The 49,932-nt window shown below is 37.2% G+C and carries 48 protein-coding genes, 8 tRNA genes, 1 rRNA gene, 2 pseudogenes and 2 other annotated features; of the genes and pseudogenes, 44 read left to right on the top strand and 15 right to left on the bottom strand.

Features of this window, described 5'->3' with window-relative positions:
- The first annotated feature begins 10 nt into the window (after positions 1–10).
- The 10 genes from rrf (at position 11) to rocF (ending at position 2,262) form a co-directional block, all read left to right on the top strand.
- Positions 11–127: ribosomal RNA gene (gene rrf, locus ACFYKT_RS20865) — 5S ribosomal RNA — on the top strand.
- Between the two features lie 17 nt (positions 128–144).
- Positions 145–219 (top strand) — tRNA-Asn (locus ACFYKT_RS20870).
- Between the two features lie 38 nt (positions 220–257).
- Positions 258–330: transfer RNA gene (locus ACFYKT_RS20875), tRNA-Thr, on the top strand.
- 19 nt (positions 331–349) lie between these two features.
- Positions 350–424: transfer RNA gene (locus tag ACFYKT_RS20880), tRNA-Glu, on the top strand.
- A 33-nt stretch (positions 425–457) separates the two neighbouring features.
- Positions 458–533, top strand: a tRNA-Val gene (locus tag ACFYKT_RS20885).
- 13 nt (positions 534–546) lie between these two features.
- Positions 547–619 (top strand) — tRNA-Thr (locus ACFYKT_RS20890).
- A 14-nt stretch (positions 620–633) separates the two neighbouring features.
- Positions 634–717 (top strand) — tRNA-Tyr (locus tag ACFYKT_RS20895).
- Positions 718–800: 83 nt separating this feature from the next.
- Positions 801–875: transfer RNA gene (locus ACFYKT_RS20900), tRNA-Gln, on the top strand.
- Between the two features lie 5 nt (positions 876–880).
- A tRNA-Lys gene (locus ACFYKT_RS20905) sits at positions 881–953 on the top strand.
- Positions 954–1,365: 412 nt separating this feature from the next.
- The gene (gene rocF / locus ACFYKT_RS20910) at positions 1,366–2,262 is read left to right on the top strand and encodes an arginase (RefSeq protein ID WP_389223664.1); all 897 of its coding nucleotides are present in this window, start codon (positions 1,366–1,368) and stop codon (positions 2,260–2,262) included.
- A gap of 23 nt (positions 2,263–2,285) precedes the next feature.
- Here rocF and ACFYKT_RS20915 read toward each other — a convergent pair whose 3' ends face one another.
- On the bottom strand, positions 2,286–2,483 hold the full coding sequence (locus tag ACFYKT_RS20915) for an aspartyl-phosphate phosphatase Spo0E family protein (protein WP_389223666.1): 198 nt from the start codon (positions 2,481–2,483) through the stop codon (positions 2,286–2,288).
- A gap of 176 nt (positions 2,484–2,659) precedes the next feature.
- On the opposite strand from ACFYKT_RS20915, the gene sigW reads away from it, so the two are divergent.
- The 7 genes from sigW (at position 2,660) to ACFYKT_RS20950 (ending at position 10,811) form a co-directional block, all read left to right on the top strand.
- The gene (gene sigW / locus ACFYKT_RS20920) at positions 2,660–3,223 is read left to right on the top strand and encodes an RNA polymerase sigma factor SigW (protein ID WP_389223668.1); all 564 of its coding nucleotides are present in this window, start codon (positions 2,660–2,662) and stop codon (positions 3,221–3,223) included.
- An 18-nt stretch (positions 3,224–3,241) separates the two neighbouring features.
- Positions 3,242–3,877, top strand: a complete 636-nt coding sequence (locus ACFYKT_RS20925) for a zf-HC2 domain-containing protein (protein ID WP_389223670.1) — start codon at positions 3,242–3,244, stop codon at positions 3,875–3,877.
- 158 nt (positions 3,878–4,035) lie between these two features.
- Positions 4,036–4,863 (top strand): diadenylate cyclase CdaA, encoded by an 828-nt coding sequence (gene cdaA, locus ACFYKT_RS20930; protein ID WP_389223673.1) that lies wholly within the window; start codon positions 4,036–4,038, stop codon positions 4,861–4,863.
- Positions 4,856–6,130, top strand: coding sequence for a CdaR family protein (locus tag ACFYKT_RS20935; protein WP_389223676.1), 1,275 nt, complete (start codon positions 4,856–4,858; stop codon positions 6,128–6,130). Before cdaA ends, ACFYKT_RS20935 begins: the two co-directional genes overlap by 8 nt.
- A 36-nt stretch (positions 6,131–6,166) precedes the next feature.
- The gene (glmM, locus tag ACFYKT_RS20940) at positions 6,167–7,519 is read left to right on the top strand and encodes a phosphoglucosamine mutase (protein ID WP_389223679.1); all 1,353 of its coding nucleotides are present in this window, start codon (positions 6,167–6,169) and stop codon (positions 7,517–7,519) included.
- Between the two features lie 436 nt (positions 7,520–7,955).
- On the top strand, positions 7,956–9,758 hold the full coding sequence (gene glmS, locus ACFYKT_RS20945) for a glutamine--fructose-6-phosphate transaminase (isomerizing) (RefSeq protein WP_389223682.1): 1,803 nt from the start codon (positions 7,956–7,958) through the stop codon (positions 9,756–9,758).
- A 279-nt stretch (positions 9,759–10,037) separates the two neighbouring features.
- On the top strand, positions 10,038–10,811 hold the full coding sequence (locus ACFYKT_RS20950) for a class I SAM-dependent DNA methyltransferase (protein ID WP_389223685.1): 774 nt from the start codon (positions 10,038–10,040) through the stop codon (positions 10,809–10,811).
- 203 nt (positions 10,812–11,014) lie between these two features.
- Here ACFYKT_RS20950 and ACFYKT_RS20955 read toward each other — a convergent pair whose 3' ends face one another.
- Complete coding sequence (locus ACFYKT_RS20955) at positions 11,015–11,557, bottom strand: hypothetical protein (RefSeq protein ID WP_389223688.1); 543 nt, start codon at positions 11,555–11,557, stop codon at positions 11,015–11,017.
- A complete protein-coding gene (locus ACFYKT_RS20960; protein ID WP_389223691.1) occupies positions 11,550–12,158 on the bottom strand; it encodes a TetR/AcrR family transcriptional regulator in 609 nt (202 codons plus the stop codon). The genes ACFYKT_RS20955 and ACFYKT_RS20960 overlap by 8 nt, the downstream gene beginning before the upstream one ends.
- Positions 12,159–12,526: 368 nt before the next feature.
- On the opposite strand from ACFYKT_RS20960, the gene ACFYKT_RS20965 reads away from it, so the two are divergent.
- Both ACFYKT_RS20965 and ACFYKT_RS20970 read left to right on the top strand, forming a co-directional pair.
- Positions 12,527–13,219, top strand: a complete 693-nt coding sequence (locus tag ACFYKT_RS20965) for a DUF3986 family protein (protein ID WP_389223693.1) — start codon at positions 12,527–12,529, stop codon at positions 13,217–13,219.
- A 203-nt stretch (positions 13,220–13,422) separates the two neighbouring features.
- On the top strand, positions 13,423–13,848 hold the full coding sequence (locus ACFYKT_RS20970; RefSeq protein WP_389223696.1) for a hypothetical protein: 426 nt from the start codon (positions 13,423–13,425) through the stop codon (positions 13,846–13,848).
- A gap of 175 nt (positions 13,849–14,023) precedes the next feature.
- Here the strand turns inward: ACFYKT_RS20970 and ACFYKT_RS20975 are convergent, their stop codons facing one another.
- Both ACFYKT_RS20975 and ACFYKT_RS20980 read right to left on the bottom strand, forming a co-directional pair.
- Positions 14,024–14,506 carry a hypothetical protein gene (locus ACFYKT_RS20975; protein WP_389223699.1) on the bottom strand — a complete coding sequence of 161 codons (483 nt, stop codon included), beginning with the start codon at positions 14,504–14,506 and terminating at the stop codon, positions 14,024–14,026.
- A gap of 106 nt (positions 14,507–14,612) precedes the next feature.
- Positions 14,613–14,795, bottom strand: a complete 183-nt coding sequence (locus ACFYKT_RS20980; protein ID WP_389223702.1) for a hypothetical protein — start codon at positions 14,793–14,795, stop codon at positions 14,613–14,615.
- 205 nt (positions 14,796–15,000) lie between these two features.
- Here ACFYKT_RS20980 and ACFYKT_RS20985 point away from each other — a divergent pair, with 205 nt between their 5' ends.
- Complete coding sequence (locus tag ACFYKT_RS20985) at positions 15,001–15,939, top strand: ring-cleaving dioxygenase (protein ID WP_389223704.1); 939 nt, start codon at positions 15,001–15,003, stop codon at positions 15,937–15,939.
- Positions 15,940–15,987: 48 nt separating this feature from the next.
- Positions 15,988–16,590: an alpha/beta hydrolase gene (locus ACFYKT_RS20990; RefSeq protein WP_389223707.1), complete on the top strand. Its 603-nt coding sequence runs from the start codon at positions 15,988–15,990 to the stop codon at positions 16,588–16,590.
- Positions 16,591–16,742: 152 nt separating this feature from the next.
- On the opposite strand, the gene ACFYKT_RS20995 is transcribed toward ACFYKT_RS20990, so the two are convergent.
- Both ACFYKT_RS20995 and ACFYKT_RS21000 read right to left on the bottom strand, forming a co-directional pair.
- Positions 16,743–18,008: an MFS transporter gene (locus ACFYKT_RS20995; RefSeq protein WP_389223790.1), complete on the bottom strand. Its 1,266-nt coding sequence runs from the start codon at positions 18,006–18,008 to the stop codon at positions 16,743–16,745.
- 137 nt (positions 18,009–18,145) lie between these two features.
- The gene (locus ACFYKT_RS21000) at positions 18,146–19,360 is read right to left on the bottom strand and encodes a MerR family transcriptional regulator (protein WP_389223710.1); all 1,215 of its coding nucleotides are present in this window, start codon (positions 19,358–19,360) and stop codon (positions 18,146–18,148) included.
- 483 nt (positions 19,361–19,843) lie between these two features.
- On the opposite strand from ACFYKT_RS21000, the gene ACFYKT_RS21005 reads away from it, so the two are divergent.
- The 4 genes from ACFYKT_RS21005 (at position 19,844) to ACFYKT_RS21020 (ending at position 23,784) form a co-directional block, all read left to right on the top strand.
- A complete protein-coding gene (locus ACFYKT_RS21005) occupies positions 19,844–20,914 on the top strand; it encodes an iron-siderophore ABC transporter substrate-binding protein (RefSeq protein ID WP_389223713.1) in 1,071 nt (356 codons plus the stop codon).
- A 64-nt stretch (positions 20,915–20,978) separates the two neighbouring features.
- Positions 20,979–21,947: a FecCD family ABC transporter permease gene (locus ACFYKT_RS21010; RefSeq protein WP_389223793.1), complete on the top strand. Its 969-nt coding sequence runs from the start codon at positions 20,979–20,981 to the stop codon at positions 21,945–21,947.
- The gene (locus ACFYKT_RS21015; protein WP_389223716.1) at positions 21,944–22,981 is read left to right on the top strand and encodes a FecCD family ABC transporter permease; all 1,038 of its coding nucleotides are present in this window, start codon (positions 21,944–21,946) and stop codon (positions 22,979–22,981) included. The genes ACFYKT_RS21010 and ACFYKT_RS21015 overlap by 4 nt, the downstream gene beginning before the upstream one ends.
- Positions 22,981–23,784 (top strand): ABC transporter ATP-binding protein, encoded by an 804-nt coding sequence (locus ACFYKT_RS21020; RefSeq protein ID WP_389223719.1) that lies wholly within the window; start codon positions 22,981–22,983, stop codon positions 23,782–23,784. The genes ACFYKT_RS21015 and ACFYKT_RS21020 overlap by 1 nt, the downstream gene beginning before the upstream one ends.
- Before the next feature lie 108 nt (positions 23,785–23,892).
- Here ACFYKT_RS21020 and ACFYKT_RS21025 read toward each other — a convergent pair whose 3' ends face one another.
- Positions 23,893–24,585, bottom strand: a complete 693-nt coding sequence (locus tag ACFYKT_RS21025) for an aspartate/glutamate racemase family protein (protein ID WP_389223722.1) — start codon at positions 24,583–24,585, stop codon at positions 23,893–23,895.
- A gap of 239 nt (positions 24,586–24,824) precedes the next feature.
- On the opposite strand from ACFYKT_RS21025, the gene ACFYKT_RS21030 reads away from it, so the two are divergent.
- The 4 genes from ACFYKT_RS21030 (at position 24,825) to ACFYKT_RS21045 (ending at position 28,789) form a co-directional block, all read left to right on the top strand.
- Positions 24,825–25,244, top strand: coding sequence for a hypothetical protein (locus ACFYKT_RS21030; RefSeq protein ID WP_389223725.1), 420 nt, complete (start codon positions 24,825–24,827; stop codon positions 25,242–25,244).
- 435 nt (positions 25,245–25,679) lie between these two features.
- A complete protein-coding gene (locus ACFYKT_RS21035; RefSeq protein ID WP_389223728.1) occupies positions 25,680–26,819 on the top strand; it encodes a YibE/F family protein in 1,140 nt (379 codons plus the stop codon).
- Positions 26,816–27,586: a YibE/F family protein gene (locus ACFYKT_RS21040; protein ID WP_389223731.1), complete on the top strand. Its 771-nt coding sequence runs from the start codon at positions 26,816–26,818 to the stop codon at positions 27,584–27,586. The genes ACFYKT_RS21035 and ACFYKT_RS21040 overlap by 4 nt, the downstream gene beginning before the upstream one ends.
- Positions 27,587–27,706: 120 nt before the next feature.
- Positions 27,707–28,789, top strand: coding sequence for an AI-2E family transporter (locus tag ACFYKT_RS21045; protein ID WP_389223733.1), 1,083 nt, complete (start codon positions 27,707–27,709; stop codon positions 28,787–28,789).
- Positions 28,790–28,893: 104 nt separating this feature from the next.
- On the opposite strand, the gene ACFYKT_RS21050 is transcribed toward ACFYKT_RS21045, so the two are convergent.
- The 3 genes and pseudogenes from ACFYKT_RS21050 to ACFYKT_RS21060 all read right to left on the bottom strand — a co-directional run.
- Positions 28,894–29,781, bottom strand: a complete 888-nt coding sequence (locus ACFYKT_RS21050) for an EamA family transporter (RefSeq protein WP_389223796.1) — start codon at positions 29,779–29,781, stop codon at positions 28,894–28,896.
- A gap of 82 nt (positions 29,782–29,863) precedes the next feature.
- Positions 29,864–30,565 (bottom strand): helix-turn-helix domain-containing protein, encoded by a 702-nt coding sequence (locus ACFYKT_RS21055; protein ID WP_389223736.1) that lies wholly within the window; start codon positions 30,563–30,565, stop codon positions 29,864–29,866.
- Positions 30,566–30,649: 84 nt separating this feature from the next.
- A pseudogene (locus ACFYKT_RS21060) lies at positions 30,650–30,796 on the bottom strand (ATP-binding protein); the annotation flags it as partial.
- A gap of 211 nt (positions 30,797–31,007) precedes the next feature.
- Here ACFYKT_RS21060 and ACFYKT_RS21065 point away from each other — a divergent pair.
- The 5 genes from ACFYKT_RS21065 (at position 31,008) to phoU (ending at position 35,169) form a co-directional block, all read left to right on the top strand.
- A complete protein-coding gene (locus ACFYKT_RS21065) occupies positions 31,008–31,853 on the top strand; it encodes a phosphate ABC transporter substrate-binding protein (RefSeq protein ID WP_389223739.1) in 846 nt (281 codons plus the stop codon).
- Positions 31,854–31,917: 64 nt separating this feature from the next.
- Positions 31,918–32,832 (top strand): phosphate ABC transporter permease subunit PstC, encoded by a 915-nt coding sequence (gene pstC / locus ACFYKT_RS21070; RefSeq protein ID WP_389223742.1) that lies wholly within the window; start codon positions 31,918–31,920, stop codon positions 32,830–32,832.
- A gap of 1 nt (position 32,833) precedes the next feature.
- Positions 32,834–33,658, top strand: coding sequence for a phosphate ABC transporter permease PstA (pstA, locus tag ACFYKT_RS21075; protein ID WP_389223745.1), 825 nt, complete (start codon positions 32,834–32,836; stop codon positions 33,656–33,658).
- 62 nt (positions 33,659–33,720) lie between these two features.
- A complete protein-coding gene (pstB, locus tag ACFYKT_RS21080) occupies positions 33,721–34,491 on the top strand; it encodes a phosphate ABC transporter ATP-binding protein PstB (protein ID WP_389223799.1) in 771 nt (256 codons plus the stop codon).
- 18 nt (positions 34,492–34,509) lie between these two features.
- A complete protein-coding gene (gene phoU / locus ACFYKT_RS21085; RefSeq protein WP_389223748.1) occupies positions 34,510–35,169 on the top strand; it encodes a phosphate signaling complex protein PhoU in 660 nt (219 codons plus the stop codon).
- Between the two features lie 92 nt (positions 35,170–35,261).
- Here phoU and ACFYKT_RS21090 read toward each other — a convergent pair whose 3' ends face one another.
- Entirely contained in the window at positions 35,262–35,798 is a 537-nt protein-coding gene (locus ACFYKT_RS21090; protein WP_389223751.1) for a flavodoxin family protein, read from the bottom strand.
- 142 nt (positions 35,799–35,940) lie between these two features.
- Between ACFYKT_RS21090 and ACFYKT_RS21095 the strand changes: the two genes are divergently transcribed.
- A complete protein-coding gene (locus ACFYKT_RS21095; protein ID WP_389223754.1) occupies positions 35,941–36,825 on the top strand; it encodes a LysR family transcriptional regulator in 885 nt (294 codons plus the stop codon).
- 105 nt (positions 36,826–36,930) lie between these two features.
- Here ACFYKT_RS21095 and ACFYKT_RS21100 read toward each other — a convergent pair whose 3' ends face one another.
- Together ACFYKT_RS21100 and ACFYKT_RS21105 are read right to left on the bottom strand one after the other, a co-directional pair.
- Positions 36,931–38,229 carry an arsenic transporter gene (locus ACFYKT_RS21100; RefSeq protein ID WP_389223757.1) on the bottom strand — a complete coding sequence of 433 codons (1,299 nt, stop codon included), beginning with the start codon at positions 38,227–38,229 and terminating at the stop codon, positions 36,931–36,933.
- Between the two features lie 20 nt (positions 38,230–38,249).
- Positions 38,250–38,591, bottom strand: a complete 342-nt coding sequence (locus ACFYKT_RS21105) for an ArsR/SmtB family transcription factor (RefSeq protein WP_389223760.1) — start codon at positions 38,589–38,591, stop codon at positions 38,250–38,252.
- 266 nt (positions 38,592–38,857) lie between these two features.
- Between ACFYKT_RS21105 and ACFYKT_RS21110 the strand changes: the two genes are divergently transcribed.
- From ACFYKT_RS21110 to ACFYKT_RS21145, 8 genes are all read left to right on the top strand, one after another.
- Positions 38,858–39,934: a GGDEF domain-containing protein gene (locus ACFYKT_RS21110; RefSeq protein ID WP_389223763.1), complete on the top strand. Its 1,077-nt coding sequence runs from the start codon at positions 38,858–38,860 to the stop codon at positions 39,932–39,934.
- A 158-nt stretch (positions 39,935–40,092) separates the two neighbouring features.
- Positions 40,093–40,327: a binding site (T-box leader), on the top strand.
- 35 nt (positions 40,328–40,362) lie between these two features.
- Positions 40,363–40,598, top strand: a binding site (T-box leader).
- 56 nt (positions 40,599–40,654) lie between these two features.
- Entirely contained in the window at positions 40,655–41,848 is a 1,194-nt protein-coding gene (gene thrS, locus ACFYKT_RS21115; protein ID WP_389223766.1) for a threonine--tRNA ligase, read from the top strand.
- Between the two features lie 87 nt (positions 41,849–41,935).
- Positions 41,936–42,604 (top strand): LysM peptidoglycan-binding domain-containing protein, encoded by a 669-nt coding sequence (locus ACFYKT_RS21120; protein ID WP_389223769.1) that lies wholly within the window; start codon positions 41,936–41,938, stop codon positions 42,602–42,604.
- A gap of 171 nt (positions 42,605–42,775) precedes the next feature.
- Positions 42,776–43,579, top strand: coding sequence for an Fpg/Nei family DNA glycosylase (locus tag ACFYKT_RS21125; protein WP_389223772.1), 804 nt, complete (start codon positions 42,776–42,778; stop codon positions 43,577–43,579).
- Positions 43,580–43,600: 21 nt separating this feature from the next.
- Positions 43,601–44,542, top strand: coding sequence for a magnesium/cobalt transporter CorA (gene corA, locus ACFYKT_RS21130; RefSeq protein ID WP_389223775.1), 942 nt, complete (start codon positions 43,601–43,603; stop codon positions 44,540–44,542).
- 161 nt (positions 44,543–44,703) lie between these two features.
- A complete protein-coding gene (locus ACFYKT_RS21135; RefSeq protein ID WP_389223778.1) occupies positions 44,704–45,207 on the top strand; it encodes a DinB family protein in 504 nt (167 codons plus the stop codon).
- A gap of 106 nt (positions 45,208–45,313) precedes the next feature.
- Entirely contained in the window at positions 45,314–45,988 is a 675-nt protein-coding gene (locus ACFYKT_RS21140; protein WP_389223781.1) for an AlkZ-related protein, read from the top strand.
- A 149-nt stretch (positions 45,989–46,137) separates the two neighbouring features.
- On the top strand, positions 46,138–47,346 hold the full coding sequence (locus ACFYKT_RS21145) for an MDR family MFS transporter (protein ID WP_389223784.1): 1,209 nt from the start codon (positions 46,138–46,140) through the stop codon (positions 47,344–47,346).
- 79 nt (positions 47,347–47,425) lie between these two features.
- Here ACFYKT_RS21145 and ACFYKT_RS21150 read toward each other — a convergent pair.
- Positions 47,426–48,702, bottom strand: a pseudogene (locus ACFYKT_RS21150) (DUF5068 domain-containing protein).
- Between the two features lie 642 nt (positions 48,703–49,344).
- Here ACFYKT_RS21150 and ACFYKT_RS21155 point away from each other — a divergent pair.
- Positions 49,345–49,752: a hypothetical protein gene (locus ACFYKT_RS21155; RefSeq protein ID WP_389223787.1), complete on the top strand. Its 408-nt coding sequence runs from the start codon at positions 49,345–49,347 to the stop codon at positions 49,750–49,752.
- Positions 49,753–49,932: the final 180 nt, after the last annotated feature.

Here is a 49,932-nt window from a genome sequence, read left to right on the forward strand (position 1 = left end):
AAAAAAATAGTCTGGTGACGATAGCGAGAAGGTCACACCCGTTCCCATCCCGAACACGGCAGTTAAGCTTCTCAGCGCCGATGGTAGTTAGGGGCTGTCCCCTTGTGAGAGTAGGACGCCGCCAGGCTGTTTAAATAATATTATTCCGCAGTAGCTCAGTGGTAGAGCTATCGGCTGTTAACCGATCGGTCGTAGGTTCGAGTCCTACCTGCGGAGCCATTATTTTATGAAGATCTATTTGAGCAGGCAGTTTTTATGCTTCCATAGCTCAGCAGGTAGAGCACTTCCATGGTAAGGAAGAGGTCAGCGGTTCGAGCCCGCTTGGGAGCTTACCGAAATTATATTATATGGCCCCTTGGTCAAGCGGTTAAGACACCGCCCTTTCACGGCGGTAACACGGGTTCGAATCCCGTAGGGGTCACCATTTGATATACTTATTATGTATATTGTGTAATTTGGAGGATTAGCTCAGCTGGGAGAGCATCTGCCTTACAAGCAGAGGGTCGGCGGTTCGATCCCGTCATCCTCCACCATTTATAATATTATGCCGGCCTAGCTCAATTGGTAGAGCAACTGACTTGTAATCAGTAGGTTGGGGGTTCAAGTCCTCTGGCCGGCATGTTTCAACTTTTCGGAGGGGTAGCGAAGTGGCTAAACGCGGCGGACTGTAAATCCGCTCCTTCGGGTTCGGCAGTTCGAATCTGCCCCCCTCCACCATTATTTTTAATAAAAATATTAAAAATGGACAAGATATAACTAGTCCTTTTTATTTTGCTAAGATTAATGGGAAATTACTTCAATGGGCTATAGCCAAGCGGTAAGGCATCGCACTTTGACTGCGACATGCGTAGGTTCAAATCCTGCTAGCCCAGCCATTTTTGAGCCATTAGCTCAGTCGGTAGAGCATCTGACTTTTAATCAGAGGGTCGAAGGTTCGAGTCCTTCATGGCTCATTAATATGAATGAAAAAATACTCTAAAAGGACAAATCCTTTTAGAGTATTTTTTTGGAAGAAACTAAGGGAATGCTCGATATATCATTACTTATGTTTCTATTCAAAAACAGTTGATAAAAGATTGGTTGATTGGAGCGGAAGGTGCGAGACTCCTGCGGGAGTAGTGGGACAGCTGAGACCCCGCAGACGCTTTAGCGTCGAGGAGGCTCAGCGCCCACCCCGCGGAAAGCAAGCAGCCTGGAGCGGAAATCAACCTCTACCAATTCATGTTAAAGGCCACAATGTTGGCGAAAATAGCCAAAATTAGATTAGCGCAACGAATATATATACATGCTTTTGCTGAGTTGAGTCATTCTGTTGAATATGGTTAAAATAGATATAGATACAGGGATGAAGGGGGAACTTTATACATGAAGAAGCTTGCTATTATTGGGATGCCCATGGATCTTGGACAAAGAAGACGCGGGGTAGACATGGGGCCAAGTGCCATCCGTTATGCAGGGGTAAATGAAAGACTTAAAAAGTTATTCGATGAAGTTCTTGATTATGGAGATATTCCAATTGGAAGACCTGAGGTTGAGGTTGATCCTGAATCAAATCTTCGAAATTTACATTTAATCGCTGAAAAAACAGAGTTACTTTCAAAAGAAGTAGACAAAGCAATTGAATCTGCTTCGTTTCCATTAGTTCTGGGCGGGGATCATAGTATTGCGATTGGTACCTTAGCTGGAGTGGCTAAGCATTATGAAAACTTGGGCGTTATCTGGTATGATGCTCATGGAGATCTAAACACTGCTGAAACATCGCCAACTGGAAATATTCATGGAATGCCTCTAGCAGTAAGTCTTGGAATGGGACACCCTCTATTAACAAACGTTGGAGGATATGAGCCAAAGATTAAAGCGGAAAATATTGTGATTATTGGTGCCAGATCATTGGATGAAGGCGAACGAGAATTGATTAAAGAAAAAGGCATTAAAGTATATACAATGCATGAGATTGACCGGATTGGCATGACTAAAGTAATGGAAGAGTCTATTGCTTATTTAAAGGAAAGAACAGATGGTGTTCATCTTTCATTAGATTTAGATGGTTTAGATCCTCATGACGCACCTGGTGTAGGCACACCTGTAAATGGGGGGATAAGCTACCGTGAAAGTCATTTAGCGATGGAAATGCTAGCTGAATCTCAGATTATTACTTCAGCTGAGTTTGTAGAAGTAAATCCAATCCTAGATGACAAAAACAAGACAGCAACAGTTGCAGTTGCCTTAATGGGATCTCTTTTTGGGGAGAAACTATTATAATTAAGCTGGAAATGGACAAGAACTTAACTAGTTCTTGTTTTTTTATTTTTTGGTGTAGGCGTTAGCTGTTTCTCTAGTTTTTGGTAGGAGTTCAGTAGGCGGTCCAGTTTTTTGCTTGTTTCAACCACCTGTTTACTTGATAGAGAAGAGTGCACGGCTAAATCAATCATTTCCTTTCGGCAGCTTTCAATTTCTTTTAACAGTTCAGATTCGCACAACATATAACCACTCTTTTCTATGGTTTTTGTTCTTTTATTACCATTTAGGAAAATTATTAAACCAAGTAAGTAAAAATTTGCTAATATAGATATTGAGTATTTCTTTTAAAAAAAAGTGAAACCTTTTCCGCTATCGATTCGTAATGTCGATTAGCCGCACTTGGAGCGGAGGTAAGAAAATGGAAGCAATCGTAAAGAAAAGGATTAAACAGGTATTAAAAGGCGACCAGGATGCTTATGCAGAAGTAGTTGAGATATATGGGGAAAAGGTATTTCATATTTGTTTCAGAATGCTAGGAAACAGGCATGAAGCAGAGGATATTGCTCAAGAGGCTTTTTTAAGGGCTTATGTAAATATCCATAGCTTTAACATTAATCTGAAATTTTCCTCATGGCTGTACAGAATAGCCACCAATCTATGTATTGATCGAATTAGAAAGAAGAAGCCCGATTATTATTTGGATGCTGAGGTGGCAGGAACAGATGGGCTTACCATGTATTCACAAATTGCTGCAGATACAAGGCTCCCTGAGGATGATGTCGAGAGTTTAGAGCTGCAAGAAACCATTCAGAGAGAGATCTCTAGACTACCGGAGAAATACCGAACCGTTATTGTGTTGAAATATATTGAAGAGCTTTCCCTAAATGAAATAAGCAAAATTTTGGATTTGCCTTTAGGGACGGTGAAGACTAGAATTCACCGTGGAAGAGAAGCATTAAAGAACCAATTACGGCATGTATAATAAAAGAGGGTGAGAACTTTGAAGTGTCCAGCAGAAATGATTATTTATATGCATGAATATTTAGATGAAGAGATCTCAGCCGAAAATGAACAAGAATTAAGAGTACATTTGCAAAGCTGTAAGGACTGTCAGACACATTTTCATGAGTTGAGGAAGACGATTGCTCTTGTGCAGAGTACTTCACATATACATGTACCATCTGATTTCACAGCTAAGGTAATGGCTAAATTGCCAAAGGAAAAACGCAAGGTTGGATTTCAGCGTTGGCTTAGGCATCATCCATTGCTTACAGCAGCCTCATTATTTCTTGCATTAATGGCTGGAAGTTTATTCTCTTCATGGAATCAGGATCATCAGTTTTCCGTATCGAAGCAGCCCAATCTTATTGTTCAGAACGATACCGTAATTGTTCCTGAAGGAGAAGTGATTAAGGGCGATGTTGTTGTGAAAAACGGCAAAATCCAGATTGAAGGTCAGGTTGAAGGGGATGTTACCGTTATCAACGGGGAAAAGTATCTCGCTTCTGCCGGCCAAGTAACGGGAGAAATTAAAGAGGTCAATGCGATTTTTGAGTGGATGTGGTATCACATCAAAAAAACCGCTAGTGAAGTAATCAATATATTCGATGAAACGGAACCAGAAGCTGTTAAGTAATGAATAAGGGACATCTGCGAAAAACAATGCAGGGTCCCTTATTTTTTATTAAAGCATGTCCGTAATTGGATTGGGATTACTTTCAATGATATAATATGGAAGTTACGAGATGAAATCTTAATACAAATCACAATGAATATATTTTTGGAGGAAGGATAATGTCGTTTTCAGACTTCTCTATACTGAAATTACTGGCTAATACTGTTGACATTCTCCTTGTATGGTTCGTCATCTATAAGCTTATCACGATCGTGCGTGGGACTAAAGCTGTTCAATTAGTAAAAGGAATATTTGTCATACTCCTTGTGAAGATAATCAGCGACACGTTCCATATGCAAACACTAGGATGGATGATGGAACAAGTACTTATTTGGGGATTTTTAGCGATTGCTGTTATTTTCCAACCTGAGTTAAGAAGAGCCCTTGAACAACTAGGGCGTGGACGTCTCTTTTCAAGAAGTGGCAATCAAGAGGGAGATGACCAGGAAAAAATGGTCGAATCGATTATAAAAGCAGTGGATTACATGGCTAAACGCCGAATAGGTGCGCTTATTTCCGTTGAACGTGAAACGGGAATGGGAGATTATATTGAAACCGGTATTCCGCTTGAATCAAAAATCTCGTCTGAATTGCTCATAAATATTTTTATCCCGAACACTCCATTACATGATGGAGCGGTTATTTTACAAAAGAATACAGTAGCTGCTGCTGCATGCTATTTGCCATTATCAGAAAGCCCATTTATATCCAAAGAGCTTGGAACCCGGCACCGTGCTGCTCTAGGCATAAGTGAAGTAACGGATAGTTTGACAGTCATTGTTTCAGAGGAGACGGGCAGTGTTTCTTTAACAAAAAATGGTGAGCTGCATCGTGATTTGAAATCTGAAGCATTTAAGGAATTGCTTACTAATGAACTAATATCTCAAACCAATGTGAAACAGCCTTCTTCAGGTATTTGGAACTGGAGGGTGAAGAAAAATGGATAAGTTTATTGATAAGCTTGTAGATACCCGCTGGTTTATGAAAATTGTCGCGTTAATTCTTGCGCTGCTTCTTTTTCAATCTGTTTATGATCCAATCAAAAATGTTTCGAATGTTAATGTTCCTGGTGAACATGACACAGAAGTTCTGTCAGATGTCCCGGTTAAAACCTATTATGATACAGAGAATCTAGTTGTAACCGGAGTGCCAGATACGGTTGAGCTGACGATAAAGGGACCAAAGAATGTTCTTCAATATGCAAAAGTTCAACGAAACTTTGAAGTGTATGTTGATTTGTCAGATGCCAAGATAGGTACTGAAAGAGTGCCAATAAAGATCCGGGATATTTCGGATAAGCTCGAAGTGACAATAGACCCTGCGTATGTCAATGTCAGTATTCAGGAAAAGGTCACAAAGGAGTATACGATTGAAGTAGAATTTAATCAGTCTCTGCTTGAAGATGGCTATATATCAGAAGCACCAGAGGCGGAACCGAAGAAAGTAAAGATTACTGGTGCAAAAGATGTCATGGAAAGAATCACCTATGTAAAAGCAGCTGTCAATATAAAAGGTCCTATCAATGAAACCGTTAGAAGAGAAGCTCAGGTTCTTGTGCTAGATAAGGACATGAATAAGCTCGATGTATTGATAGAGCATGAGACCGTTGACGTGATTATCCCTGTTAAAAGTTTGAGTAAGACTGTTCCAATCAAGATCATTGAAAAAGGCAGTCCGCCTGATCATATAACGATCGAATCAATCTCTCTAGATGTGACAGAAGCGAAGATCTACGGCAGCCAAGAGGTTCTAGATAAAACAGAGAGTGTACGAGTGGAAGTAGATCTTAGCCAGTTTAATGGCAATACAGAGGTCTCCCTGCCAGTTATTATTTCAGATGAAATCAAAGAGGTTAATCCTAAAACGGTAAAGGTAACGATAAATACGAGTGAAAAAAATACAGAGACAGATGAAAATGAGGGGGAGGAGGCAGATGAGAACAAAATGTTCTCGAATCTTCCTATTCATCTATCCGGTTTGGCCAGTCAGTTTGAGGCATCCCTTCAATCCCCTACAAACGCTAGTTTAACGGTTACTGGGAAAAAGGATAAAATTGCGGAATTACAAGCTGGTGACTTCAATGTCTTTCTTGACTTAGCCAATCTAAGTGAAGGAGACCATGAGGTAAAAATCAATGTAAAAGGCCCAGCAGATGTGGATTGGAAGCTGGCTACAGAAACCGCCAAAATATCGATCACTCAAAAAGATGTGTAATTTAGAAAAAAGTGAATGAAGGAGCGAGAACGAAAAATGGGAAAATATTTCGGTACTGATGGAGTACGCGGGGTTGCAAATAGTGAACTGACGCCTGAATTGGCCTTTAAATTAGGCCGATTTGGGGGATATGTTCTTACAAAGGATAAGAAACATCCCAAAGTATTAATCGGACGTGATACACGGATTTCAGGCCATATGCTAGAGGGTGCACTTGTGGCTGGGTTATTATCAATTGGAGCAGAAGTCATGCGCTTAGGCGTTATTTCAACGCCAGGTGTTGCTTACTTAACAAAGGCTCTTGGTGCAGAAGCGGGCGTAATGATTTCCGCTTCACATAACCCTGTAGCAGATAACGGCATTAAATTTTTTGGCCCAGATGGCTTTAAGCTTTCGGATGAACAGGAATTAGAAATTGAAGGCTTAATGGATCTGGAAGAAGATCAACTGCCAAGACCAGTTGGAGGCGATCTCGGCCAAGTAAATGATTATTTTGAAGGTGGTCAGAAGTATCTGCAATATTTAAAGCAGACGGTTGATGAGGAATTCACAGGCATACATATTGCTTTAGATTGCGCACATGGTGCAACCTCTTCTCTTGCTTCTCATTTATTTGCTGATCTAGATGCTGATTTATCCATGATTGGTGCTTCCCCTAACGGCTTAAACATTAATGAGGGTGTAGGTTCAACTCATCCTGAAAGTTTAGCTGCCTTTTTGAAGGAAAGAGAAGCAGATATTGGACTAGCATTCGACGGGGATGGGGATCGACTTATAGCCATTGATGAAAATGGCGATATTGTGGATGGCGATCAAATCATGTACATATGCGGCAAATATCTGAAGGACCAAGGGAGATTGAAGCATAGTACGGTTGTTTCAACAGTTATGAGTAATCTTGGCTTTTACAAAGGGCTTGAAGCAAATGGCATCAAGAGTATTCAAACAGCCGTTGGAGATAGATATGTTGTTGAAGAGATGAAGAAGAATGGCTATAATCTTGGCGGCGAGCAATCAGGCCATATCATTTTTCTAGATTATGTGACAACTGGTGATGGACTATTAACAGGCCTACAACTTGTAAATATTATGAAAAGAACGAAGAAGCCACTTTCAGAGCTAGCCAATGAAATGCAGAAATTCCCTCAAAGGCTTGTGAACATTCGAGTAACAGATAAGCATCATGTGACGGATAATGAGAAGGTGCATGCCGTCATTTCTGAAGTTGAGAACGAGATGAATGGCAATGGACGGATATTAGTCCGACCTTCTGGAACCGAGCCCCTTGTAAGGGTTATGGCAGAAGCGGCTACTGAAGAGCTATGCAATTCCTATGTCGATCGAATTGCTGCGGTTGTGAAGCAAGAAATGGGTTTAATAGAAGAATAAAATGCTGATATGCATAAGGGAACGAATAGCTTCCCTTATGCATATTTTATTTTATGGTACCATTGCTTCCCCTTTACAGTTATTGATTGACTAGTTGCTACCCGTGTTGTATGATAATCGTGCCTTGTAAATTTATTTACAGAAGACTGAATTTAATAAGCAAAGGTGGATAGAGAGTGACAATAATGGAATAAAAGCGCCTGGACTAATCCTCGTACGAAAATGGGATTAGTTGACGAGGAGGAGGTTTATCGAATGATCGGCGGATGCCTCCCGGTTAATGCAAACCGTGATCCCTTCTTTAAAATATTAAGGTAACTTAATTGACAAAGAGAAGGGGATGCTAAATTTACAAGAGCAATAACTTACAGAGATAAGGGGCAAGACTGCCCTAAAGATGGCTTCTTGTCCCTTTTTCGACAGGAGGAAAAGAAGTATGTGTGGGATTGTAGGATATATTGGATTGAATGATACGAAGGAAATTCTGTTAAAAGGGTTAGAAAAGCTTGAATATAGAGGGTACGATTCAGCAGGAATCGCTGTAATCAACGAGAAGGGTGTTCATGTTTTTAAAGAAAAGGGCCGTATCGTTGATTTACGCGATGCAGTCGATTTCGATGTCCTTGCGAATACTGGAATTGGTCATACGCGTTGGGCAACTCATGGTGTGCCAAGCACAACGAACTCTCATCCACACCAAAGTGCATCAGGTCGTTTTACACTTGTTCATAACGGTGTAATTGAGAACTATGAGATTCTGAAGAATGAATACTTGCAGGATGTTCCTTTTACAAGCGAAACAGATACAGAAGTTATCGTTCAGCTTATTGAATTATTTGCTGGTGAGGGATTAACTACTGAAGAAGCGTTCCGTAAAACGCTTAAGCTATTGAAAGGTTCCTATGCATTAGGTCTTCTAGATGAGCAAAACACTGAAACAATCTTTGTAGCAAAGAATAAGAGCCCGCTTCTAGTCGGACTTGGTGATTCTTTCAATGTGGTTGCTTCAGACGCAATGGCTATGCTGCAAGTGACAGATCAATATGTTGAGCTAATGGATAAAGAAATTGTGCTTGTAACAAAAGAAGATGTAACCATCAAAAACCTAAATGGCGAGGTCATTACCCGTGCGCCATATACGGCTGAACTTGATGCAAGCGACATCGAAAAAGGCACATATCCTCACTATATGCTTAAAGAAATCGATGAGCAGCCATTAGTGATGCGCAAAATTATTCAAAAGTATCAAAATGATCAAGGGGAATTAACAATTGATCAAGAGATTATTGATGCAATGAATGATGCAGATCGAATTTATATCATTGCTGCAGGAACCTCTTACCATGCAGGCCTTGTTGGGAAGCAATTCATTGAAAAAATGGCCAAAATCCCAGTAGAGGTGCATATTTCAAGTGAGTTCGGCTATAACATGCCATTATTATCAGAAAAGCCTTTGTTCATTTTTATCACTCAAAGCGGTGAAACTGCTGATAGCCGTGCCGTTCTCGTTCAAGTGAAGGAAATGGGTTATAAATCCATTACAATCACAAATGTACAAGGATCAACCTTGTCACGTGAAGCAGATCATACGCTCTTGCTTCATGCTGGACCTGAAATTGCAGTTGCTTCAACAAAAGCTTATACTGCACAGATTGCTGTGCTAGCCATTCTAGCTGAAGTGACGGCAAAGAGCCGTGGAATTGAGCTTGATTTCGATCTTATTCATGAACTAGGCATGATCGCTAATGCGATGGAAGTGCTTTGTGATGAAAAGGAAGAATTTGAATCAATCGCTCGTGAATTCCTAACAGTTACACGCAATGCCTTCTTCATTGGCCGTGGTATCGACTACTACGTAGGTCTTGAGGGCGCACTTAAACTGAAAGAAATCTCTTATATTCAAGCAGAAGGATTTGCTGGAGGCGAATTAAAGCACGGCACAATCGCTTTAATCGAAGAAGGCACACCAATCATCGCCATTGCAACACAAGAAAGTGTTAATCTAGGTATTCGCGGCAATGTCAAAGAAGTAACAGCCCGCGGAGCTAACCCGTGCATCATCTCCATGAAAGGACTGGAATCTGAAGGCGACACCTTCATCATCCCAGAAGTGCACGAATTATTAACACCTCTTATCTCTGTATTACCATTACAATTAATTTCTTACTACGCTGCCCTGCATCGTGATTGCGATGTTGATAAGCCGAGGAATTTGGCTAAGAGTGTGACGGTGGAGTAGAAGGTTATACTGTTTTTTAAAATTGTTGAATAACAACAAAGCCGGGTACTGACATAGAAGTTGATAATTAAGGCTCAATCTAATTATAGGATTGAGTCTTTTGTGTTTAGTGTAGATAAGGTATAAAAATTAGGGAATTTCAAAAATGTCCTAAATATCATGGTATGATATTTAGGAAGTTTTATCTCCTTCATCAACCTTGGTTAGTTGGTTAATAATGATAAATTATCTTTAAATCGTTCCAAGATTATATAGCCAATTTGATAGGGGGGATTTAAATTGAAAGATTCAGTTCTAAAGTTCTATGATGAATTTGCAGAAGATTATCATCTAATATTTGTTGATTGGAATCAAGCGATTTCACGGCAAGGTGAGGTTCTTGATAAAGTCATTCAATCAAAGTTTAACGTGTCTTCCACGCATAACATTTCACTTTTGGATTGTTCGTGTGGCATTGGTACACAAGCAATAGGATTGGCGAAATACGGTTATAACGTAAGTGCGACTGATATAAGTCCTGCTTCTGTAAAGAGAGCCGAAAAAGAAGCGGTATGTCACGGGGTAAAAATAAACTTTGGGATAGCAGATTTTCGTACGCTAGATAAGGATGTATCGGGATTATTTGATATAGTTCTATCTGCGGATAATGCTATTCCACATCTACTTACAGAAGAAGATTTAAATAAAGCCTTTCAAAATATCCATACAAAACTTAATCATAATGGCTTGCTTTTAGTTACAATAAGAGATTACGATGCATTGATAAAAGAGAAACTAACAACTACACAGCCGAAAATTTTCGATGAGGGTAAGAGGATTGCTTTTCAGGTGTATGATTGGGCGGTAGACGGAAAAACTTATACGGTTAATCAATTTATCTTGCAGGAAATTAACGGTGAATGGAAGACAAAACATAATAGCACTGAGTACAGGGCATTGTTGCGAGAAGAGATTAACAAAGTATTAAGTTCGATTGGTTTCACAGATATTGAGTGGCATCTCCCTGTGGATACAGGCTATTACCAACCGATTATGACAGCTCGGAAAATTTAATATCTTATCTTCGGGTTGTTACACTAACGGTGCTTTAGTTAATTAGATTGTAAATATTATGTCAAAAAAATTCTGGGTCCATACGGGCTTACATCTGTTCATTATAGTTCAATTTGTTTGTACTAAAGCGACCATCTAACTTCAAGCAGGTGGTCGCTTGAATATTTCTTGAAATTTAGGTAATAAAAATCACAATTTAATTATTATCGTTTTCGTTGTCCAATTTCTTTAAAGCGTGTATGGATTAACTGCTGGATCTCTGGAAAATCTTTATATAACTTAATTGTATACATGATGGAAGAGGCAAGGATCGTAGACCATATCAACCAGTCTCCTGCGTGGGAAAATACCTGAATTATTTCATTTGTAAACTGTTCTTGCCCTGCATGAAACTCCGTCACAATCGATTTGAAATTAAATAGGAATAGAATAACAATTCTTCCTAAAAGCATAATGAACCATCCGAGTAGATAGGTATACCCTCCAATACTGCACAATGCATTGTTACGATAAAATACCTTTGTTTTCTTAGCTTGCCAATAACCAACTAGCGCACCTAAAGCAAGCAAACAAATTAATTCAATTACAATAATTGCGTTTAATTTATCCGGAAGTCCCGCATAAGTGCGAAGAATAGCCATAATGGGTATTCCAAGAAGATCGAAGCTATCTACTTTCTTAGGAATTAGTTGCCTAACAATCAACACGATAACAATGATAAGGATAATGAGGGCGATTTTATTCACACGGTTTTCCCCTTTTCCCTTTCAAATAATACTCAATCAGCTGATCCAACCTTTTTTCTGAAAAGGATTCAGGCGTTTGAAGAATATGAATTACTAATCCATCGGTAAACGCATATAGAATTTCCAATTCTAAATCTCTATTGAAACCAGTTGTAAAGTATCCAAGCTCTTCCATGAGATCCAAAACCATTCCCATTAAATGTCGAGTGTGTTGATCCATTTTCTGCTGCAGTTTTACAAGGTCATTATCTTTAAAGGATTTACCCAAAAAAGTTAGCCAGACTCTCCCTTCCACTAATTCTTCCTGATTGGTTGGGAGAATAAACTTTATTAATCGTCTAAGTGCTTCTTCTTTCGTTCCACTAAATTCCTTTGTACGAGCCTTAGCTCTTTCTCCTATTCGATCTAAAACTAAATTCATCGCATAATGAATTAATTGATCTTTAGATGAAAAATGATGTTGAACAAGTCCAACAGAAATATGGGCCTCATCTGCAATTTGCTGAATGGAAGCTTTATCGATACCTTTATTTAATATGACACGCCAAGTAGCGGTTGCTATCTGGTTCTTTCTTTCCGTTTGATTCACCTTTTTAGGCATGAAATCACTCCTTTTATAATATGATTATATTGTAAAAATACGATCGTTGCAATATGTTTATATTGTAAAGAACACAGCTGTTATTAATGAATTTTTAGGTTTTCTGTTTTACCATTATTATATTGCTGATGAATAACCGTTCTCGAAGGGTAGATTTACAGGAAAGTTGGACTTCGACCGACCGTTTCTAATGAGGTGAAAAGGCTTATTCAATAAGGGCAACGAAGTATGAGACGGTGATTAGTGAATTTGAGTCTGACCAATATGTTTCGGGTAAGGCCTATATCATATAAAATCAAAATGATGTGATAACTGTTGGAGAAGGATTGTTACGACTGATTCATAACGTAACAGGTAAGGAGTAAAAGATGGAACACATACAATTGCTTGGGCACACCGTTTTAATAGATAAAGAGCTTACCAAAATTCTTTATAAAGAGTTGCCTCTATTGTCGGATAAGAAACATTGTGGTTGCCCGGATTGCAGTAATTATGTAAAAGCATGTGGGGCATTAGATGAACAGGTGAAGGATTTTTTTGAACAGTTCGGAGTAGATCCAAGGAAAGAAGGAGAGATTTGGCACGTCTATGAAAATGAAGATGGAGTGCATTATTATGATGGATTTTATCACTTTGTTGGCGAAATAGTTGGAACTCGTATGTTGGATTGGATTGAAGTAGGGAATTTTAAGTTTGGCCTTACCAATTCCTCCAATGAATCTACACTTGTTCCAGATAGCTTTCCAAATCCAATTATTGAATTATCAATAAAAGCCTATCTGTCATGGAATGTAGAATATGATGGGAATTATCATTTACATTTAGGTTATTATGAAAATAACAATGATATTGAATGTGTGGCACTTAAAAGAGAATCAGAAGATGTATGGGATGTATTCTTTGATTTTAAACAATATGGTTTTCAAAATCTAACCCCAAAAAACTCGTTATCAATCGAGGGATTTGGAAGCAGAATTTTTTTCATCAATACAAAAGAACTTGCTTATGATCGGGGAGCGGAACAATTTGAGAAGTGGTTGGCATCACAAAAGTTGATTTAATCATCAAGGAAATTTGGAGGAAGATAGAGACTTACGAAAAGATTTTGTTGGACATTACTTATGAATCATACGGTTAGCTAAAGTGGTATGATGGGCATAACATTAAGTGTCTTGCTATAAGGGGAGAATAACATGAATGTATATAAACCGTCTTATTAAGCGGGCAACTCTGCTTACTTTGATGATAGAGGAGAGGAAATAGCTTGAAGGTTATATTTTCGATATTAACAATTTTATTTGTTGCAATCGCTTTGATAGGTTGCCAATTACAACAAGGAGAAACGATGGTTCTTTTAGATGAAAAAATATCAGAAATTAAAATTTCAGAGTCCAATGGAACAGGAGAAATGAATGAGGAAATTATTCTATCAATTAAAGATAAGGAATCATTAGATGTTTTTGAAAAGGCGATTACGACTGCTGTCAAACGACCAGGGAAAGTTGATATATCTAAACCTGATTACGATGTAATGGTGGAATACGAAGGGGGATTGCCTACGCATGGAATTCATTTATGGTTAGGGAAAGAAAATCAGAAGAGTACCTTTATGTATATTACTGATGATTCGATTTATCTTACATCCCCACAAATGACGAAGAAGTTAAGATCGCTGATACTTTCGGAATGAAAGTGGCCTGAAAAAAGCGGAAAAAAACCCTTCATACCTAATCCCTTCTCCCTGTCATTCAGGGAACAATCAATTTAACTACAGAAATGGGGAGACAGGTAAGAAGGACGAGGGTTTGTGAGAAGGGGGGGATTACACTATGATTTTACGACTACAATTGAATTAAAGCCCCCCGTCAAGAAGTTAATTTAAATTTTTTAAGTAGCTCTAAGAATGCCTGGATTATCAGACGCGCCAAAGGTACAGTCAACGGTAAAAGTATAAAAGCATAAATTATCCCCCATGTTAAAACACCCCCTACATTAACCCCAGTATATCCGCCTGCTGTATAAGTTCTAAGACTACCTCCTCTTGCAACATACTCTCCAAATAAAGCACCAATTGTTCCACTGTATAGTGTGATAAATAGTGCCGATATTAGGCTTAATAACCAAAGTTTCTTGTTTGAAACGCTTTCTCGTTTTGCGAAATAAAACCCAAATATTGCAAAGGTTAATATAAAGGGAATAATCGTTGCGTAATATAACCAACTCTCACCAAATAAAGACGTAAAGCCTCCCGCTAAACTTTGTGCAGCCAACATAAACAAAAAGGAAATACAAAACGATAAACCTAAACCAAAAGTAATTCCAATCATAATTCCTTTTGTAATTTTCATAATGTGCTTCCCTTCCTATTAAACTCAACTATGCCAAAATAATTCGTTTAATCACTATGTCATTTCGAGTACTACTTAGTTTAACTCCATGCCTTTTTAATCATATTTATTCGGTGTATCCGGTTACTTTACCAATAATTTTATCCTTAATTAATACTATCATTTTGCCCCTTAACCAATCATCACTAATTAAATAGAATTCTTCATCAGAAAGTTTAATTTCTTTCATACTTCTTTCGAAAAGTTCCGTCATCCCTTTCTTATCGTATTCATTTCCCTCGTTATCCATCTTTTCAAAATACCCCTCTCATTCATGGTCGTAAATAGATCTAGTGTTGACAGATTTAAATAATTGATTTATTATTATCTCGAATTCGAGATATTTTAATTTAAATTATTTAAGAATGGTTAGGATACTAAATAAATAGCAATATAATTTCTTAGTAAATGATACAGGGTCACTTTATAAATCAAAGATTATAGGAGTGAAAAAAATGAGTAAAAAAACGATGGGGATACATCATATTACAGCTATTGTCGGACACCCGCAGGAAAATGTTGATTTTTATGCAGGCGTTTTAGGGTTACGCTTAGTGAAACAAACAGTTAATTTCGATGATCCAGGTACGTATCATCTTTATTTTGGAAATGAAGGTGGAAAGCCAGGGACTATTATCACTTTCTTCCCATGGGCAGGTGCTCGCAAGGGAGTCATTGGGGATGGCCAAGTAGGTGTTACTTCGTATGTTGTTCCTACGAGTTCATTAGATTTTTGGAAAAAAAGACTAGAACAATTTAATGTTTCTTATACGGTGATGGAACGATTTGGGGAGCAGTATTTAAAATTTGATGATCCGCATGGTCTTCATTTAGAAATCGTTGAGAGAGAAGCGGGAGAATTGAATACATGGAGCTACGGGGAAGTAATACCTGAAGTGGCTATTAAAGGTTTTGGAGGCGCGACTCTCTTTTCGACTCAGCCTGAAAAAACAGCTGAGTTATTAGAAAAAGTAATGGGACTTGAAGTAGTTGGGCATGAAGAAGACTTGATTCGTTTTCGTTCTTCAGCTGATATAGGAAATATCATCGATCTAAAGTTAACACCAACTGGTCGTGGGCAGATGGGTGTGGGAATGGTTCATCATATTGCATGGCGTGCAACTGATGATGAAGATCAATTGGATTGGCAAAGATATGTGGCTGAGAATGGATACGGTGTTACTCCTGTACAGGACAGAAATTATTTTAATGCGATTTACTTTAAAGAACATGGAGAAATATTATTTGAAATTGCAACAGATCCTCCAGGATTTGCTCATGATGAATCCGAAGAGACAATGGGAGAAAGATTAATGTTACCTAACCAATATGAAAAATATAGAGAACAGCTTGAAAGAAAATTGATTCCTATTGAAGTTAGAGAGTTAGACTAATTTATATGCCTCCTTTGGAGGTAAGTATTTTGAAGGGAGATAAAAATAATGAGACATATATTTAATAAGGGCCAAGACCCAACAAAGCCGACCTTATTATTACTTCATGGTACTGGAGGCAATGAGTTAGATATGCTGCCTTTAGCTGGAAGAATAGATGATGAAGCGAACGTGTTAAGTGTCAGAGGGAATGTATTAGAAAATGGGATGCCAAGGTACTTTCGCAGATTAGCTGAGGGTATTTTTGATGAAGAAGATTTGATTTTTCGAACGCGGGAATTGAATGACTTCCTAAATGAAGCTGCAGAGAATTACGGATTTGACAGGGATAAAGTAATAGCTATTGGCTATTCAAATGGAGCTAATATTGCAGCTAGTCTTTTATTTCACTATCAACATGCTTTAAAAGCTGCGATACTTCACCATCCGATGGTGCCAAGAAGAGGGATCGAACTTCCAGACCTTTCAGGTAAGTCTGTGTTTATTGCGGCAGGAACCAATGATCCAATTTGCTCACCAGAAGAGTCTGTGGAACTGCAAGCATTATTCGGAAAAGCGGGTGCGGATGTAAAGCTTCACTGGGAAGAAAGAGGTCACCAATTAACCATGAATGAAGTCGAAGAAGCGCGGAAATGGTATATGACGCTATAATGTCGTATTTGGGACTAAAGTGCAATGACTCTGGTACACCTTGTCTTCTCTTGGATAAAACATAAACCCTAACTCCCTTACTTATAGATGAAAGGGAGAAGGGCCATACTCGCGAATAGCTACTTGCATTGCTGACTGCCTGTTCCTTGTTTTTAGTTTGCTGTAGATTTTAGCTTAGATGAAAAATTAAAAGTCATTTTTTGAGGGTAGCGGAGGTTAATCAGCAAATACAGAATGCCTCCGCTTACGGACAAAACAAATGGCGGGATTAGTTCCAAAAGGAGACCCGAGACGACCATGGCTACTGGAGCCATGGTCTTTCCAATGCTTATGCCAATACTCATCACCCTGCCCCGATACTCTTCTGGTATTTCCCTTTGCATAATATAGGAAAGGGGAATATCGATAAATGCGATAATGGTTCCAAAGAAAAACATTAACACACAGTAGTAAGCGCCATAAAACAGATAGCTTAAACTAGCATCTTCAAAAATCAGCGGAATTCCCACAGCAATCATGAAGATGGATAACGTAATCGTTAATACTTTCCATAAACTTGAATAAGAGATATTTTCTATTAATCTCCTTATGACAAGTGCTCCAGCAATCATTCCTACCGGGAGTGCAGCCTGTATGACTCCGAATGTTTTCGATCCTAAATCCAGCACCGTATTTATGATATATGGGAGAGGGACCGTGACGGCAAAGCTAAAGAAGAAGTTTAGAAAGATTAGGACAAGGAACAGCTGCATAATATTCTTTCGTTCATATAGATAGTGGAACCCTTCTTTTATATCCTTGATAAAGTCGATTTTAACTAATTCTTTTTCCTGCTGTTCCTTATTAAGGTTAAAATCAACAAGCATCATAGACAATCCAGAAATAATAAAGCATAGGCCATTAAAAATAATAAATGCCCGGATATCGAAAAAGGCAAAAACCATGCCGCCAATCATCGGTCCCAGTATGGTTGAGATCGAGTCGATGATTTTTCCAATCGAGTTAATGTTCATTAGCCTTTTTTCAGAGACGATGTTAGGTTTCGCTGCTTCCATGCCAATCCCGAAGAAAGTCGCAAATACAGTTAAACAAAAAGCCGCTAAATAGATGAGCAACAGGCTTAGCTCAGAAAAACTACTTATCATAAACAATGAAATCAACAATGTCCCGCTGAGAAAATCCATTAAAATAACCATCTTCTTTTTATTAACCTTGTCAGCTATAGCTCCTGCGAAGGGGTTGATGATAATCATCGGCAAAACCCCAAGCAATAATGTAATCGCAAAACTTAATGCCGAACCGGTCAGCTTTAATACATAGAAACTGATGGCGAAGTTATAAATGGAAGTACCGAAAACAGAAACGATTTTTCCAGATGAATAAAGCGTTAAATTTCTTATTTCCCTTTTTTCATTCATGCTTGCAATCACTAGTAATCCTCTCCTTGTTACCTTCTTTGTATGGTAAAGCCAATTATAAGTAATTGGCTAAACCCCATAACAATAGGGGAGGAAGTATTTTTTACACAAAAATAATAAAAAAGGTAGGGTGCACCCTACCTTTTTCCGATGAACATATAATTGAAAATTTCTTCACCTTTAACGAAGAAATCCTCATAGCGGCCGCCTTTGTTAATAAAGTCCGAGGCATTTTCTTCAAGGAGTTTAAAGTGAAGTCCTTCAATTTTCCTGCGGATTTTTGCAGGTATAAAGTTATCCCTATACTCGGGAGTAATTTTACTTTTACTACTAAAATTTTTAAATGCTAAATACGTCCCGATAAGGAAGGCATCCTTCTTCATCAAGCCATCTAGTTTCTCTAACATAAAATCAGTATGATCAAAACTGTAATTGCTTGTCCCCGAATTATCAAGGATGATATCTGCTGAATTTTTCTTAATAGGGATAGCCGAAAAATCAGCGCAAATAAACAGGATATTTTTCTTGATTCCTGCCCGTTCAAGAATACTTTTCAAGAATTTTTGCTTCTTGATATTGTGATCAACCGCTATATACATACAGCTGTCGGGGAGGGTAGTATAAATGGTTCTCAATAAAAAGCCAATCCCTGACCCAGGCTCAAGGATGACTTTACCGTCTAAATCAAGCCCGGATATTTTTCGTTTCAGCGTTTGCATCCCTTTTTGAAGAGTCTCCAAATAAAATGAATCCGTATTTAAAATATAATCGGATATGTATTGATCCTCACTTGTCATGGGAACGAAATCAATAGATGTACCCGATATTAGGATTCCGGATTCCACCTGATATTTTCCACAGCTGCAGGCAAGCTCCCCATCAATGATTTGATTTCTATTTATTGAACCATTTTCGAGAGAAAGCGGATCACCACATTTATGACATGCCAGAAGGCTTAAGGCAGTTAAATCAATTCCCATAGGAACTATAGGTGGTGCCAACCTCTCTTTATATTCATCCATTTTCGTTTCTAATTTTTCCTTCGCTTTTGTTAAACTTTCAATTTCCTCTTCAATTTTTTTATATTTATGGTTAAACAGAGACTGATAATAGGCGTTTTCCTCATAACCAGCAAGCATTCCGAGGTTTTTGAAAGTCAAAATGGTTTTTATATCATTCAGGCTGAAACCCATTCCTTTAAATTCAATAATCAGCTCTAAATCCTTCTGGCAATTATCATCAAAAAAGTACTGCCCGCCTTTTTTCTCAGGTACGAGTAATCCTAAATCCATATAGTGGCGTATAGCATCAACCGTTAAGTTATTTTCTTCACCAAACTTTCCGATTCTCACTGAAATCTCCCCTCAACATATTCGGCTGTTTTCAAATATCAACTTCTGCTCCCCCTCTAAATCTTTTCTTTCCTTAGTTCCACAAAAAAGGTACTAATCCTTCTTTAATTAACGCATCTCTGGTTATAGAAGGATAACTCGTTTGCTGGGTAACCTATGGGAATTGGATTTTTTTATCTAATTTCCCTCGTGTTTCTTATTTCTAAAAGCTTGTTTTTAGAAAAAACTTTGTGGAAATCAACCTCTACTAATTTCATATAAAAGAGTAAGCTAACAGTATGGAATGGTATCTTTGTATAATGAAAAATTCGTAGAGAAAAATATAGAGTTCTTCTCTTAGAAGAGTGGTTTTTCGAATATTAGTATTTTTTAAAAAATGGAGTATTTATTGACAGCTTATTAAAGATGAATTATATTATTTAAGAATGAAAATCATTATCAACCGATACACTTAACTAATATTCTAGAAAGGTAGGGTTACATATGAAAAACAAAAAATCATTATTACTAATGTTAATGCTAGCGATTATAGCCGTTTTTACATTAGTAGGCTGTTCTAGCGATTCATCAAAAGATGAGGAAAAAGAAAAAGATTCAGCAGCTTCAACAGAAACAGAAGCAGACACAGAAACAGATTCACAATATCCAATTACAATAAAACATGCTTTAGGTGAGACGGTTATCGAAAAGAAACCTGAACGAGTTGTTACGATTCAATGGGGGAATCAAGATGTTGCTTTAGCACTTGGTGTCGTACCAGTAGGTTTTTCAGCTGCAAACTTTGGTGTTCAAGATGATAGCGGTTTATTGCCATGGACAAAAGAAAAGTTGGATGAACTAGGAGCAACAGATCCAAATGTTTTCCAAGATACAGATGGTTTAGATTTTGAAGCTATTTCAGATGCAAATCCAGATGTAATTCTTGCTGCATACTCTGGTATTACAGCAGAAGATTATGAAACGTTAAGTCAAATTGCACCTGTTGTTGCTTATCCAACTTCAGCATGGACTTCTTCATGGCGCGAAACAGTTGAACTTGATGCTACAGGTATGGGTATGAAAGAAGAAGGCGAGCAATTAATTAAAGATACTGAAAACCTAATTGCTGAAAAATTAAGCGCTTACCCTCAAATCAAAGGTAAAAAAGTAGTGTGGGTTAACTTCTCTGCAAAAGATTTATCTCAACTACATATTTATACGCCAGTTGATTCACGTGGAGCGTTTTTAGAAGAGTTAGGCATGACTTATCCAGAAAGCGTTCTTGAACAAATTACAGATCCAGCAAGCTACTCTTTAAAATTAAGTGCTGAAAATGTTGAAGCTTTATTCGATGCAGATTTAATTGTTGGTTACGGTGATGATGCGCTTTACGAAACAATTAAAGCAGATCCTTTACTTGGAAAAATTCCAGCAGTTGAAAGAGGCTCTGTGGCGTTTATTACAAGTGAGACGCCATTAGTTGCAGCGGGAACTCCAAACCCACTTTCAATCGCATATACAATCGATGAATATTTAGAATTAATTGGTGGAGCAATTGACAAGATCGAAAAGTAATTCCTCTTATTCTAAAAAAGAGCAACTAAATTTACATGCACCAAAGCATTTTTCACTCATTTTAATGTTGGGACTTATCTTATTGATAGTCACAATTATTGCTTCTCTTGTATTAGGGGCTAGGGTGGTCAGTTTCCAAGAATTAATGGATGGGTTATTTTATCAAAACCAAGATTCCTATGGGGCAAACGTAGTGCAAAAGCGCATTTCGCGCACGGTTTTTAGTTTGTGCTGTGGTGTAGCATTAGGAATTGCAGGTGTGCTTATGCAAACGGTGACTCGTAACCCATTAGCTGACCCGAGCATTTTAGGTGTGAATACAGGTGCATCCTTGTTTGTAGTAAGTGGAATTACATTTTTCAATATTACTACAGCAGGTCAGTATATTTGGTTAGCTTTAATCGGAGCTGCATTAACTGCAGTCTTCGTATTTGGAATAGGTTCGATGGGGCGTGGTGGCGCCACGCCAATTAAATTAGTCTTAGCTGGAGCTGCAACTAGTGCAGCTCTTTCTTCACTTGTAACGGCAATTATGATTCCAAGTTCATATGCGATGGATCAATTTAGATTTTGGCAAGTAGGAAGTGTCGGCTCGGGATCATGGGATTCTATTACTATTTTCATTCCTTTCTTATTATTTGGAGTGATTATTGCATTTGTATCAGCACCAGCACTCAATGCATTAGCATTAGGTGATGATGTTGCAACAGGTCTTGGTGTACGACCAGGTGTGCTGCGAGTATTTGCAATTTTCGCAGGTGTTATTTTATGTGGAGTAACAACTGCTTTAGCTGGCCCAATTGGTTTTATCGGCTTATTGGCAACACATGCGATGCGTTTTATCATCGGACCAGACTTACGCTTTTTAATTCCTATGTCAGCATTAGCAGGAGCAATTATCTTAACCATTTCTGATGTGGCCGGCAGATTGATTGGCAGTCCGGGTGAACTGGAAGTAGGTATTATTACAGCGTTTATTGGTGCACCAATCCTTATCTTATTAGCTAAGAAATCGAAGGTGAGATCAATATGAGAAATCAATCTGGTGAAGGCAATTTTATTATGGAAGGCATGCGTCAAAGAAGGAAGCGCTGGATTTTTGTTACCTCTCTATTAATCATTTTAGCAGTCATCCTTTGCTGTGCGATGCTATTATTAGGGAACACGATTTATCCGGTGAAGGTGGTCATTCGTTCATTAATGGGTGAAGAAATTGCAGGAGCGAATTTTGCCGTTAATACGATTCGACTTCCTCGAATGCTCGCTGGTCTTTTTGCAGGATTTGCTTTTGGTGTCGCAGGTTATATTTTTCAAACGATCCTACGTAACCCATTAGCCAATCCGAATATTTTAGGGATTACATCTGGTTCTAGTGTAGCTGCTGTATTTTGTATAATCATCCTGCATTCAAGTAATACAGTGATATCGATTGCAGCAGTCATTGGAGGATTAATTACAGTAATCGTCATGTATTTATTATCTCGTGGTCGAGCATTTTCTATTGGCCGCTTAATTATTATCGGGATTGGGATGCAGGCGATGTTAGATGCGGTTATTTCATTTTTAATTCTAAAAAGTGCCCAACAAGATATTCCAGTTGCAATAAGATGGTTAAGCGGGAGTCTAAATGGTTCAAAAATGGATGCATTGCCTCCATTAATCATAATGGTTGTTGTATTCACGCCTATTATGCTTTTACTTGGAAAACATCTGAGTATGCTAGAATTAGGTGAACAAATGGCAACGTCACTTGGGGTAGCTACCGATAAAATAAGAATTACTTTAATCGTAAGCTCGGTGTTTTTAATTGCAATTGCTACATCAACAACCGGACCGATTGCTTTTGTATCTTTTTTAGCAGGACCCATTGCAAATCGACTAGTTGGTGTTAGTGCGTCAAATATTCTCCCAGCAGGTTTAGTCGGTGCTAATCTAGTATTATTTGCAGATTTAATTGGACAATTTGCATTTGAATATAGATTCCCAGTAGGTGTTATTACGGGATTACTCGGGGCACCCTATTTAATTTATCTACTCATCCGAATGAACCGAAAAGGAGAATTGTAATGAGCAATACACATGTTTTTCGAGTCGACCAGCTTGTTTCTGGCTATGAGAATAAAACAATTATTCATGGAATTGACCTTGAAATTCCTAAAAATAAAATTAGCGTCATCATTGGTGCAAATGGGTGTGGAAAATCAACACTTTTAAAAACGATGGCCAAGCTGATCAAGCCTACAGAAGGGGATGTAACGCTTGATGGGAAAGCGATCAATAAATACCCACCAAAGCAATTGGCACGTACTTTAGGGCTTCTTCCACAGTCTCCTGTTGTTCCTGATGGAATAACTGTTTCTGATTTAGTCGGTCGAGGAAGGTTTCCTCATCAATCTTTATTCAGTGGATGGTCGAAAAAAGATTATGAAGCTGTAGAAGAAGCAATGGAGTTTATGAACATTACAGAATTTGCGAATCATGATATTGATGAGCTCTCTGGTGGTCAAAGACAGCGTGTATGGATTGCGATGGCACTTGCCCAACAAACAGATATTTTACTTTTAGATGAACCGACAACCTTTTTAGATATAACGTATCAGGTAGAAATATTGGACTTGCTAACCAACTTAAATCGTAAGTACGGAACAACGATTGTGATGGTATTGCACGATATTAATTTATCCGCACGCTATGCAGATCATATTTTTGCAGTAAAAGAAGGAAAGCTTGTAGCAGAAGGGAAACCATCGGAAGTCCTAACAAGCGATCTAGTCAAATCCGTTTTTGGTTTAAATTGTGTTGTCATTTCAGATCCAATTTCAGATTCCCCATTAGTTATTCCAAAAGGACGTTATCATGTGAAAGATTGAGAATAATCAACGTGTGCAGCCTACAAGAGCAACGATGTTCAAATACCCATCGTTGCTTCTTAAATGCTTGCACCCGATTGTTGAATGTAGCATGTCACTTCACTCTTCTTATTTTTCAATTGCCTTATTAACTGATTCAATAGCATGAATCACTGTTGTATCAAATATTGGAACTTCGGAATCCTCTTGATTTATTAATAACCCAATCTCTGTACAACCTAATATAATCCCTTCGGCACCCTTATCAACTAAATTCTTGATTACTTTTTTAAAATATTCTTTTGAAGCTTGATTGATTTTCCCTAAACATAATTCTTCATAAATCACTTCATTTATCAGTTCTATATCCTCATTATCTGGAATGAATACCTTTATGTCATTAGCTTCAATTCTTGATTTGTAAAAGTCTTGTACCATTGTATATTTAGTCCCTAGTAGCCCCACTGATTTTACATTAGTTTTCTTTATTTCATTTGCTGTTGCATCAGCAATATGCAAAATTGGAATATTTATTTTTTCTTCAATATAGTTTATGACCTTGTGCATTGTATTTGTACAAATAACAATAAAATCTGCTCCAGCTTTTTCTAAAGAGAGTGCTACATCCCCCAAAGTGTGGCCAGCACTTTCCCAATCACCATTAGCTTGATAACGTTCAATTTCGTCAAAGTCTATGCTATATAAAATGCATTTAGCTGAATGTAATCCGCCTAATTTATTCTTTATTTCTTCATTTATTAAACGGTAATATTCATTTGATGATTCCCAACTCATTCCACCGATTAAACCAATTGTTTTCAATGTACTCATTCCCCCTGATAGATCGTATTTGTAGGATAGAATCTTATAATCAAATCCTATATTCGTTAACTTCGATAAATTTAGCACTCTTTCCTTCTTCTATTAACCTAGCAATATTCAGTGGTACCCCAAAATCTGCTAAAACTTGACCCAGGTCAAGGAATCATTGGAAGGGATATCTTAAGATAAAAATGTAAAACCGGTGCAAATATTATTAAATAAAAAGGAGACTACATACTATGAAAATTCTTGGGATATTATTTTTAGCAGGTTCATTAACATTGGGCTTAACAGCTTGTGGAGGAACAAAAGAAGAAGCAAAGACACCAGACGTGAGTGAAGAAACAACCGATCAGCAAGATGAAACATCAACATCTGCATCTGGCGTAGAAGAATTCACTATTACTGCAACGAACTGGGAGTTCTCTTCAGATAGAGAATTAAATGTTAAAAAAGGCTCGAAGGTCAAATTAAATCTAGTTAACGAAGAAGGCGTTCATACAATTGGCAATGAAGAATTAGGAATTGATTTAAGTGCAAATACACCCATTGAATTTACAGCAGATACAGTGGGTGAATATGAATTAATTTGTTCAACAATTTGTGGCGCAATGGATGACCATGAAGCAATGAAAATTTCATTAGTAGTATCAGAATAAGCTAGTAAGAAGAAATGTTGGCTCCTATCAATAATTTAAAGCCTTATAAAACAAGACTCAATCCAATTTCAGGAGGAGTCTTTTTTTGGCTTTTAATTAACATTCAGTGCTAAGGGAGATCCTGTTAGTTCAATTGATGTATTGAAAAGTATAATTAAAGAATTGGATGACTTTGTGTAAGATAGCCTAATGAACTAACATTTGGAGTAATAACTGACTGGGAATAAGGAAATTAAAAAGAGGGTGCTCAATAAGTCGATTTGACCATTGGGTAGCCTTTTTCTTGTTTATGAATACGGATATATCAACATTCTAGGCAGTTTACTTTTAATAAAGTTGGCCATGAAAAGGCTCTATTGACCATTGAAAACATTATTGTTATTCTAAGTCCATTGTTAGGCGGGTCTCTTTACCCTAATAATAGGAGGTCTTTTTTTGAATGTTCTCGTAAACATATTAAAAAAATTAACGTACAAACAAATTATATTTTACCTCATTCTAGTACTTGGGTTTATTTCTTCTGTTCTGTTTGTTAATCATAATTATTCTTTCTATGATCGATCAATCGCTGAAGTGATGAAAACAAATCTGGAAGATACAACAGAAATAATGGATATATATGATAATGAAGATAAGTTATTCACACAGCATATAGAAGCTGTATTAAAAAATGGCGAAGAAAAGGGGCAGGAGATTAGATTAACTAATGAGTTTTCATCTTCCGGTGCTTACGATCAAGAATACCATGTAGGAGATGAATTGTTTGTTTCAAATATTTCCAACACAGTAGAAAATGAAGGGTTAACTGGAACCGTAACCGATGTGAAACGAGATAAACATGTTTTACTAATCGCATGGATCTTTATCATTACTTTACTAATTGTCGGAAAGAGGCAGGGCTTTTTTTCTATTATTAGTTTAGCAGTTAATGCTCTTTTGTTATCATTTGCGTTGGACATCTATATAAATAACCCAGAAGTAAGTCTGCTATTGATATGCAGTGTAACTGTTCTCTTATTTACTGTTGTTTCGATGTTATTTGTAAACGGTTTTAATGAAAAAACATATGCGGCGATTATGGCAACACTCGCTGGAACTTTTGTTTCGCTGTTAATCGCCTATTTCGTCCTTTGGGGAACTTCAGAAAATGGTCTCCGATATGAAGAAATGCAATTCTTAACTAGGCCTTATAAAATGATTTTTATGGCAGGGTTACTGATTGGTTCATTAGGGGCAGTAATGGATGTTGCCATTACGATGTCTTCTTCAATCTTTGCTTTATATGATCAAAATAACAAAATAACCGTAAAAGCATTGAAAGCCTCAGGAATAGATATTGGAAAGGATATTATGGGAACGATAACTAATATCTTGTTTTTTGCCTATATTAGCGGTTCTATTCCCATACTTATTTTATATTTCAAAAACGCTTCTCCCTTAGGGTTTACCCTTTCCATGAACCTTTCATTAGAGTTGGCCCGTGCCCTAGTTGGAGGGATTGGAATTGTATTAACTATTCCAATCGGTCTATATACTTCTATCTTTTTTGTTAATCGAAAGAGGGCAAGATTATGAATGTATTAGTGGTTCTGGCAACCATATTATTTTTATTAATGGTGCTTATTGGTGGAAAAAAAGGAGCGAAGTCTTTTATTTCTTTATTCTTAAACTTTGGTGTACTTCTTATTACGATTCTTTTTATGAATAATCCAAATAACAGCCCAATTATATTAACGATTATTGCCTGCGTAGTAATTAGCTGTATTAGTCTATTTTATATTAATGAGGTAAATAGAAAAACGATAGCAGCTTTTATTTCCACAATTATAACCATTGTCATTTTACTATTCTTTATTGTTGTTGTGGCAAAAAAGTCAATGATTCAGGGATTTGGAGAAGAAGAAATAGATGAGCTAAGCATATTTTCTCTTTATATTGGCGTAGATTTTGTGAAAATTGTAGCTTCTGTCATTATTATGAGTACCATTGGTGCTATTATGGATGTTGCGATTTCTATTTCAGCTACTATGCATAAAATATTCAGTCACAATCCATTAATTAGCAGGAAGGATTTATTCACATCAGGAATAAGTATTGGGAGGGATATCCTGGGGGCAGATACAAATACATTATTCTTTGCCTTTTTTGGAGGATACTTAGCATTGCTCTTATGGTTTAAAGATTTATCTTATTCTATTGGAGAAATTGTCAATTCAAAAGTATTCAGTGCTGAGATCATCATGATCCTTTGTGCTGGTATTGGAATCGCACTGAGTATCCCGATTGCTTCCTGGATTAGCGCTTATTTTATAATGAAAACAACGGAGAAGAAAAAGGTATAGTCTCTCATAATCAAAGGATTTTAAATTATTTCTAATATCATATAATTGGAATTTTAGCCATTTAATTGTACTATTCAAGAGAGGGAAATATTAGCCAACTTTAGGAAGTGAGAACGGTATATGTCGATGTTTGAAAAAAAGTGGTTTAAAAGTATGGTTGCTATCATCTTATTTTTGATCATTGTGTTTTTATTAAATAAGAATCAGTTTATATTAACCCCGATTGTTGTGTTGCTAAAAACTATTTTTCTGCCCTTTGTGTTAGCAGGAATTTTGTTTTATTTATGCCGGCCGTTGGTCGCTTGGCTGGAAAAGAAAAAGGTGCCGAGATGGATTGCCATTTTAGTGGCCTATTTTGTGATTATCTTGTTTATTTATGGCATTATCAGATTGGTAGGACCGGTCATCAATGATCAATTACAGCGATTTGTAGATAACTTGCCAGTTATGGTTGCCACCGTCACAGATTGGATTAAATATGTCCAGGAAAACCGGACTACCTTTCCAGACTTCGTCCAAGAAGCATTGATAAAAGCGAGTGGAGAACTTGAAGCCCGATTAGAGTCTAATGTAGGGAATATTGCCAATGGCATTCTCAGTGTGTTCGGGTTGATTGGCGGTTTTATTAATACGATTATCTATCTTGTACTTGTTCCCTTTGTTTTATTTTATATGCTAAAAGACAGTCATCGTTTTGCACCGAGTGTGGCTGTTTTCTTTCCACAATCTAAAAGAGATCATGTGAAAAACATTCTAAAAGAAATGGACAAGACCATTTCAACCTATATTCAAGGTCAGATGCTTGTCAGTATTATTGTCGGGGTACTTTTGTTTATAGGCTACTTAATTATCGGCCTGAACTATTCACTTGTTTTGGCGATGTTTGGAATGTTTACTAACGTTATTCCCTTTTTAGGGCCATATATAGCCGTCGTTCCTGCATTCCTAGTTGCGTTATTTCAGGACCCTGTAATGGCTCTTTATGTAGCGATTATTATGTTAATTGCTCAGCAAATTGAAGGCAATATCATTTCGCCGAATATTATGGGGAAAACGCTGAACATCCATCCATTAACCATTATTGTATTAATATTAACAGCTGGAAACTTTATAGGGATTATTGGGATTATCTTTGTTATCCCTGCTTATTCTATAGTAAAGGTGCTTGTAGTTAATGTGGTGAAAATTTTTAAGGCAGAATAACAAATTTTCGATAACGGTAATTATGGAACAAATAAGCTAGATGAGACTTGCAGAATGTCTTGTCTAGCTTATTTTTTGAGAATTAATGATTCTTCATTCCTTATTCACTGGTAAATTACTTTTTCACCTCTAGACTTTTTGGAGGGCCATATTAATAGCCCGATTCCGAGTAATAAGAGAAGAATCCCTACGCAAGAAGTTATAGTTAAATACTCTCCTAATATGAAAACTCCTAATAATGCTGCAGTTAATGGTTCGGCTAACGCAAGTGTAACTGCAGTTGATGAAGAGACGTGGATAAGACCTTTGGCAAAAAGGAGATAGGCTACCCCAGTCGCCATAATTCCAAGTTGTAAACTTACACCCATACCTCGAAAACTTATGATCCAGGACATGTCATAAATAAATAAAAAGGGAGTTAACCAAATCGCGCTGAGAGTGAAAACGACGGCTACTACTGATAATGAAGAATGATTTTTAACCAAAGTTCTACTTACCAAAGTATAAATAGCAAAGGATAAGCCAGCCCCAAGAGCCATTATTATTCCAACGGGGTCTACATTTACTGATTCTTTATTATTAAAGAGCAATAGGCAACCTGCTATTGATAGGAAAGTAGAATACCACCAAAGTTTAGATGGACGAATTTTTAAATATAGCCATTCTATGAGGCCAGATAATATAGGGGCACTCCCAATGGCAACCACTGTTCCTATGGCCACTCCCGTAACCGAAACGGCTGAAAAAAATAATGGTTGATACAACGCCATGCTTAATGAAGCCAATATCGTTATCTTGACTGGCCAATGTTTAAAGTCGAATTTTCCCTTTAGCAGAACAATTAATACTAAAAATATACCTCCTACCGCTAATCGTGTAGCTCCAATCGCAATGGGGTGCGCTCCCTCTGGCGCAAGTGCCTGAGTTGTCCCCGTAGTCCCCCAAAGTAGGGCTGCAAGTAATATGAATAAAGGCCCCAAGTTTCCCTTCATTGTGCTCACCTCAATAAAAAAGATATTAAACTTAATATAGAAAATTTCTTGAAAATTTCCTTTACCAAGTTTAATATCCCTTTTACCCATTATTAAGCATTCGATAATTTTGTGGAGCTATACCCTCACACTGAACAAACCATCTTGTAAACGATGAGGAATTTTCAAAACCTAATTCCTCACTAATCTTCGACATGGACCAAACTGTAGAATTTAGTAAATGTTTAGCCTCTTTCAAACGAAGGTCAGAAATATAAACTTTGGGGCTTTTCCCCGTTCTCTTCTTGAACCATGCTGAATAATAGACTGGATGGTAATGTTCAATTTTTGCTAAAGTTTCTAATCTAATTGACTCTTTAAAATGATTATGAATATAGTCAATAGATGGGGGAATAGAGATCTGAAGTTTGTTGGTCACATATCTAGTTAAATCTGCTAATGAAGCTGTATTCTCCTGACTTCTCGCCTCTTCCAGGAGCAAATAACGGATAGAAGCCCACTGTTTATCCAGCTGAATATACATGCTGCTTGTATGATCTGGTAAATAGTGCGTTGGAATATCTAAGATTAAAAATTCATTCCTGTCCATGGATCGGTAGTTATGATCAAACTTGGGAGGGAGATAGAAACAGTAATCTGAATTTAAAATGATCTCTTGCCCCTTCGTTTGGATCTCTAAGGAGCCTTGTAATGGAAAAAGAAATTGGCCAAACTCATGCTGATGAGATTTAAGCTCTCTAGAGTAAGACCTTTTTTCACAAATTACCTGGTTGACAGTTTCCATCTTACTCCCCCTTACTCTTTCTTTAAGATATATTATAGTTCTAAACAAAGATGTAAGAAAGAATTTGAATTTTTACTTGGAAGCTTAATTTAAAGTAACAAATACCTCTGTCCCCTTCTCAGGTTCACTTTGGACTTGAATCTTCCCTTTGTGCAATTCGATTATTTTTTTTACAATCGACAAGCCAAGACCACTTCCCCCCGAATGGCGAGTTCTTACTCTGATGACTTTTATATGAATGATATCTAGAATAGCTCGAGGTAGATTCTATAACACTTGCAAATAGGGTTTTATTAACACTAATCCCACAATTTATTAACATGCCGTATATAAAATTTACAAACTCTTTACAATCCATTAATAAAACATTTACTAAGCAAGTTTATTATAGATAACAGAAGGAAACAGAGTCGTTGCCTATAGCTCTTCTGGAGGTTTAGATATGAAGTTTAATAGAAAAACAACGATTGGATTATTGGTATTATTTTTGGCCGCCTTATTATCAGCATGTGGAGAAACCAATGGTAATGGAGCAGGATCGACGAATGGCAGTAAAGAAATTGTATCTATTTCGGGATCCACATCTGTAGGACCTTTAGCTGAAAAATTAGCAGAAAAATTTAAAGACAAAAATGAGAATATTAATATAGAAGTGAATCAGATTGGTTCATCAGCTGGTATCACAAATGCAACAAGCGGTGTGTCTGAGATCGGCATGTCTTCGCGTGATTTAAAAGAAGAAGAGCAAGCGAATGGGTTGAAGGAGACAATCATTGCCTACGATGGAATTGTGGTTGTTACTCACCCAAGCAATAAAGTGAATAATCTTACGTTAGACCAAGTGAAGCAAATATTCACAGGTGAAGTGACAAACTGGAGCCAACTTGGTGGGGACGATCTGGAAATTGTTGTTGTATCACGAGAGGATGGTTCTGGCTCACGTGATGCATTCCAAGAAATAGTTGGGTATCGTTCCGGTGAATTAATTAGAAATGCCATTATTGCAAGCGGCAACGGGAATATTAAAACAACGGTTGCAACGAACAAGCATGCAGTAGGTTTTATATCATTCGAATATATAGATGACTCTATTTCAACAATACAAATAGATGGAGTAGAGGCTACAGCAGAAAATGTACTTCAGCACAAATATAGCTTGTCACGGCCATTCTTATTTGTCCACAAGGAAGAAAACTTAACGGATGCAGGAATACAATTCATTGATTATATCCTAAGTTCAGATGGACAAACCATTGTATCTGAAGCGGGGGCTATACCGGTAAAATAAATAGCTTTTACTGATAGCTTCTCAAAAAACATGATATGTAAAAGCGACCGTGGAGGAATGCAGCATGCCAAGTATAACGAATGAAAAGCAATTCATAACTATCGAAAAATCAAATAGAAGGAAATACATGCTGGAAAAGTTATCAGGAAGAATCTTTCTGTTCTGTGCACTGCTTTCAGTGATCAGCTTATTATTAATTGTCGGATTTGTATTTTATAAGGGTTCTCATCCTTTCATCGTAGAGGGTTATAGCTTTTTCGACTTTATCTTTGGAATGGATTGGATACCGAGTGAAGATAAATTTGGGATTTTCCCAATGATCGTTGCTTCATTATTCGCTACAGTAGGTGCGTTAATTCTTGGTGTTCCGGTAGGGTTATTTACAGCTATTTTCTTAGCTGAAATTGCACCAAAAAGGGTAGCGAGAATTATTTCTCCAGCAGTCCAGCTGTTAGCGGGTATTCCGTCCGTATTATATGGTGTTTTCGGACTTGCTATCATTGTCCCTTTTTTGCAAAACAATTTAGGATTAGCAAAAGGGCAAAGTTTATTAGCTGTCATCCTTGTTCTAGCCATTATGATGCTGCCAACAATTGTTACTGTAGCTGAAACAGCCATTCGTGCGGTTCCAAAAATGTATCGTGAAGGTTCCTTGGCATTAGGCGCTTCCGATATTGGAACGATTTTTAAAGTCGTTGTACCAGCAGCTAAGTCAGGAATTATGGCAGCAATTGTACTTGGTTTAGGGAGAGCGATTGGAGAAACGATGGCTGTTATTTTGGTCGCGGGGAATAGTCTTATTCTGCCAACGAGCTTAACTGACAGTGTTCGGCCGTTGACAACGAATATTGCGCTAGAAATGGGCTATGCATTTGGTACACATCAAGAAATGCTCTTTGCAACAGGAATCGTTTTATTCTCCTTTATCTTATTGTTGAACTTTGTCTTAGCAAAAATCGGTTCGAAGGGTGGGAATTAAGTTGAGAAAGTTTAAGGATCAGCTATTGCGTGGGTGTCTATGGGCATCAGCTTTCTTAACTGTTGCCGTACTCGTTATTATCGTAGGATATATCTTTTACAAAGGATTTCGATTGATTGACTTCAACTTTATTTTCGGTGATTACTCACCAGTAGGGCATGGCGGCATATGGCCAATGATTGTTACGACCATTTATACAATCTTCATTTCATTGATAATAGCCACACCAATCGGGATCTTAGCAGCTGTGTATTTACAGGAATACGCAAAACAGGGTCGATTGGTCAGACTAATCCGTTATGCAACGGAAAGCTTAACAGGAATTCCTTCGATTATTTATGGACTATTCGGTGCAGTATTCTTTGTGACAACGCTCAAGTTCGGGATGTCAATTATCGCAGCTTCGTTAACATTGACGATCATCGTATTGCCAGTCATTATTCGAACAACAGAGGAAGCTTTAAAAACAGTGCCGCAATCGTATCGAGAAGGATCGCTTGCTTTGGGAACAACGAAGCTTCAAACGCTATATAAAGTCATCTTGCCAAGTGCAATGCCGGGTATACTTTCTGGGATTATTCTTTCAATTGGGCGAATTGTTGGGGAATCTGCAGCGATCTTTTTAACAGCAGGAACGGTTGCAGCGATGCCAGACGGGATTTTCTCATCAGCAAGAACATTAACGGTTCATTCCTTTTTAGTTACACAGGAGTCAGGTGACATCGAACTTGCAGCTGCGGTTGGAATCGTATTAATTGTAATTATTTTGATTCTGAACTTCTCGGCAACGTTTATATCAAAAAGGTTAAACAAAGCTGACTATTAAGAGGGGTGTAGTGAATGGGGACAACAGTGATCGAGCGTAAGGAAGAAAGAAGAACATTACAGATGGAGCAAACATCAGGTGGAATAGCTAAAATTAATGTAAAAGACTTAGATTTATTTTATGGCGATAAACAAGCACTTTTCAAGGTATCATTAGATATTCATGAAAAAGAAGTAACAGCCTTAATCGGCCCATCTGGCTGCGGGAAATCAACCTTTTTACGATCGTTAAACCGGATGAATGATTTGATTGATGGCGTGAAGATTACAGGAGATATTGTGATTGATAATGAAAATATATACGAAACCAATGATGTCATCAAGCTGCGGACTAAGGTAGGGATGGTATTTCAGAAGCCTAACTTATTTCCAATGAGTATATATGATAATGTCGCATATGGCCCGCGAATGCAGGGGATAAAAGGCAAAAAAGAATTAAATAAAATAGTTGAAGAGAGCTTGCGTGGTGCAGCAATCTGGGATGAAGTGAAAGATCGTCTGAAGACATCTGCACTTGGCTTATCAGGCGGGCAGCAGCAGCGTGTTTGTATTGCACGTGCGATTGCAATGAAGCCGGATATTATTCTGATGGACGAACCAACTTCTGCATTAGATCCAATATCAACACTGAAAGTAGAAGAATTGATTGCCAACATGAAAAAGGACTATACGATCGTAATTGTTACTCATAATATGCAGCAGGCAGCACGAGTCTCGGACAAAACAGCCTTTTTCTTAAATGGCGAAATTATTGAATATGACGAAACAAACAATATCTTTTCCATGCCGAAGGATCAAAGAACAGAAGATTATGTAACTGGCCGATTCGGTTAAACATAGGAGTGAGAATAAATGGTTGTTCGTGAAAACTATGAGAATAAACTGAAGGAATTAAAAGATAAAATAATAGAAATGAACGGACTCACGGTTTCCTCGTTTGAAAAGGCATTTACTGCTTTCAAAACGCAAGATATTGAATTGGCATTAAAGGTAATCGAAGAAGATACGGCCATTGATAATTTGGAAGCGGAAATTAATCAATTTGTCGTATGGCTTATGGTAAAGGAGCAGCCAGTCGCTAGAGATTTACGAGGGATTATTGGTGCTTTAAAAATCTCTTCAGATATTGAGCGAATTGCTGATTTCTCTGTAAATATTGCAAAGTCTACGATAAAAATCGGAAATTCCCCATCGCTGCTAAGTATGACAAACCTTGAACAAATGAAGGAAATATCGATTAACATGCTGCAAAAGGCCGTACAAGCCTTTTTAGAGGAAAACATCGTGCTTGCAAAGGAAGTAGCCAGTTTGGATGATCAAGTGGATGAGTTCTATGGTGAGACATATAAGCGGATCACTAGCTACTTAAGCGAACATCCAGAAGAAACAAACCAGCTCGTTCAATTATTATTCATTAATCGTTATCTTGAACGAACAGCTGATCATATCACGAATATTGCGGAGAGTGCAGCTTATTTGATTAAAGGGCGTATATACGACTTAAATCCTTAAAAGTAGTGGGGACGGATCACATGTTTAATTAAAGGAATGCTCTTATTCAGGAGCATTCCTTTAATATTATCTATTGAATTTTTAATTTGGTATTATAGCTTTTTCTGAAGCTGTTCAGCTTTGAATAATGCTTCAATGTCTTGATTAATTTCCTCGGGTTTGTTTCCATTTCCAATAATATATCCTGCGAATTCAATTCCAATAAAGTCAAAGATGTATTGAAATTGCTGAATCATCGGGAGTCCTTTAATAGATGGATTATCTCCTCCAACAGCAATGACATATGCTTTTTTTGCAGCCATTTTCTTTTTGAAATCAGGATAGTTAGGGTCTCTTAATGTTTGAGACCAACGATCAATGAAGTTTTTCATTATTCCTGACATGCTGTACCAATAAATGGGAGTAGAGAAGATTAAAGTGTCATGTGAGAGAATACGATCGATAATGGAATTGTAATCATCATTTCTATCCTGGAAACCTTCAGGAGAATGACGCATATCAATAATTGGCTGGATCTGATAGTTTCTTAAGTAAATTCTTTCTGCATTAATTCCTTGAATGACGTGGTTTGTCAGTATTTCCGTATTGCCATTGGGACGGGTTCCTCCATCTATAACTGCAATTGACATGATAAATTTCTCCCTTTCTCTAAATGAATTTGTATACTAATTGTTCCTTGAATAGTTCTATCTTATAATGAATTTATAAATCGATAAAGATGATTATTTTGATTGAGTAAATCGAAAAAAACGATTATGAAAGGCGGTTTTTATGGAGATTAAACAGTTAATTACTTTTAGTCATGCCGCAGAAAACTTGAACTTTACCCAGACGGCTAAACTTTTGAATTTTGCACAATCGAGTGTAACTGCTCAAATAAAAGCTCTTGAAGATGAAGTGGGAAAACCCTTATTTGAGCGACTGGGAAAGCGATTAATATTAACAGAAGCAGGACACCAGTTTAAACGATACGCTGAAAAGATGATTCGGTTAAGTGAAGAAGCCATTATGGCTGCAAATGGAGAGGAAGAACTAACAGGTATTTTAACAATAGGGGCCCAGGAAAGCCAGTGCACCTATCGGTTACCGCCGATTCTTAAAGAATTCAAGGCAGCATTTCCAAAAGTTAAGCTTGTTTTTAAACCTGCTCATTCGGATGAGATGGCGAGAAAACAGTTGATGGATGGAGTTTTAGATATTGCATTTATTTTGGATAAAGTTAAGCCTGAAGGCTCTTTAAGAATAGAGGAACTAATCAAAGAAGAGCTGAAGCTGGTTGTCGCACCAGACCATCCTAATGCCATCCTTACTTTAGATGAACTTAAATATGAAACGCTGTTGCTCACAGAAGCTGGATGTTCTTATCGAATGATGTTGGAAGACTCACTTAAATCAGCGGGAGTCTATCCATTGGATAAAATAGAATTTGGCAGTATAGAGGCAATTAAGCAATGTGTCATTGCAGGCTTAGGTGTTGCGCTATTACCCGAGATGGTCGTAAAAAGGGAAATTAAAGAGGGAAGAATCAAGGAATTCCCGTGGAAGACCCCAGATTCTCCACTATATACTCAAATTGCATGGCATAAAGATAAATGGATGACGCCACCGTTAGAAGCATTTATTCAATTAACTCGCAAGGTATACTTAGCGGAATGACTTATGTAATGAAACCGTAATATGTTTTTCAAAAGCAAATCCCAACTTCTTGTAAGGAAGCTGGGATTTGTTGTTTCTTCGTCATGATACTTTTCCTCATTCTGCTTAATGAATGATTAATAACCATATATATAAACCAATTAAGGTAATAAGCAGAGTGGGAATCGTTAAAACAATGCCTGTTTTAAAATAAGTACCCCAAGAGATTTTGACTCCTTTTTGTGCAAGAACGTGCAGCCATAATAAAGTTGCAAGTGACCCGATAGGTGTAATTTTTGGGCCCAAATCAGACCCAATTACATTTGCATAAATAAGTGCTTCTCTTATGATCCCTGTTGTTTGGGTGTCTGCAATGGCAAGTGCATCAATCATAACCGTTGGCAAATTGTTCATGATCGAAGAAAGAATGGCAGCGATGAATCCCATTCCTACTGTTGCCGCAAATAAACCTTGATCAGCTGTTGCTTGAATCAGATCTGCTAAAAGAGTAGTCAACCCTTCATTTCTTAATCCATAAACAACTACGTACATCCCAATGGAGAAAAATACAATGGCCCAAGGCGCGCCCTTAATTACTGTACGTGTGTTCACAGCATGACTTCTTCTAGCCATGAAAAGGAAAAAGAGCGCAACAATACTAGCAATAATGGATACAGGGATACCTGTAAATTCACTAGCAAAATAGCCAATTAGTAGTATCCCTAATACAGCCCAAGACAATTTAAACATTTTTTCGTCTCGAATCGCATGGGAGGGCTGCGTCAGTTGAGAACGATCATATTTCTTCGGAATACTTTTACGGAAAAATAGATATAAAACTAGGATGCTTGCTGCTAATGAAAAGAAGTTTGGAATGATCATTCTTGAAGCAAACTCTGCAAATCCAATTCCGAAAAAATCCGCTGATACGATATTCACTAAATTGCTTACGATTAAAGGAAGGGAAGTAGTATCGGCAATGAATCCACTTGCAATAATGAAAGGAAATATCATTTTGTCATTAAACTTCAGATTTCGAACCATTGCTAATACAATCGGTGTCAGAATGAGCGCAGCACCATCATTCGCGAATAATGCAGATACTAATGCACCAAGTAAGGAAACATAGACAAACATGAGAATCCCATTCCCTTTTGCTGCCCTAGCCATATGGAGTGCGGCCCACTCGAAAAATCCAATTTCATCAAGAATTAAGGAAATAATAATAATGGCAATAAACGTTAAGGTCGCATTCCATACAATTGATGTCACATCGAGGACATCATGAAAGTCTACCACACCAACAAGAAGTGCTATAACAGCACCACCACAGGCAGACCAGCCAATACCTAATCCCTTTGGCTGCCAAATGACTAATGTCAACGTAGCTAAAAAGATTAAAATGGCTAAAATAACTGAACTCATATTGTTAATCCTCCATGCTGTTAGTCACAAGAAATCCATTTTCCTTGTGTCTCTAATTCTTCTAATTTCGATAGTTGATTCGGTAAATCGCTGAGTACATTAAGGACAAAGGAATGATAAGGATGTGATGGATTTAAAGAGTAAAAGACCCATTGGCCTTTTCTTGATTCCTTTACTAGACCGCTGTCTTTTAATTTCCTTAAATGCTGGCTTACAGCGGGTTGAGTCATTTGAAAAAGGGCAACAAATTCACAAACACAGCACTCATGATCAGCGAGTATTTTTATCATAGTTAAACGTGTTTTGTCTCCTAAAAGCTTGAGTATATTCGCGGCTGTCTCAATATCTAACCCTTGATTCATTTAAGTGGTAAACCCCCAATCAATCATACTATTATTAAGAATAATTAAATTGATATTATTATATAAGCATATCCTTATATAAGGGATTTTGCAATATGAACGAATCTGAAATAAAGGGGAGTAAACGAAGGAGAAACTGTCAATCTGATTCAGTCCTTTTTACCTATGTATTAAATAATTGAACAGCTGTGATTTAGTTAGGAATGGAAGAAAATATAGATAGGATTTTATATATAAATATGATATCTTCTTTTTGGTGAGTAATAATGATAAAAGATTTTTTTGCGAATTTAGCTATTCTTGTTTCTATGTTGTTTATCTATTCTCAGATTTCTAATAGGTTTCCCTCTTTTTTTAATTCTAGGATTAAAACAAAGATCTTATTAGGTGTATTAGGTGGACTTTTATGCAATATTCTAATGCAATATAGTATTCATATTGAGACCACAATAATAGATGTCAGGCATATTCCTACGATCCTGTTGGCTTTCTATAGTGGAGCAGTTCCTGCATTGATTTCAATGGTTTTAACCATTTTTGGAAGGATTCTGATCTCAGCTAACTTGTCTTCTTATTTGGCGATCTTTATTAGTATTTTTGGAACCCTTTTTGCGATCCTAATTTCAAAAAGTCAGTATTCAAGGAATATTAAAATCTTTTCCATCGTTACTTTTAACAACTTGTTGTTTTCGATGGCGTTCAGTTATGTAATAAGTGAATCTATATTGACCTTGAAAGTACTTCCATTATATTGGATCGCTTCTTATTTATCGGCTTATTTGGCATTTTATGTATTAGGGTATATACGTAAAAGTCAGATGCTATTTAATAAATACCAAGCTGAATCTACAATAGATGGGTTAACAGGATTAAATAATGTGAGAAAGTTTGATGAAATGTTTAACCGCTTAATCAAAGATTTACAATCGAATGAGCAAAAGCTATCGCTTCTTTTTTTAGATATCGATTTTTTTAAAAAAGTAAATGATACGTATGGTCATTCTGAGGGAGATATTGTGCTAAAGGAGCTGGGGGTAAGGCTTCAGCAATGTACAAGAACCTTTGATATTGTCAGCCGAAATGGCGGAGAGGAATTTACTGTTCTTCTTTTAGATTGTCCTTTAAATAGAGCAAAGGAAATTGCTGAACGTATTAGAAAAAATGTTGAGCAACATCCATTCATATTAAACTCAGGAAAAGAAATCAATCTGACCATTTCTATTGGAGTAGCATGCTATCAGGAAACAACAACCGATCCTACTTTGCTTATTGATGATGCCGACAAAGCCTTATATCAAGCGAAACGATCTGGAAGAAACAGAGTTTGTGTTTCTGGGCAATAGGGACAGGAACCCTGTCCCTTAATGTATGGGAAGCTATGTTTTATAGTGCAAAATTATGTTAACAAAGCTGAACAGGATGCATACAATACTTGTATAAATTTACTTGACATTTCCAAATATCTATACTAGAGTTATTTCCAATAATCAATTATTATCTGTTTAAAGCTATGAAAAGGACATGAACTATTTTTCGATTTCTTTCCAGAGAACAGGGTCATTGGCTGAAAGCCCTGAAGAAAAGGAATGGTTTACCGCCTTGGAGCAATTATGGGGAACTGGTTTCGAACCAAATTAACTATAATCGGTAAATCCGTTATCTTTTTGAGCATAAAGCAGCGCTTGTCGTGTGCTTTATGGAATTAGGGTGGTACCACGACCGCACTCGTCCCTTTGTTGGGATGGGTGCGTTTTTTTATGCAAATTTAATTATTAAAGCTATGAAAAGGACATGAGCTATTTTTAAATTTCTTTCCAGAGAACAGGGCCAATGGCTGAAAGCCCTGAAGAAAAGGAAATAGTTTACCGCCTTGGAGCAATTATGGGGAACTGGTTTCAAACCAAATTAACTATAATCGGTAAATCCGTTATCTTTTTGAGCATAAAGCAGCGCTTGTCGTGTGCTTTATGGAATTAGGGTGGTATCACGACCGCACTCGTCCCTTTAGTTGGGATGGGTGCGTTTTTTTATTTATAAAACTTTTAATAATAGGAGGAATTACAATGTCTAATCAATTGGAAGCAGAAAAAAGAAATCATCGGAAGTTAGGTCAAGAGCTTGAACTGTTCACTTCAATGGAAGAAGCGCCAGGGATGCCCTTTTTCTTGCCAAAGGGAATGGTCATTAGGAATGGGCTTGAAAACTTTTGGAAAGAGAAACATCAAAAAGCAGGTTATCAGGAAATAAAAACACCCATTATGATGAAACAGGAAATTTGGGAACAATCCGGTCACTGGCATCACTACAAGGATAATATGTACTTTTCTGATGTGGATGAACAAAGATATGCGATCAAACCAATGAGCTGTCCTGGTGCGATTTTAATTTTTAACAGCAAACGAAGAAGTTATCGAGAGTTGCCTATTCGCTATGCTGAGCTTGGGTTAGTTCACCGTCATGAACTTTCAGGGTCTATTAGTGGACTGTTAAGAGTACGTTCTTTTACACAAGATGATGCTCATTTGTTTGTTCGGGTAGACCAGATTGAATCTGAAATTGCTAAGGTATTATCTTTAATTGATGAATTCTATGCTCATTTTGGTTTTGATTATAAAATCGAGCTTTCTACTCGTCCGGATGAACACATGGGTTCTAAAGAGATCTGGGATGAGGCCGAATTTGCATTGGAATCTGTTTTAAAAAGTAAAGGGCTGTCCTACCAAATCAATCCTGGGGATGGGGCTTTTTATGGGCCAAAAATTGATTTTCATATTTTAGACTCATTGGGACGAAGCTGGCAATGCGGAACAGTTCAACTTGATTTTCAAATGCCTGAAAAGTTTGGCTGCACATATGTAGGTGAGGATGGAAAGTTGCATTGCCCTGTTATGATTCATCGGGCAATTTATGGCTCGGTTGAGCGTTTTATGGCGATCTTAATTGAACATTATGCGGGTGAATTTCCACTTTGGTTAGCACCAGTACAGGCAAAGATCATCCCTATTTCAGATTCACATATAGACTATGCGTTAGAAGTTCAATCCGAACTAGAATCTGCAGGTATACGAGTAGAGATGGATTCTAGATCTGAAAAAATGGGTCTTAAGATTAGGGAAGCTGAAAAGCAAAAAATTCCTTATATGTTCATCATCGGCGACCAAGAAGTTGAGAATCAATCCTTAGCAATAAGGAAGCGTAAGGAAGGAAACCTTGGTGTCATGAATGTTCAAGAAATAATAGAACAACTAAATAAGTAAGGGATATGTCCCACAGTATCTTGTGACAAAAGCTGGTTTATAGCATAGCCTAGTTAGTGAGTTAAATAGCAAAGGGGAGGATTGCTTTTGGTTTATTATACTTATCGGCAATGCCCAGCAAATCATTATCCTTATGTTGTTCAAGCAGGAGATACATTGAATAGTATTGCAAACAGGCTAGAAGTAGTTGTTTCGAGAATAATTGCGGCGAACCCACATGTTGATCCATTGAATCTAAGAATTGGTCAGATTATTTGTATCCCAGCATGTCCTCCGAATCATACAGCAAAAATTATTCAGCAAGGAGATACACTATATGCCATTTCACAAGCTTACCAAGTCAGTATAGCGAGTATAGTGGCTGCGAATCCAGGTATTGACCCGAATTATTTAAGAGTTGGGCAAAGGATATGTATTCCGCCAGCAAATGCAGCAGGCAATACTCATTCACAAGAAATGATAAAAGCCATGCAGAATGATATTAATATGTTAAAGGCTGCGAATAGTGTTCAACAAACAAATGAATCCAATTATGGAAGTTCTAATCGAGTTACACGCATTCTGCATGTAACAGACAGGGAATTGCGCTTTGATGCTGCACCTGTTACTTTTTCAGGAAATTATAAAGGACACTATACATTAGGAAAAAGCTATCCCTATTATACAGATGCGGCAATGGGCGGACAAAGAGGGATAACAGTAAAGGATAATTTCGGTGTATGGCATACGTTTAGCTATCGAGTACCGATGACTTAATATTGATTAATGTGGGACGAGGGGACAGGAACCTCGTCCCATTTCGTATTTTGAAAGGACTTTTTCTATCTATTTACTGGGACAAGAAACCTGTCCCTATTTCCCTTTCAGAATAGGGGGATAGGTATGGAGGAATAATGCTAGTAATGATGTTTTTATAGGGGTGAGATGATGCCAGAATTACCTGAAATGGAGACGTATAAATCTTTTCTGCAACAATTAATTAGTGGCCAAAAAATTACCGGAGTAATGATTAATCGGGAAAAATCAATTAATGTACCAACAGAGCAATTTATCTCTTTTGTTTCCCATCAGACAATAAAATCCATTCGAAGAAGAGCAAAATCTTTAATTTTTGAACTGCAAAATGGCTCATGTTTACTGTTGCATTTAATGCTTGGTGGAAGGATGTTTTATGGAAGGGAAGAAGACAGGCCAGATCGAACGGTGCAGGTGCAATTATCCTTTGGAGATCACCAGCTTTATTTTATTGGACTTCGCTTAGGCTATTTGCATTTTGTATCACCTGAAATGATACAGCAGGAATTTCAGGATATTGGTCCAGAGCCACTAGATTCAAACTTTTCATTACATGCTTTTCAAGCTATCATGAAAAACAAAAGAGGTGGGTTAAAAACAACTCTGCTAAATCAAGAAGTCATAGCTGGAATTGGGAATCGTTATTCGGATGAGATTCTTTGGCAGGCACAACTGCTGCCAGATAGAAAAATAAATGAACTAAACCCGGAGGATATTGTTCGTTTATACGAATCTATTCGAACAATTCTTCAGCAGGGAATTCAACAGGGTGGTTACATGGATCAGCCTCTTTTTAAGGGGGATAACAAAACCGGAGGCTATGAGATGTATGTTCACAGCCGTTCAGGGGAAAAGTGCAGAAGATGTCATTCAATGATTGCAATGAAGGAGATTTCCTCACGCAAAACATATTTCTGTCAAAATTGCCAGCATTAAAATAAAGAAGGTATCTTACATATGATTCATACTTTTGCAGTTACAGCTGATTTAATGCTCATAAATGATATACAAGTGAATCGTCTATCTGATGAAAATATCAAATGGTTTTGGGTTGATTTTGATTCGCCTACTGAAGAAGAAACTCTTCTTCTTAAAACATATTTCAGCTTTCATCCGCTTGCGATAGAAGACTGCTTACATTTCTTACAGCGCCCAAAGCTTGATCATTATGAGGGCTATGATTTTTTTGTTTTGCATACATTAAATCAATCTTCACTTACGCCTGAAGAATTGGATGTTTTTGTGGGACATAATTTTATTGTCACCTTTCATCTTACAGCATCAGTCGAAATTGAATTCATTCAACAAAGGGTAATGGAGGATAAAGCTGTTCTAAGTAAAGGGGCAAAATATATTTACTATTTAATAATGGATAAAATTGTAGATGAATTCTTCCCAAGTGTCTATCAAATGGAAGATGAACTAAATGAAATCGAAGCAAAAGATGCAAATCAAAATTTAATTGAGGATGTTTATGAAATCAGGAAAAAGCTGCTTAGATTACGTAGAACCATATTTCCAATGCGGGAATTACTTTACAGGATTTTAAATTCCGAGAATTTAATTATTCCTAAAGATGAACGGATCTATTTCATGGATATATATGACCATTTGCTGAAGCTTTCTGAAATGATTGAGTCCAATCGAGAAATGACCGCAGATATTCGTGATAGTTATCTTTCTATTAATTCTGATCGAATGAATAAGATTATGAAGACGCTTACTGTAATGACATCTGTATTCGTCCCTTTAACCTTTATCGCAAGCATTTATGGAATGAACTTTGAGTATATGCCAGAGCTCACATGGCATTTTGGATACTTTGGTGTATTAGCTATTATGCTGGTGGTCGGTTCTATAATGCTAATCGGATTATGGCTTAAAGGCTGGTTCAAATAAAATACGATGATGGGACAGAGGACAGGACTCTTGTCCCGCTTTTTGTTTTCAGAATGAATCAAATATGTTTTTCGAAGCTAGGTGAAAAGGTAATAAAGATTATGTGTAGAATAAAGACTTTTATAGTAAATCGTTAAATATTAGATGGGGGGAATAGGAAAATGGAGGATAACAGAGCCAAGAAAATGTACGATTACCACGTTTGGGCTAACCAGAAAGTATTCCAGCATTTGAAACAATTGCCTGAGAGGATTTATAAAGAGCAGATCAATAGTGTATTCTCATCCATTTCAGAAGTAATGGTCCACTTGTATGCAACTGATGTTACGTGGCTGGAGACAATGAAGGAAAGTGGTTATCAGGATACAGTTAATGAAGTTAACCGTCGTAAGCTGGAGGCTTCTGATGCGTCGATGGAAGAATTAGAAGCTCTTTATCATTTGCTTTCAGAAGAATATTATCGTTTTTTTGCAGAGCAGCAGGATGTAGAACGAATCATTATTACTGAGCATCCACGATTTGGTCGTACAGAATTCGTGCTTGCTGATCTCATTCATCATGTGGTTAATCATGGTACCTACCACCGTGGAAATATATCAGCCATGCTGCATCAGCAAGGTGAACGAGGAATTCCAACGGATTATGTATATTTTCTTTTTAAATAATGGGAAGAAGGGCATGGTACGTTTCCCCATGTCCCATAAAGAAAAGGATTTTGATGTGTTTAGCGAAGATAGAAGGAAAATTTAATATAAAGGAGCTCTTTTACTAGTGGATTATAGAGTGAAAACGTATGAGGAAGCTGTGAATGTAATTGAAGAGATTGGATTGCTGCCTTTAGCCCCCCTGATACCAGATTTCCCATCCTTAAATAGCATTACTTTAGAAGAGTCTTGGCATACTGGAACTGAATATGATCCTTGGAATTGGAGGACTAAGTTTTCCGCAGATGGCATAGCTGGGTACGGGAAGTTTATGAAGAAAAAATCAGTACTCGTATCCCGACAGTTACTTCCTTATTTTAAAAAGGTACTTGGCTATGATAGTACGGTTGAAGAACGTTATTACAACGGGAACGTATCAAAGGAAGCATTACATATATATAGAATAATTTATCAAGAAGAAGGAATCGATACAAGAGCATTGAGGACAAGGGCTGAACTAAGGGAAAAGGAAAATAAGAAGCTATTTGAAAATGCATTAGTAGAATTACAAGGAACCATGGATATTGTTATTTCAGGCATACAGGAAAAAAGGAATGAAGATGGGGAAAAGAATGGCTGGAGTAGTACTTCTTTTGAAACTTATAATTCTTGGGCAAAAAGAAATCAGATCGGCTCTATTGGAGTTGATAAGGAAGAAGCCAAGAAGTATCTTCTGACTCACTTTAAAAATGTAGGTAGAAATGAGACTTCTTTAAAAAAACTAGAAAAAATATTTGGATGATTCAGTGGAAAAATTTAATATGATCGACAATTTTCTTTACACAGAAATAGTTGTTTAAAAGGAGCACGCCTTCGATTATAATCAACATAATCGAACGTGTGTTTTTTTTGTGGCAATTTTTATATAAATTAGACTGAAGGGATACGTACATGATGAAAAAGACAAAATCTTTCCATATCCTCGTTTGGGTTATTCTTGGGGGGACAATTTTCACGAGAATAGCCAGTTTCATGGCCATTCCATTTTTGGCTCTGTATCTGCATAATACACAGGGGGTTAACCCGATATTAATTGGATTAACGATAGGGGTAGCACCGCTCGTCTCAACAATAGGGGGTTTTATTGGCGGGTATTTAACAGATCGCTTTGGTCGAAAAAAGGTCATCCTTACGACCATTTTTGTTTGGAGTTTCGTTTTCATTGGCTTTGGATTAGCAAAAAGTATTTACCTATTTATTTTTCTGAACGCCTTAAATGGATTATGCCGCTCCTTTTTTGAGCCATCAACACAAGCGCTAATGATTGACTTCACTGAACCTGATCAACGCAAAAGAATGTTTACGCTTCGTTATACAGCTATTAATATTGCGGGTGTTATTGGTCCATTGCTGGGGGCTTATATTGCAACTGTTTCTTCACAAAGTATCCCGTTTTTTATCACAGGCTTTATGTATTGTATATACGGCGGCTTTCTCTTCGTTATTCTAAATCGGTATACAATGCGGCAAGTTATTAGCAAGTCACCTGTTCACATTTATCAAATGCTAAAAATTGTATCATCAAATCGTGCACTTATTTTCTTTATTTTAGGTGCAATCTTTATTAATATTGGGTACTCTCAATTGGATTCTACTGTTCCACAATTTTTAGAAATGACTTTTGAAAACGGGGTTTATTTATTTTCAGTAATAATTTCACTAAACGCTGCGATCGTTATTCTGCTGCAATTTCCAATCAGTCTTTGGAGTGAAAAATTATCTGCTGTAAATTCGATGACAATCGGGATCGTCTTTTTTGGTGCCGGCTATATTCTTTTTATATTTGGAACGAATCTCCCTATGTTAATTGCTGCTATTACTGTTGTGACATTAGGTGAAATTTTTACGTTTCCTTCAATGAATATACTTATTGATCAGATTGCTCCTGATGACCAAAAGGGAACCTATTTAGGGGCAACGCAATTTAGAAATATCGGCAGCTTCGTCGGGCCGATCATTGGCGGGTGGCTATTGACGTTTGGAAGTGGAGCCCCTTTATTCGGTACAATGGCCTTCATTGTCTTAATTAGTATTGTTTTTTATCGAGCGGGGGATCAATCTGCAGAGTCTTCCAGAGGAGTACAGAGATATGGTACGTGAAAATTGGACCCATCTCTTTATCTTGTTAGTAATAAAGCCTTTCCTCGGGTAGAATTTGAGGAAAGGCTTAATGGAATAGTTATTTTAAAGTAAACGTAACTTTTTTCCCTTTTGAAAGATCCTTTGCTTCCTTATCCTTCATAGGTCCGATTTCAATTTCAAATGATTTATCTTTCCAAATTTTATCGTACATTTCTTTTTCTAATACATAGATTTGCAGTAACTCATCCGAAGTTCCAGGTGCAATTACATCATCATATCGATAATTAAGCAGCATGCCTTCATTAAGCATATATTGTGTGCCGTCATTAACTGTTAGCTTAGAACTGATTGAACTTTGAGCAATCTCTGAGGTTTCTTTATTATCAATATTAAATTTTACAGTTAACAGAACTACTCCATTATTGAACGCTTCAAATCTTGGTGCTTCCACTTCATTTGGTACAAATTCAGTGAATTGATATCCATCTAAAGTAACAGTAGCCTCTCCTAAAGGCTCACTTTTTCCAATGCCGCTTTTTTCTTCGATCATTGTCTTTGTGCCCCAGTCCTCTACAGTTGCTTTATCTTGATAAAAGCTCTTATTTCCTTCCACTTTTTTCTCTCCAAGCTCATTAAGAGACAGTGTGAATTGCCCTTCCTTACCGAATGTAGAAGAGAAATCATCTTTTACAGATTGAGGTTTAGGTACTTCAACTAAAGCTGTTGATTAAGCACTTGTTTTAAATGATCTTCTCCAAATGGATAAGTATAATAACCAGTTATTGATTCTCCAGCTTTGATTAAATAACCATTCGAATGTGTAAGCTTTGTAGATAGCTGATCATCCTCCGGCAAAAGGTCTCTATAGTTATCATAAGCCTTTTCGGCACCTGTAAAATTCAGATAAAAAGCTGGCATATAGTAGGCATCTTTGTCCGTTTCATTCGTTACCGTATATTTAGCAATGATGACGCCGCCATTCGTTTGATCGTTAAATGGAATCATAAAATCAGTATGAAAGTCTTTTAATTCAATAAGTTTATAGGCATCTAGTGAAACAGAAACGCCTTCCATCTCATGCTTTTGAGGGTTGTCATTTTCATAAAGGATCTTAGTTGTTCCTTCTGTTTCCTTTTCCATATAGCTAATTAATTCAGAAAAGTCACTTGAGCTTTTGCTTTCCTTTGTATCGGCTTCTTCCGTTACTTCATCCGCATCATCTTTTTCTTCTTGCGTATCCTCTTTTACGACAGCTGTTTCTTTAGAGCTTTCTGATTCTTTTTCCTTAGATGCTTGCTTATCTCCACTACACCCAGTTAATACAAATGCAGCTAATAGCATAGCGAAGAGTAAGGTAACTAGTTTTTTTGACATAAATCTAAACAACCTCCAATTAAAAATGATTCTCTAATCCTACTATAATATGGTAATTGCACAAAGGGTAAAAAGGGCTAACGTTGGCAAAATATACCTAATAGGGAGAAAGGAGGGAACTGTTCTATTTGAACTAAAAATAATAAGGGATACAACTCAAAGTTTATTAGTGTGGAAAAATGAAGTGATAAAAGGCTTAAATGATTGTGTGAGATTAGTTGGGAGTTTTACTTCAAAGACGTTTATGAATAATGGGCCGCCATTTCCAATTATTTTGCAATTAGTTTGTAACTGTTTAACAGACCATCCGTCTATTATAAAGAATAAAGGATGATTGATGTTGATAAAGCCATCGGTGTTGACAAGAATGCGTTTTATTCGAATGAATAATTTAATGAGCGGGTATACCGATGGCGATTTTTTTGCACCAGCAATATTATTTAACAAAGCCTTTCAATAAAAAAGACAATCAGAGGTGATGGTATGAAGAAGATTATTCAATATTTTTCATTTGTTTTCATCGGGGTTTTAATAATAGGTTTGTTTCCTTCTATTTCAAGTGCTTGTTCATGTGCAGAGTTACCTAGTGTTGAGGAAGAATTTTAACGTTCACAAGCAGTATTTAGTGGGAAAGTTGTTGAGGTGAAAGACAAAAAGGACAAAAAAGGATATACACCGAAGTCAGTCCTCTTTGAAGTCACTAACACATGGAAAGGAATTCAACAATCACAGGTAATAATTACTACTGGTCAAGGGGGTGGAGACTGCGGAATTGATTTTAAAGTGGGCCAAGATTATTTGGTTTATGCCCATGAATCAACCATGTATGGGGAAAACACACTTGTTACAGTCATTTGTGATCGAACGAATAAACTTAGTTCTTTACAGCAAGATCTAGAGGTACTTGGTGAAGGAGAGCCGCCAAGTGAGATAGTAGATTTAAGCAATGAAAATGGGGGAAATCAAATGTATATTTGGATTCCTGTATTTATAGCTTTTGGTATTGTGGCGATCATTTTGATAAAAAGACGTAAAAAGTTTAATGGGTAGTGGGACAAGGGACCTGTCCCATTGTCCCCTAAAATGAGCTTAAACTTTCAATAAGGAGCATTCCTGTTAGAAGGATTTTCGGGGACTTGAACAAAAAAGAGCCCTCTTGGTATGATATGGGGTGTCAAATCGTGGCGAAATGACCCCTAATTTGTTAACCAAGGAGGACTCCATAATGGA

Source organism: Cytobacillus mangrovibacter, from assembly GCF_042865275.1.
Classification (GTDB): Bacteria; Bacillota; Bacilli; order Bacillales; family Cytobacillaceae; genus Cytobacillus; species Cytobacillus mangrovibacter.

Bases quoted from the DNA above. Each gene is read 5' to 3' on its own strand.
- pstC (WP_389223742.1), top strand. From the start codon at position 31,918: ATGCCAAGTATAACGAATGAAAAGCAATTCATAACTATCGAAAAATCA.
- ACFYKT_RS20960 (WP_389223691.1), bottom strand. From the start codon at position 12,158: ATGCCTAAAAAGGTGAATCAAACGGAAAGAAAGAACCAGATAGCAACC.
- ACFYKT_RS20995 (WP_389223790.1), bottom strand. From the start codon at position 18,008: ATGAATGAAAAAAGGGAAATAAGAAATTTAACGCTTTATTCATCTGGA.
- phoU (WP_389223748.1), top strand. From the start codon at position 34,510: ATGGTTGTTCGTGAAAACTATGAGAATAAACTGAAGGAATTAAAAGAT.
- ACFYKT_RS21055 (WP_389223736.1), bottom strand. From the start codon at position 30,565: ATGGAAACTGTCAACCAGGTAATTTGTGAAAAAAGGTCTTACTCTAGA.
- ACFYKT_RS21015 (WP_389223716.1), top strand. From the start codon at position 21,944: ATGAGAAATCAATCTGGTGAAGGCAATTTTATTATGGAAGGCATGCGT.
- ACFYKT_RS21095 (WP_389223754.1), top strand. From the start codon at position 35,941: ATGGAGATTAAACAGTTAATTACTTTTAGTCATGCCGCAGAAAACTTG.
- ACFYKT_RS20990 (WP_389223707.1), top strand. From the start codon at position 15,988: ATGAGACATATATTTAATAAGGGCCAAGACCCAACAAAGCCGACCTTA.
- ACFYKT_RS20915 (WP_389223666.1), bottom strand. From the start codon at position 2,483: ATGTTGTGCGAATCTGAACTGTTAAAAGAAATTGAAAGCTGCCGAAAG.
- ACFYKT_RS21125 (WP_389223772.1), top strand. From the start codon at position 42,776: ATGCCAGAATTACCTGAAATGGAGACGTATAAATCTTTTCTGCAACAA.
- ACFYKT_RS20935 (WP_389223676.1), top strand. From the start codon at position 4,856: ATGGATAAGTTTATTGATAAGCTTGTAGATACCCGCTGGTTTATGAAA.
- ACFYKT_RS21135 (WP_389223778.1), top strand. From the start codon at position 44,704: ATGGAGGATAACAGAGCCAAGAAAATGTACGATTACCACGTTTGGGCT.
- ACFYKT_RS21020 (WP_389223719.1), top strand. From the start codon at position 22,981: ATGAGCAATACACATGTTTTTCGAGTCGACCAGCTTGTTTCTGGCTAT.
- ACFYKT_RS21050 (WP_389223796.1), bottom strand. From the start codon at position 29,781: ATGAAGGGAAACTTGGGGCCTTTATTCATATTACTTGCAGCCCTACTT.
- ACFYKT_RS21030 (WP_389223725.1), top strand. From the start codon at position 24,825: ATGAAAATTCTTGGGATATTATTTTTAGCAGGTTCATTAACATTGGGC.
- ACFYKT_RS21105 (WP_389223760.1), bottom strand. From the start codon at position 38,591: ATGAATCAAGGGTTAGATATTGAGACAGCCGCGAATATACTCAAGCTT.
- ACFYKT_RS20985 (WP_389223704.1), top strand. From the start codon at position 15,001: ATGAGTAAAAAAACGATGGGGATACATCATATTACAGCTATTGTCGGA.
- ACFYKT_RS21100 (WP_389223757.1), bottom strand. From the start codon at position 38,229: ATGAGTTCAGTTATTTTAGCCATTTTAATCTTTTTAGCTACGTTGACA.
- corA (WP_389223775.1), top strand. From the start codon at position 43,601: ATGATTCATACTTTTGCAGTTACAGCTGATTTAATGCTCATAAATGAT.
- ACFYKT_RS20975 (WP_389223699.1), bottom strand. From the start codon at position 14,506: ATGAAAATTACAAAAGGAATTATGATTGGAATTACTTTTGGTTTAGGT.
- rocF (WP_389223664.1), top strand. From the start codon at position 1,366: ATGAAGAAGCTTGCTATTATTGGGATGCCCATGGATCTTGGACAAAGA.
- ACFYKT_RS21040 (WP_389223731.1), top strand. From the start codon at position 26,816: ATGAATGTATTAGTGGTTCTGGCAACCATATTATTTTTATTAATGGTG.
- ACFYKT_RS21010 (WP_389223793.1), top strand. From the start codon at position 20,979: ATGTTGGGACTTATCTTATTGATAGTCACAATTATTGCTTCTCTTGTA.
- glmS (WP_389223682.1), top strand. From the start codon at position 7,956: ATGTGTGGGATTGTAGGATATATTGGATTGAATGATACGAAGGAAATT.
- sigW (WP_389223668.1), top strand. From the start codon at position 2,660: ATGGAAGCAATCGTAAAGAAAAGGATTAAACAGGTATTAAAAGGCGAC.
- ACFYKT_RS21090 (WP_389223751.1), bottom strand. From the start codon at position 35,798: ATGTCAATTGCAGTTATAGATGGAGGAACCCGTCCCAATGGCAATACG.
- ACFYKT_RS21005 (WP_389223713.1), top strand. From the start codon at position 19,844: ATGAAAAACAAAAAATCATTATTACTAATGTTAATGCTAGCGATTATA.
- ACFYKT_RS20980 (WP_389223702.1), bottom strand. From the start codon at position 14,795: ATGGATAACGAGGGAAATGAATACGATAAGAAAGGGATGACGGAACTT.
- ACFYKT_RS21110 (WP_389223763.1), top strand. From the start codon at position 38,858: ATGATAAAAGATTTTTTTGCGAATTTAGCTATTCTTGTTTCTATGTTG.
- thrS (WP_389223766.1), top strand. From the start codon at position 40,655: ATGTCTAATCAATTGGAAGCAGAAAAAAGAAATCATCGGAAGTTAGGT.
- ACFYKT_RS20965 (WP_389223693.1), top strand. From the start codon at position 12,527: ATGGAACACATACAATTGCTTGGGCACACCGTTTTAATAGATAAAGAG.
- pstB (WP_389223799.1), top strand. From the start codon at position 33,721: ATGGAGCAAACATCAGGTGGAATAGCTAAAATTAATGTAAAAGACTTA.
- ACFYKT_RS21065 (WP_389223739.1), top strand. From the start codon at position 31,008: ATGAAGTTTAATAGAAAAACAACGATTGGATTATTGGTATTATTTTTG.
- ACFYKT_RS21045 (WP_389223733.1), top strand. From the start codon at position 27,707: ATGTCGATGTTTGAAAAAAAGTGGTTTAAAAGTATGGTTGCTATCATC.
- glmM (WP_389223679.1), top strand. From the start codon at position 6,167: ATGGGAAAATATTTCGGTACTGATGGAGTACGCGGGGTTGCAAATAGT.
- cdaA (WP_389223673.1), top strand. From the start codon at position 4,036: ATGTCGTTTTCAGACTTCTCTATACTGAAATTACTGGCTAATACTGTT.
- ACFYKT_RS21145 (WP_389223784.1), top strand. From the start codon at position 46,138: ATGATGAAAAAGACAAAATCTTTCCATATCCTCGTTTGGGTTATTCTT.